This window comes from Planococcus sp. 1R117A, from assembly GCF_051417975.1.
Lineage (GTDB): Bacteria > Bacillota > Bacilli > Bacillales_A > Planococcaceae > Planococcus > Planococcus shenhongbingii.
In genome coordinates, this window is record NZ_JBPRLO010000003.1 from 172,239 (window position 1) to 228,804 (window position 56,566).

Genomic DNA, 56,566 nt, shown 5'->3' on the forward strand with positions numbered 1-56,566 from the left:
AGCCATAAGTCTTAAAAAGCAACTCCTCGAGATTCACAGCTGTTCCTCCTTTAAAGCCAATGCCAGACGAATTTGAAAATAACTGGCATCCGGCAATTCTTCTTTAATGTCCCTCAAACGTTTTGTTTTCCTGTTTTTGCTCACTGCGACTACCTTTTCATAAAGGCTTGGTGATAAAAAAGCCGTGTAATTGAAAAATGGGTCATTCATGGCAAGTTCCACAAAATGGTCTTCAATGGTGCTTGTCTTCAATTGGCGAACTGCGGCAATCTCTTCAAGCGAGAGGCCTTTTTCAAACAATTTCAAGGTTCTTTGCGTGGATTCTGTCAAGACTGACCTTTGTACAATGTTCTCAGTTAATCCGGAAAGCAAAGGGAAGTTTTCCATTTCAATCACATCGATCCAGGCATGCAGCGCTTCAACTGCCGCTAATTGGGCATCCAGAATATGCAGACCGTGTGCGGAAGCAATTTGCTCCCATGTCAGCCCACTCCATCCAAGACCGGTTAAACGCTGCATAACAATCATTTTTTGCTGGTCGCTAATACTGGCTATCTGCAAGCTATTGACAATCTCTGTTTTAAAAGCCCGGACTGTTGAAAGCTCCCGAAAATTGATTTTCTTCAAATATCTTTTGACCCACGATTGAAGGTCTTCTGCGTTATGTACAGGATCAAACCGGTTGATCTGTTGGCTTGTATACGATAAGGTTTGCACCACCAAAGACAGACGGTTTAAGAAAACCGCTTCATTGCCCCTGTATTTCCACCCATTAAGACGGGATACCGGAATATCCATAGCAAGTGCTTTTTCGGTCAAATCGATGACTTGGTCGTTCGGATTCAATAGCTGCTTACGGAAAAGGCGTTGGATCACTTCATCGTACAACTGTTTTTCCAGTTTCGGCATTACTGCAAAATACGGATAAAGGCCATAATATCCAATGTCCTGGATGGTCTGGCCGGATTTTTTCCCTTTGATCAAGTGAAACGGAGAAGAGATTGTCCGCTCCAAATTCACAGCTTTCATGATGGTAATTACAAGCTCTTCAAATAACAAGAGTGGACCCCCTAGCGTTTTTTGGTTGAAAAACAAGGCAAACACCTTTAGAATGAATACGGTAGTATAACTGAACTTGTTCGGAGATAAAGGAGAGGAAAATTATTATGGCTAAGTATACCATTGTCGATAAGGATACTTGTATCGCTTGCGGGGCTTGCGGTGCTGCAGCACCCGATGTTTATGATTATGACGACGAAGGAATTGCTTTTGTTATTTTAGATAATAACATGGGCACTGAGCAAGTTCCAGATGAACTGGAAGAAGACATGGAAGACGCTTTCGAAGGATGCCCGACTGATTCTATCAAAGTGGCAGATGCTCCTTTTGACGGAGATCCTCTTAAATATGAAGATTAAGTCTGGATATTAAAACAGGCGTTCACGAAAGCAAAGGTGCTTTCGTGAACGCCTGTTTTTTCATTTATCGGTAATAAAGCCGCTGCTTCTCGATCCACGAATGCATGCTGCTGAACATCAGCAGCACGACTGCTGTGAGAATCAGGCCTTTAATCAGGTTGAAAGGTAAAATCCCGAGAACAATTGTGCCGAAAAGAGCACTGCCGGTTTCTGCAGGCATGTTCAGGAAGTACGAGTACATTGGCAAAAACACTAAATAGTTCAGCAGACTCATGCCGATGGCCATTGACAATGTTCCTGCAGCCAAGCCGAAGATCATGCCTTTTTTTGTCGCCATTTTATGGTAGATGACGTAGACCGGCAAGATAAACAAGAGACTGGTTACAAAATTCGCCATATGGCCGACTGGAACACCAGTTGGGCTTCCAGCAAAAAGCCAATCCAAAGCGTTTTTGAAAAACGCAACTAAGATCCCTGCAACAGGACCCATTGTAATGGCGGCAATCAAAGCCGGCACATCACTAAAATCAACTTTCAAGAATGCAGGTAGTGCCGGTAATGGGAAGTTGAAAAGCATTAAAATAAATGAAATACTGCTCAACATTCCAATTACAATCATGGATTGTAACTTCTTATTCTTCATATTCCTCTCTCCTTGTAGTGATTCACCAGAAGAAAGGCTTGGACAATGCGGCCCATAATAAAACCCTTAAGCGAAATCACTTAAGGGAGAAAAGGCACACTTAAAAAGCGTTGCACCGAATAAACGGCGACACACGTCCGCACCTTCACCTTCTCCCATCCAGACTATACTGTCGGCTTTGGAATCTCACCAAATCCTGCTTTTTACAGCTCGCGGGCTTATGAATAATTACATTCACTTACCGCCGGTAGGGACTCTCACCCTGCCCCGAAGATGAATCGATATTTTGTTATAGCCTAATATTAGTATAAAAAAGACACCTTGTAAACATAATTGTTTTGTAAAGTGTCTTTTTTAGAAATTATTTTATTGTCCAAGGAGTTTTGTTAGCTGATACAGGAGTATCCAGAGGTTGGGTAAGATCAAAACCCAGCCATTCTGATTGTTTCACATTAACCAATTGCACTCTTTTTCCATATGCTTTAGCAGTTAAAGACAGACTTTCAATCATTCTTTTGGCATCCACATCTTCCATCGCTTCTAAATCAAACGGTTCCTTAAATTCAATCTGGACTACATCGTCCATTTCAGATACTGTAAAATCCAAACCTTCCGGCAAGGTGCTTTTTTGAAAATCATTCGGTGAGGCTGTCATTGACTCGAATGCTTCAGTGGCCGTTTCCAATGGCATGCCGTATCCAGGAACGAGGTACGTATTTCCTGCTGCTGTTGTATAAGCATAAAAAGCGACATTTTTCACATCAGTTATGACCGGCTCCATTGGGCCGATTTGATCGAACTCAGCCGGGCTGCCGTCTTCATTTAAAACTGCGACCTGGCCTGCATCTCTGAAAGTTTCTTGCAGAGAGGCGATATAGACCCCGATACTGGCAGAAGCGAGATCGTATTGATGATCACTCGGCAGGATATGCTGAGCTCCTTCAGCCTCCATCGTAATGGTCCCTAAATAAGGATGGTATTCATCGAAACCCAGAGCTTGTTCGTCCAGTCGGCTGGCATAGTAATTATAAATTTCAACGGTATTTGGATTTTCTATCCCCAAATCTTCAGCAATTTGTTCATTGGGTATTAAAAAAGAAAGTGGAATGACGTAAGCATTTTCAGTAAAGCCGATGGTGAATAAGGTATGGCCGGCTAAGTCTTCCTCATAAACGGAAGTGCGGGTTGCTTCAACGCCTTCTTCAACCGCAAAAGTGTTGGGATCAGTTGAATCTGCGTTTCCTGTTGCGGCTTCTTCTTGAATGTTCTTATCCTCCGCCATTTCTGCGGACGACTCGGCAGATTGTTCAGCACCGCTTTCTGTACTCATTTCATTTTGTGCAGTGTTTATGCCACTTTGGCTTAGTATGGAGGCAACGAGAATGCCTATCGTGATAAAAGCAAGGACTGCTACCAGTAAAGGCAGCCATTGCTTGTTCTTTTTGCGTGCAGGAGTTTTTTGGACCAAACGGTTATAGACTTCTTCTTTTGGCCGTTCATCCTGGATTGTGGGGAAATCCCGTAACAAACTTTCGATGTGCTCATCATCCCAGTTGTCATTCGGCATTCGCTTCTCCCCCTTCCTTAGAAGATAATTTCTCACGCAATGATTTTATTGCGCGATGCTGGGTGGTTTTCACTTTTCCTTCTGTCCACCCTAAAACTTCCGCAGTTTCAGCTATGGATAAGTCCTGGAAATAACGCATGATAATCACCATCTTCTGATCGCCTGTGCATAAATCCAGCGTTTTATAAAGCAATATTTTATCTTCATTCAGCGAAGCTACTTCTTCGGGAATACGCTCAGAAGAGATTAGCTGCTGCGTTTCCCAATCGAAATGGTCTGCTGAATGTTTTTTTCGAACCGCCGTTTTACGGAAGTGGTCAATCGCAACATTTTTGGCGATGGAAAAAAGCCAGGTTTTTTCTGAACTTTTCCCTTCAAACCGATCATAAGCTTTAAAGACACGGATATAAACTTCGTGCATTAAGTCTTCAGACAAATGCCGGTTTTTCACCAGATAAATGAGGAATTGAAACACATCTTGATGATATTCATCGTACAAGCGATGGAAAACGGAGTCGTCCATACACTCCCCCCATTCTTTGAATTAGTCGTCTCTAATCGCGAAAAGTTACATCTTCTTCAGAGGCAGCAAGAAGATGAAAGAAGTGCCTTCCCCGACCTTGCTCTCGGCATAAATTTTACCGTCGTGTGCATTGATGATATTGCTGGCTATCGCAAGCCCTAAACCGGTTCCACCTTTGCCTAATGTTCTGGCTTTATCGGCTTTATAAAAGCGTTCAAACACATATTGCAAGTCTTCTTCCGGTATTCCGACTCCTGTATCATTGACGGATATCTTGGCATATCCCTGTTCTTGTTCGACCTTGACGACCACTTGTCCTCCTGCCGGCGTATGCCGCAGTGCATTATCGATTAAATTGGTCATGACTTGCTCGATGCGGTCTTCATCAATTTCAGCAGCTGCCCAATCATCCAACTCGGTCGTAAATGAAAGCTGAATGCCTGTTTCTTTGGCTGCCTGGGAAAATTTTGTTGTCATTCTTTCAATTACTTCATTGAATTGTACCAGTTCTTTGTAGAGCCGCATATAGCCTGATTCCATACGGGCAAGATTCAGGAGATCTGTGACGAGGCGGCCCATCCGCTGGGATTCCTCGTAAATGATTTTGGTCATCTCGCGCCGTTCCTCTTCTGTCGCACCTACGTCATCGAGAAGCGCTTCACTATAGCCTTGGAGCATGGCAATCGGCGTACGCAGCTCATGGGAAACATTTGCGATAAAGTCTTCCCGCAGTTTTTCAAGGCGATGCTGCTCCGTCATATTATGAAGGACCGCTACTGCTCCGCGGATTGAATCCCCGCTGTAGAGCGGGCTGAAAGAGATGGCATAATATGCGCCTTCCATTTCCAATTCTTCTTCGATCTCTTCTTCATAATCCAGCACATGTTCGAGCATGTGGATCATTTCAGAAGGCAGTGGTTCCCCTTTTTCCACGCCTCTTTTCATCAGCCATTGCTGCAGAAGTTTTTCGGCTGGCGGATTGCTCAAGAGAATGGTGCCATCCCGGTTAAACGTGATAACTGCGTCAGCCATCGACGTCAAGATGCTCGATAGCTGCTCTTTTTCTTGGTTGATCACTTCCACATGATGTTTCAGCTGTCGGCCCATCTGATTAAAAGCTGTTGCCAGCTGGCCAATTTCATCACTGGAAGCCGCACGCACTTTCGTATCAAAATTCCCTTTTGCCAACTCAAACGCCCCTTCACGCATTTTGCGGAGCGGAGAAGTGATGCGGGTAGATAAGAAGAAGGCAAAAAATGTCGTCAATAAAAAGGCGATAAATGCCGACAAGAATACAATATTTGTGGTTCGCTCAGCTGTGCGATCCATAACTTCAAGCGATTGGTAGATAAACACAGTGCCGTGTTCCTGTTCGACTGTCTGGAGCGGGCTGGCCAGTACAATATACGATTCCATCCGTTCTTTTTGAGTCAAAGATGGAAGCAGCATTTCTTTCATGACAGTTTCGTCCGTCTCAAAAACTTTTTGGAAATCGGGTTCATTCAAAATGGCTTCCCGCACCTGCTCCCCATTAATGCCATTATGGATATAATAAGTGCTTTCATGAGGCGCTTCAGCAATGACAGCATTTGTTTCCGGCCCGAGGATGTCATCAATAACATTCAACGAAATATTAACTTCTGCATGATCATTGAAAATCCGCGCAATAGTGGCCGCTTCTTTTGTCAAAGTCTCCTCTACTGCTTCACTGTGATAGTTGCCGAGAAATTCCAGCAACAGGACCGTCACAATAAAAAGGACAAAGGAAACGAGAAGCAGTATTGTGATCCACAGCTTCCCGACTACACTATTCCATATTCTATTCATTTCCTACCTCGAATTTATAACCAACGCCCCAAACGGTGACGATCATTTTCGCAGCGGATTCCGATACACGGTTCAATTTTTCTCTTAATCGTTTTACATGGGTATCCACTGTCCGTAAATCACCAAAGAAATCGTAATGCCAAACTTCTTTCAGCAAATGCTCCCGGTCAAACACTTTATCCGGTGATTTAGCCAGGAAGTATAGCAGTTCATATTCTTTTGGAGTTAAATTCACTTCCACATTATCCGCCGTCACGCGGTGAGCATCATGATCAATCGTCAAATGCGGAAAAACAACCAAATCTTTCGATACAGATGAATTGGCGGCAGGCGAGTACGCTGAAGAACGGCGCAGAATCGCTTTTACGCGCAGCACGACTTCCCGGGGGCTGAAAGGCTTGACGATATAATCGTCCGCACCGGATTCAAATCCCTGGACCCGGTTGGCTTCTTCCCCTTTAGCAGTCAACATAATAATGGGAGTCATTTTCTTTTCACGCAGTTCCGTGCTGACTTCAATGCCGTCTTTTTCCGGCATCATTAAATCCAACAAGATGCAGTGGTAGTCTTTTTCCATTGCCATTTCCAAGGCTTGGGCACCATTTTCCGCTTCTTCTACGATATATCCTTCCCGTTCCAGATACATTTTCAATAAGCGGCGAATTCTTTCTTCATCATCAACAACCAATACGGTAATTTCTTCCGACATAGTAACCCCTCCAACTTTTGTCTCTTATCTTTCATTGTACCGCCAACATTTGTAAAAATAAATAAAAAGCCTTTTCCACTAGGGAAAAGGCTCATTTTGTTTGTCCACATTCCGAACTTATGCGTAAGAATGCAATCCAGCGATGATTAAATTGACTGCTACAAGGTTGAACATGATGATGGCGAAGCCTACGACTCCGAGCCATGCAGATTTTTCCCCGTGCCAGCCTTTACCAAGACGCAAGTGAAGGTACGCGGCATAGAACAGCCAAGTGATCAATGCCCATACTTCTTTCGGGTCCCAGCCCCAGAAACGGGACCAGGCGATTTGCGCCCAAATCATGGCAAATACCAAGGCTCCTAAAGAAAACAGCGGAAACCCGATGATGACAGCACGATAGCCGATTTCATCCATCAATTGCAAATTGACATTTTTAACAAATGGTTTGAAGATTGCCGAGATTCTTTTTCTGGCAATCAGCCGGATAACCCAGTACAGCACTGTTCCGACAATTAGGGACCAAACGACTGTAGTCAATTTGCTGGCATTCACCACTGCCGGCGTTTCGACTAATGGAGTCAGTGTGCCTTCTGTCATTTGAACATATTCATTCATACCGATGATGGCAGGCATGTTATACGTAATTTCAGACTCTACCCCTTTTTCATCAACATAAGTAAAGGCCGATTCATAACCTGTTACTGAGAAAAATGTGCTGACGACAACGAATCCTAGAACGATGACAAGTGAATACATAATCGCTTCCAGGAAAAAGCGCTGCTTGGTGTTTTTCTTCGTATCGACTACTTTTAAAAGATAAACCAATCCTGCTGCAGCGCTGATGGCCAGAACACCTTCAGCGATAACAACCGTAATTACGTGGATAGCCAACCAGTTTGTTTGAAGCGCCGGAATCAACGGGCTGACTTCACTTGGGAACATGCTGGCAAATGCAATGATCAGTAACGCAACCGGTAATACGATCATGCCGATGACCGGTGTTTTGTATATTGCATAAATAACGATAAATCCGCCGACCAGTGTCATGCCGAACGCTGTTGTAAATTCAAACATATTACTGATTGGAGGATGTCCGGTTGCACCCCATCTTGTGAAGAAATATCCTAATTGTGCAAGAAACCCGAGGATTGTAATGCCGAACGCTACTTTTCCCCAACGTTTTTCAGATGCGAACGATCCTTTTTTATTCCCTTTTACAGCTCCTCCGAATACGAATGAAGCAATCAAATAAGCGATGAATGCAACATACAATAAATTGGAGCTAATGTCGGCTAAGTTCATGACAATTCCTCACCTTCCTTTTTCTGCTGTTTCTCGATTTCCTCCTGCTGGTCACGATAAGCAGGAAGCGACGCATATTCTGTAACTTGATCAAGATCTTTCTTCAAACCAAACCAGTTTTTGTTGGTATGGCCTGCCAAAAGAATCCCACCATCTGCTTTTTGCTGAATCCAGAAACGGCGATGGTTAAAGTACATTCCTTGCGCCACACCAATCATGAAGATGAGTCCGCCTAAGCCTAAAATCGGCAATGTGCGGTCTTTGCGAATGGTTAAACCGGAAACATCACGTGTCTCTGCACTTTGGAAGGCCAGTTTGTATTGGTTTTCACCAAAAGGCTCAACGGTGTTTTGAATGGTGATAAAGCTTGTTTCCCCTTGTGGTGTTTCAGGAGTTTTCATTTCCACTAAAAATCCGGGATTGTTCGGCAGCGGCGTTGCAGTTTGAGGTTCGCCGTTTTCAAAACCGGAAAAGTCAGGATAATAGCCAAGCAGCTTCACAGTCGATCCGTTTTCAAGTTCATAAATGTCTTCCGGATTGATTAAATCAATCGTCAATTCACCAAAAGTTTCTTTGGTTTCTTTATTCGATAAAGCGAAAGTCATTGATTTCAATTCATTTAATTTAAAGTCCATTTGGTAAACCGCATAGCCATCAAATTTCAGCGGCTGATTGACCCGGATCGGGTATTCGCCGACTTCTTCCAGATCATTTACTCCCGGGAGACTGTCTTCCGGTTTCTTATACAGCACGACATCGGTCTGATAATTTTTAGCGACTGTTCCGACCCGGTCAATAGCTTCTTTAAAGACCGCATCTTCTTCAGTATTGTAGGTCTCCAGTTCAAAGTTCTTGCTTTCAAGTGTATATCCGGGAGCTTCTGGAATCGCCCGAGTTTCGCCTTCACGAATCCACAAGGTTTCGTCAACATAAAATCCAGGCATCATGCGAAGCATCACGCCAAAAAGGAATATGATTAGCCCGATATGGTTGACATAAGGGCCCCATCTTGAAAAACGGCCTTTTTCAGCCAATAATCCGTTTTTGTCGCGTCGAACATTGTATTTCAGCTGTTTCAACTTAGTTTCAGCTTTATCCAATGCATCTTCAGCGCCTTGGCCTTCACCATAAATGCGCTGCTTATCCATAAAGCTTGCATGGCGCAAGACCCGCTGGTTTTTCAATGAGCGATACAATGGAACAAAACGGTCCAGACTCGCGATAATCAGTGAAATTGCCAGCATGCCAACTAAGATGATAAACCAGAACGAGCTGTATAAGTCGTGGAATCCTAAGAAATGATAAACACGGCCGATGCTGCCATAAACATCTGAATAATAAGCTTTGATCGTTTCAGCAGTTCTGACAGGCACGGATACATATTGTTCCTGCGGCAATATTGTACCGATTGCAGCAGCGACTAATATAATGACTATGAGGCCGACACCGACTTTTACGCTGGAGAAGAAATTCCATATTTTGTCTATAATCGATTTATTATACGTTTGCGATCTTCTCGCGGTTCCTTCATAGCGCATGTCAACTAACTTGTTGTTTTTCTCTTTTTCGGTCAAGGACCGCCCGCAGGATTCACACAACATTGTTCCGGGCGGATTAATATGGCCGCATTTGCATTGCATTTTCTCCATCCGAAAAAAACTCCTTATTCAGGTTTGATTTCTTCCATAAACCCTTTAATGTCTTGCTCCGTCATTTCACCGGTAATAACCCGCTCAATTTCCCCTTCCGGGTTTACCAAAACCGTTGTCGGCAACGGAATGATATTATAAGCAGTCATGACACTTTTTGTTTTGTCGATGACAACCGGGAATGACAATTCGTATTGATCCACGAAATTTTGCACTTCGAATTCAGACTGTGCAATATTGACAGCCAAAATTTGTACGCCCTGGTCTTTATAGTCCTCGTACTGACGGTCCATGGCCGGCATTTCTTTTACGCACGGCTTGCACCAAGTTCCCCAGAAATTCAAAAATACGCCTTGCCCTTTGTAATCAGACAATTTATGGGCATTTCCTTCAAGGTCCACCAAGGAAAAATCAGGAGCTTTGTCCCCGACTTCCAGTACGGTCACATCTTCTGCAGTGGCATTGTTATAAAGTGTATAGCCAATAGCAGCAATCAACACCAGCAAAATAGCTGAACGCATAATCAGCCTGTTCTGCTTTTTTTTGTTTTTCTTATCGTTCAACTTTATTCCTCCTCCGAGGTTCGAATGCAAATCCAATTATAACAAAGTTTCTATGGCCTACAGTACGGAGTTTTGAAGGGTTTGTGAACGTTAATGGCGCTTGCCGGTTTCCGCCATGACGCGTAATAATTTCACTTCATGAGAAGTTAATTCTCTCGATTCTCCTGCATTCAATCCTTTTAACGTCAGGAAAGCGAACTGTTCACGGCTCAATTTCTGGACCGGGAAACCGATCGCGTCGAACATTCTGCGCACCTGACGATTTCGACCTTCGTGTATCGTGATCTGGACAATCGCTTTGCCGGTTTTCTTGTCTGCAGAAAGCAGCTTAACCTTTGCAGGCGCCGTCATGCCATCTTCTAATTTAATGCCGCGCTCAAGTTTTTGCAGGTCTTCTCTTGACGGAATTCCTTTTAAGCGAGCTACATAAGTTTTATCAATTTCAAATTTCGGATGAGTCAATGAATTGGCAAATTCGCCATCATTTGTCATGATCAGCAAACCTGACGTATCATAATCCAAACGGCCAACCGGATAAATGCGCTTATCTATGTCATCAAAGAAGTCCGTAACCACTTTACGGTTCTTGTCGTCACTTACTGCCGAAATCACGCCACGCGGTTTGTACAATAAATAATAGACTTTCTGTTCTTTTTCAAGTTGCACACCTTCGACTTCAATCGTATCGTTCTGTGAAACCTTCGTACCCAATTCTTTTACAACTTTTCCATTCACCCGTACTTTTCCATCCAATATTAACTGCTCCGACTTCCGTCTAGAAGCAACACCTGCATGAGCAAGCATTTTTTGTAATCTCTCCATAAGTTCACCTCATTGATTTTTTTCAGACATACAAAAGCACAAGCAGGATTACCTGTAATACATACTTTCTTCCGTTCGTCTCACTCGGAATTATGTCACATTTCGTCGAAAAGAGAAAGTACATAGCTCATTCCAAAGCCATTTAAATAGCAAAAAGAGACTGGCACGTAATCCCGGTCTCTTCAAGTTTTTGGTTATGCTTCGGTTTCCGCTTTAAAGGCTTCTTGAAAATTTGTCATAAACAAATCAGTTTCTTCTTCTTCATTCGATGCATTTTCTTCTGGCAAGGGCGGCAATTCACTCAAATCCTTCAGCCCGAAATAATTCAGGAACTCTGTTGTTGTGCCATATAAAATTGCACGGCCAGTCCCTTCCGCGCGCCCCATTTCCTGTATCAATCCTTTAGCAGCGAGGGTATGCAACGGCTTTTCGCTTTTGACGCCGCGCAAATCCTCCACTTCCAGCCGGGTCAATGGCTGTTTATAGGCAACTATAGCCAGCACTTCCAAAGATGCTTGGGACAAAGCTTGGGCAGTTGGATTCTCAACTAATTTCTGGATCGTTTCTGCAACTTCGGCTTTAGTTACCAATTGATAAACTCCCGCCAATTCCTTCAACATGATGCCACTTGACGGTTCTTTGTACCTTTGTGTCAAATCTTCGACACTTGTCCGGATATCCTGTTCTTCCGCTTCCGTCAAAAATTGCAATTGCTTCATTGTTAATCCATCATCACCGGCAACAAATAACAAAGCTTCAATTTTACTCGAAAGAGTCGTCTTCATATTCCCACGTCTCCTTTTTCAGCTCTACCATTAAATCGGTAAAATTCTTTTCTTGTTCTACTTGGACCACTTGCCGTTTCATCAACTCGAGCACAGACAGAAACGACACGACCAATACGGTCTTATCATTTGAAGGAAATAAGTCAGTGAAAGTTGTCCGGCCTTTTGCAATTTTTAAACGATTGACAATCGACGTCATTTGATCTTTAATAGATACTTCCTGGCGTGCGATTCTTGCAGATAATGGAGCCTTCAACTGTTTGCGCCGCATCATCTTTTGGAACGCTCCGAGCATATCGTATGCATTTACTTCCAAGTCGATGTTTTCAGTTGCTCCAGAATTCTGCAGCTCTGACAAATCCATCGGTGCTTTTGTATAAATCGCTGAGCGATTGGATTCAAGATCTTTTAACTTGATGGAAGCTTCTTTGTATTTCCTGTATTCAACCAAACGGGAAACAAGTTCTTCACGCGGATCCTGCTCTTCGTATTCATATTCAATATCATCGATATCGCCCTCATGCACTGGAAGCAGCATTTTGCTCTTAATGGCTAGCAGTGTCGCAGCCATGACCAAGTATTCGCTTGCTTCATTCAGCTCCAGCACTTGCAGAGCCCGGATGTGTTCCATATACTGAGTAGTGATCTGTGAAACTGGAATATCGTAAATATCAATTTCCAAACGATGTATTAAATGCAATAATAAATCAAGAGGACCTTCAAAAGCCTCTACTTTCACTTCATAAGACATGATTCTCCACCTGACTTTAAATTTTACTTATTATTTTTATTGAACAAGGAATTGGGTTTGTTTTGCCCATACTTGTCCTTGCCTTAACGTGCCCAGTACGGATGCTCCGCAGCCTCCTACTGGCCTTAAAAGTCCGATTGGTTCAACTAGCAGTCCGCGGAAAGGACGTCCGCGGAATGCAGGTTCACTTTATTATAGTAGAAAGGGGATTAAAATGCACCCACTCCATCACCCGCTTTTTATCCAATTTATTATACATTTCAATGAAGAAAAAGATTATTTCGAGTGTCATGAAGTAGGAGAAGAGTATTGGAAGTCAATTGCGCCGAAAGACAAATTGCATCCGTTGACCGGATGGATCCAGTTAGCTGTGGGAATGTACCATTGGAGAAGAAGCAATTACCCTGGTGCGCTGCGGTCATTTATCCGTTCAAAAGTTAAACTTGCAGATGGTGGTGTATGGGTCGAGGGCTTTGACCGGGAAAAACTGATTGCGCTGGTTTCCGGTGCGATTGAAGACGTGACAGACCGTAAACCATTCAGTCCCTTTCAATTGCCTGTTACTTCCGCTGACTTGATAAAAAAGCTTAAAAGTTATCAGGCAGCCAATCCCATAGCCCAGCAAGATCCTTACTATATTATGCATAAGCACCGTCTCCGGGACCGGTCTTCAATCATCAATCTGCGCGAGCAGCGAAAAAGAAGAAACCTCGAGCTTTAATTGGCATCAGTACTAAAAGAAAAGACTCAGCTTGTCCAATCGAATCAACTTTAATTTGAGCAAATGAAAAAAGGAAGTGCTAATTTAAAAGCACTTCCTTTTTTCATTCTCATTTTTATGGCTTTTAAAATCCAGCTTTTTCTTCCAGTTCCGGGCACTTCAAAAGGAATGCTTCTGTTTCTGCAGACGGATGCATTTCTTTCCCTTGCATAATCTGTCGAATCTTGTCAATCATGGCGTGTCCGATGCCTTCGCCGCGATGTGATGGGTTCACTGAAATATGATGAATAATGAAATGGTCTTCACTGACTTCTACGCCCAGTAATCCGACAAAGTCTTCTCCCTTTTTCCAAAGGTAAAGTTGCCAATCAGGATTTTCTTCATAGATGTGCATCGTTTGCTGCAATTTTTTTAACTCTCGCTCTTTTGGCATGAACGATAAGAGTCCCATAGCAATTTTCTCAAATGATTTCTTATATCTAAATAACATATCCGATCCCTCATTTTCGTCTTAAACGGCTTTATTCATCCTACTATAAACTTAAACATAACTCAAGTTCGGTCAGATTCATCCACCTATGACGTTGTCGGCCAAAAAGAACCAATATACGATTCCCCATCCAATAGACATAACCAATAGGATGATCAATAGTAAAATATTGGTCTTTCTCATTAGCTTTTCACCTGTTTTTTGTATGACATATCATTCATGATCAAATCGTCATTTGTTTCACGTTTTACAACCAGTTGATGGTCTCCGTTCTCTGCAAAAACAACAGCTGGGCGTGCAATACGGTTATAATTGCTCGCCATTGAGTAGCCATAAGCACCTGTGCAGAAAATGCTCAGGATATCGCCTGGTTCCGCGACTGGCAGTTCTGCTTGTTCAATCAGCTTGTCCCCTGACTCACAGCATTTTCCAGCAATCGTGTATTGCTCAGTAGCAGCTTCATGGGCTTTATTGGCAATCATTGAGCTGTACTTAGCCCCATAAAGCGCAGGACGAATGTTGTCCGACATCCCGCCATCTACTGCGGCATACTTACGGATTCCTGGAACTTCTTTCATCGAGCCGATGGTGTATAAAGTAGTGCCTGCATCACCGACAAGCGAGCGGCCCGGTTCAATCCAAATTTCCGGAATCGCAAAATCAGCTGCAGCAGAAGTCTGTTTGACCACTTGGATCATTTCTTTAACGTAGACTGACGGTTCAAGCGGTTCGTCTTCTGCCGTATAGCGGATGCCGAAACCTCCACCCAAATTAAGCACAGGGCATTCGTAGCCGTATTCCTTTTTCCATTCGGCCATTTTGCCCACCAATTTTTCCGCAGCCAAACGGAAAGCTGCCGTATCAAAAATTTGTGAACCGATGTGGCAATGCAGTCCCAGAACATTCAAAAATTCATGCTGGTAAGTTTCCTCGAATGCCCGATCTGTTTGCCCATTATTCAAGTCAAAACCAAATTTCGAGTCTTCTTGGCCTGTAGTAATGTAATCATGGGTATGCGCTTCGATTCCTGGAGTAACACGAAGCAAAATATTCATCGGTTTTTTCAATTGTTCCGAAAGGTCTTTTAACAATTCAATTTCATAAAAATTATCAACTACGATGCAGCCGATTTCTTCCTCGAATGCCATCCGGAGTTCTGCTTTGCTTTTGTTATTGCCATGGAAATGGATTTTTTCTTTTGGAAAACCCGATTTGATCGCCGTGTATAATTCACCGGCTGAAACGACATCGAGCGATAAGTTTTCTTCTGCCGCAACCTGATAGATGGCAATGCTTGAAAAAGCTTTGCTGGCATATGCCACCTGATAACCAATGCCTTCATCTTCAAAAGTTTTTTGGAACGCCTTTGCACGATCACGGAATAACTGAATATCGTATACGTATAGCGGAGTCCCATATTCTTTGGCAAGTTCCACCGAATCCGTTCCGCCAATTGTCAAATGTCCCTGTTCATTAATTGCTTGTGTCCCGTATAAATGCATGTTGTCCCTCCTGTATTAAGCGAATGGAAACACCGACTATATAAGTTGAATCAACATTTTCATCTCCCGATATTCCGCAAAACAGCTACGCTTACCGCAGGCTAAGTCTTTGCGACGAAGCAGCGAAGCGATGCAGGAGCAGCGCACTTTCATGTCTCGAAGCTAGCGAAGTGATGCAGAGACAGTACGGTTTTCTCCGCTGTTTTGCTTCATGTCTAAGTAAGCAATAATAAAGAGCTGTATCAATGATCATCTCTTTTATAGAAAGCTTATCCAGCGCCGGCGTCCAAAGCGACCGAAGCGGTGTTTGAAAGTTAGTTTCTTTAATTCGACTTAGATATGAAAAAACTTGCTGAGAATAAACTCAGCAAGACTTTTTAATCGGTAATCAGCGCAGAAATCAGCTGTACTTTATCAACCGGTTCGCTTGAATATTCTATACTATTATATATCATCTTCATGCATTCTGCGAGTTCTTCCGTATTGGAATAAATTGTCGCAATCGCTTCGCCTTTTTGGACGCGGTCGCCGACTTTCTTATGCAATACGATGCCGACAGCCAAATCAATTTCCGATTCTTTTGTCGCTCTGCCGGCTCCAAGCACCATTGCAGCCGTCCCAATTTCATCCGCTTCCATGAACGAAATGTAACCTTCCTGCTCAGAAGGGACTTCCGTGACAAATTTAGCCTGAGGCAATAAATTCACATCATCCACTACTGCAGGGTTGCCGCCTTGAGCAGCAATAAACTCTTTCATCACTTCAAGAGCCTTGCCGTTAGCGATCACTTCTTCAAGCATTGCACGTGCTTCTTCCAAAGTCTCTGCTTTGCCGCCGACTACAACCATCTGGCTTCCGAGAACAAGGCAAAGCTCGGTCAAGTCTTCCGGTCCTTTGCCTTGCAGCGTTTCAATGGCTTCTTTCACTTCCAGTGCGTTGCCGATCGCAAAACCGAGTGGCTGGCTCATATCTGATATGATGGCCATCGTTTTACGTCCTGTAGCGTTGCCGATCCCCACCATCGCATGGGCTAATTCCCTGGCATCTTCTTCTGTCTTCATAAATGCACCTTCGCCTATTTTCACATCTAATACGATGGCATCTGCTCCAGCAGCGATTTTTTTGCTCATAATTGAACTCGCAATCAGCGGAATGCTGTTTACTGTCGCTGTTACATCACGAAGCGCATATAATTTCTTGTCGGCAGGAGTCAAGTTGCCGCTTTGGCCAACAACGGCTAATTTAATATCATTCACTTGCTTAATAAAATCTTCCGAAGAAATTTCAACATGGAAGCCTTCGATTGCTTCCAGTTTGTCAATTGTTCCACCTGTATGGCCAAGTCCGCGTCCACTCATTTTTGCAACAGGAACGCCGCAAGCTGCCACTAATGGTCCCAGCACCAATGTAGTCGTGTCACCCACTCCGCCAGTCGAATGTTTATCAACTTTGATGCCTTCAATTGCAGACAAGTCGATTTGGTCTCCGGAATTCGCCATTGCGATCGTCAAATCAGCACGTTCTCGTTCAGTCATATTCTTAAAGTAGATTGCCATCAAAAAAGCGCTCATTTGATAATCCGCAATGTCACCTTTTGTATAACCTGTAACAATAAACTGAATTTCTTCTGTAGAAAGCTCAAAGCCATCTCTTTTCTTTTCAATCAAGTCGACCATTCTCATGAATGCTTACCGCCTTTTTCAATTAAATTTTGATCATAAAAACTTTGTTCAGTGGAATTCTTAATCCACTCAGTTTTAAGAGCTTAAACGGGATTTTAATAGAAAGCTTCTCTAGCGCCGGCGGGTCCGGGAGCCTTGCCGAAAGCGGCCGGAGCGAAATATAAAGAATGATTCTTTATTTCAACTTATATAATTGACCTCCGCTTTACTAAGCAAATACTTTACTGGCCGCTAAAGCGGGATAAGAAACTCTTTCCGTATTTCGGCAACGGGGCAGAGAAGTTATCTGCAATCGTAGCACCGATGTCTGCGAATGTTTCACCGAGTTCTAATTCCTCGCCTCCGCTGAACCGTGGAGAAAAGGCAAGAAGCGGCACAAATTCACGAGTGTGATCGGTTCCTGGGAACGTCGGATCGTTGCCATGATCGGCTGTAATAATGAGCAAATCATCTTCTGACAGTTTATTAAGAACTTCCGGCAAACGGCGGTCAAAAGCTTCCAAGGCTTCTGCATATCCTTTTGGATCTCTTCTATGGCCGTATAATGCATCAAAATCGACCAAGTTCAGGAAACTCATTCCGTTAAACTCTTCTCCTGCCACTTGAACCAATTTGTCCATGCCGTCCATATTGTCTTTTGTGCGAACTGCTTTCGTAACCCCTTCGCCGTTATAGATATCATTGATTTTGCCGATTGCAATTACATCTTTGCCGATATCTTTCAATTCGTTCATGACTGTCCGCTCGAACGGTTTCAATGCATAATCGTGGCGGTTTGAAGTGCGTTTGAAAGCACCTTTTTCGCCAAGGAAAGGACGCGCAATGATTCGGCCAACAAGAAACTCAGGCTCAAGCGTCAGTTCACGGGCGATTTCGCAGATTTGATACAGTTCTTCCAATGGAATAACTTCTTCATGAGCGGCAATTTGAAGTACAGGGTCTGCAGATGTATAGACTATAATAGCACCAGTCTCCATGTGTTCTTCGCCAAGCTCATCTAAAATTTCGGTGCCGCTTGCCGGTTTGTTGCCGATCACTTTGCGGCCTGTTTTTTCTTCAAGCTGCTGGATCAGTTTTTCCGGGAATCCTTCCGGATAAACTTTGAATGGCGTGTCGATGTTCAAGCCCATGATTTCCCAGTGCCCCGTCATGGTATCTTTTCCGACTGAAGCTTCCTGCAATTTACCGAAATATGCTGCTGGCTTGTCTGAAGGCGTAAGCCCTTTCACCGGGACGATATTGGCAAGTCCGAGTTTTGCCATATTCGGCATATGGAGTCCGCCGACTGCTTCAGCAATATGTCCGAGCGTATCGGACCCTACATCTCCAAAAGCCTGTGCATCCGGTGCTTCTCCGATGCCGACTGAATCTAATACTATTAAATGAACGCGGTTAAACGGTTTATTGGTCATTTGATTTCCTCCTTATTTACCCTCCTATATTAACATAAAATCCCTCAATGTCAGAAGTCTGACCTATTTTTTTATGCACGCGGATGGAATTGAGAATAGACGTCTTTTAAGCGGGTTTTGCTGACATGCGTATAGATTTGAGTAGTGGAAATATCTGCATGTCCAAGCATTTCCTGTACCGCACGGAGATCAGCCCCGTTTTCTATCAAATGGGTGGCAAAAGAATGGCGCAATGTATGCGGCGTCAATTCTTTTTGGATGCCTGCTTTCTGGGCATGCTGCTTCAAGAGTTTCCAAAAGCCTTGTCGGGTCAAGCGTTTCCCGCGCTGATTGATAAACAAGGAATCGGTTTTCGCTTCAGGTTTTACCAATTCGTTTCTGGCGTTTTCCAAGTAAACCTTGCAGGCGGACAATGCTGATTTCCCAAGTGGAATAATCCGTTCTTTGCCGCCTTTGCCGTAGCATCTGACAAAGCCCATTGTCAGATTGACGTCTTCGATATCCAAATTGATGCATTCACTTACTCGCATGCCGCTCGCATATAACAGCTCCAGCATGGCACGGTCGCGCAGCCCGTTTGCTTTGTTCGCCGCTGGGGCTTGCATTAAGGCATCCACTTCCTCGATCGAAAGGACATTCGGCAGCTTTTTCTCCATTTGCGGCATCTCCAAGTGGACTGTCGGATCATTGTCTACTACCCGTTCCCGAATTAGGAATTGATGAAACGACCGGATTGAAGAGATATGACGTGCTACAGTCCGCGAAGTCTTTGTTGTTTCTTTTAAATGCCGCAAATGATTTAAAATATGTACCCGTTCCACTTTTCTCAAAGAATCCAATTGCTCAACTTCTTTTAAATATTGCAAATAGCTTTTTAAATCGCGTTCGTATGATACCAATGTATTGGAAGCTAGCTGCCGCTCTACCCGCAGAAAATGTAAATAGTCGTCTAAAGCATCTTTTGCATATTTCATTGTTTGACCTCCAATTTTTGAGAATTAGAAAAGGAAGGGCGACCTCAAGTTGGCCATCCTTCCTTTTCTCACCAATCATTCCGTTGGATCTTGTGAGTTGCGGTCCTGGCAACGCCAGCAAATGCCATGAAAAGTAAGACGATGGTCTTTTATTTGGAAATTCCATCGTTTTTCAACGACCGATTCCACATCTTCAAGCAAATCTTCCTGTATTTCGTCTACTGCTCCGCACTCTATGCATACTAAGTGATGATGGAAATGAGCCGCACCTTCCTGGCGCAAATCATAGCGTGATACTCCATCACCAAAATTAATTTTATCGACAATTTTCAATTCAGTTAATAGCTCTAATGTCCGATACACTGTGGCCAGTCCGATTTCCGGTGCAATGTCTTTCACCAACAGGTAAACATCTTCAGCACTTAAATGGTCTTCTTCGTGGTCTAACAAGATTCGGACAGTCGCTTCACGCTGTGGCGTCAATTTATAACTGGCAGCATGCAATTGCTTTTTTATACGGTCAATCCTGGTTTCCATGCGACGCCCTCCCCCAAACTGCCTTTATTATAGCAAAAGACTGTTCTCATTTACAAGGAATATAACTAGTCTTTATTTAGAATAATTATAAACTAGGTGGCGTTCAATTCTCAATTGATAAACGCTGCTTTGCCCATAATACGGCAAAAGCAGTTTTTGCATCATAAATACGGTTCTCTTTCATCAATTGTTCCGCTTCTTCTACAGTCACTTCCATCAGCTCTACAAATTCATCTTCATCCAGAACCGCTCCGGATGTAGATTTCTTCAATCCTTCTGCTGCATATAAATGGATCACTTCATCCGCAAATCCAGGCGAAGTGGAAAACGACTGGATCAATACCAATTTATCAGCCGTATAGCCGGTTTCTTCTTCCAGCTCCCGCATAGCGGTATATTCAGGTGCTTCACCTTTTTCAATTTTGCCTGCTGGTATTTCAATAATGGTGCGTTCCAGTGCTTTTCTGTATTGTTCCACCATAATGATTTTATTGTCTTCTGTAATTGCCACTAAAGCGACAGCTCCAGGATGTTCCACAAGTTCGCGTTTTGACGTATGACCATTTGGAAGGCTGACTTCGTCAACTTTCAAATTAATGATTTTGCCTTCGTAAATTCGGTTGGAACTGATTGTCTTTTCTTCAAATTTTTTCATTAGAATCCTCTTTTCGTTTGTGATTTCTCTACCGCAAAGTATACCATAAGAGAAACGACATTCTAAAATGAGGTGGAAAGATGAAGAAAAACACTCTGGGGCAAAGCGAACTCCAAGTAAGCGAAATCGGTTTCGGCTGTATGTCCTTGCCGCTGGAAACACAGCAAGCAGCCGCAATCATAGATGAAGCAGTGGCGAACGGCATCAATTATTTTGACACTGCGGATTTCTATAATAAGGGCAAAAACGAAGAGCTGGTCGGTGTGCTTCTCAAGAAACATCGCCAAGACGTCATCATCGCCACTAAAGTCGGCAATCAGTGGAGCGCAGATTCCGATGAAGTAAAGTGGAATGCGACAAAATCGTATATCACTGAACAAGTCCACAATAGCTTAAAGCGCCTTCAGACGGATTACATCGATTTGTATCAATTGCACGGAGGCATGGTTACCGACAATACGGAAGAAACCATCGAGGCCTTCGAATTGCTGAAAAAAGAAGGGCTTATACGGGCTTACGGCATTTCATCGATCCGGCCGAACGTCATTCGCCGTTTCTTGAAAAACAGCGACATTGCATCCATCATGATGCAATACAGCTTGCTTGACCGACGGCCAGAAGAGTATTTGGATGAAATCGGTGCTGCCGGCCGTTCTGTCGTGACACGCGGCAGCCTGGCAAAAGGACTGCTGACAAACGAAGGCTTAAAGCGTGCCTACAATTCAGGAGGCTATTTAACCTACAAGGAAGAAGAACTGACAACTACTTTGCAGCAATTACAGGAAGTCCATCACAACCTCCATGCCTTGTCTTTGCATAGTGTGCTGCAAAATCCGGCAGTTGCTTCCGTGGTCGCCGGAGCGAGTTCTGCTTCTCAAATCAAAGACACCCTGACAGCGTATGAAACGGCTGTTTCGCCTGAACAAATCAACCAGGCCAGACAGCTGGCAAAATTGGACCAGTACAAAGAGCATCGGGAATAATAAAAACAGGCCGGCAATTTAAAAATTTGCCGGCCTGTTTTCGTATGATCGATTCACTTATTTGTCATTTACGCATTCAATGGACAGCAAAAACCCCTTATAATAAGAATCCACTTTAGTGATCGACAAGGGAGATTGACTGATTAAACCGAGCGTATCGCGGTTTAAATGACAGCCATCAAATGTCTTTCGCCACAGCGGCGTTATGATGTCCTGTGCTTTCCCTAAAGCTGATTGAGGCATTCTGACATGTTCCAGAAAAAGGACAACTGCACCTGGTTTACTGACTCTTCGGATTTCCTGAAGCGCTTTTTCCGGATCCGGAATGGTGCAAAACACGAGCGTGGCCACTACAGAATCAAAAAGATTGTCTTCAAACGGTAAGTCCTCAGCTTTTGCTGTGTGAATTTCAATCGGAACATGTGATTTTACAATTTGCGGAGTTGACTGCCTGCTCATCTGCGGATTCGGTTCAATGGCATCCACCTGCATCACATTCCTGTAAAAAGGAAAGTTGGCTCCAGTACCTGAACCAATTTCCAGCACACGGCCGTGTGCCTTTCCAATAATTGCTTCCCTTAACTGGCTGATACGGATTTTTTCCAGCGGTTTCATTGCACTATCGTAAACTTTCGGGAACCAGTTTGCCACTTTATTGCCTCCTTTTTTCAAATTCCACCTGCTTCACTTTCTCTTTTTATACCCGTTGTTTCTGTCTTTTAATAGCTTCTCGATTAATATGGAAGTGCCAGATTTCTGTTTAAGTTGAAAAAGCCTGCTGATAAATCAGTAGGCTTCATAATGTAGACAAAGTGTGCTTGAAATGAATAAGACGGTATAAACCCCAACCGGTCCGGCCACTTCGCTTTCCGTGGGCACGGCCTCAGCCGCTTCCTTCGCTTCGCTCAGTCCAGGGTCTTCGGCTCGTGCTGGTCCCACAGGAGTCTCGTGGCCGGATCGGTTGGGGGTGTCGCGTTACTTCAAGGACTCCCTTCCATCCAGGATGCCGGTTTTCACTTCACGCCAGGTTCCGCAGCGAAAACCGGCGTCTCCTGCGGAATAGCGAAGTGCCGAAATCCACTCGGGCGCCAGTCCCGAGTTAGTTCGGCGCGAGCCCGCGGAAAGCGTCCGGTTGAAGCGCAGGAACCGAGGAGAGAACCTTGTTTTTGATAGTTATTCTCACATATTCTTTTGTCTACAAGCTCAAGCCTGCTGATAAATCAGTAGGCTTTTCTTCTGTTATGGCGGATTGTATTTTATAATTGATTGTACAGGTTATTTCTGTTTCCGCAAAAAGCCGTCAAGCACATGCATCGCCGTGATGATTTCATTAATTTAACTTATAAAGTTAAAGGCATTTTCCGATTGCCTTAGCTGCCATACTGGGAGGAATAAAGTTATGGACATGCTGTCCAGTGTTTTGGAAGTTTTGGCATTGCTTGCTTTAAATTTGGCAATTGGCGTTATCGGCTTTATTCCGAGTTTTTTAGTAACCGGATTAAACATCAATCTGCTTGGATTAACTGGCGGCATAGCCATCTCACTCTTTGGCGAAATATTCGGAGCGATTCTCGGTTTTTATTTATACCGCTATGGATTTTCAAAAGTTCAGCCATCTTGGAAAAAATCCCGTTTTTGGCACTTCATGCACAGCCGGTCTGTGGGAACCGTTTTCTTTGGGATATTGCTGTTTCGCCTGATACCATTTATCCCTTCTGGACTGGTAACCGCCGGCGCATCTCTAACCCCAATCAGGGGCTCCATGTTTTTTATCGCGAGCAGCCTCGGGAAAATTCCCGCTGTTCTAGTTGAAGTGGCGGCAGTTTATGGCTTCACACAACTAGTTCCTATTGGCTATCAATACGCTGCTGCGTTATTTGTCTTAGCCGCAGCAGGCCTCATGTGGATGAGAAAACGGAAAAAAGATGCAGCTGATTCAAGGCAATGACTGGCTCCAATCGACAATTTCCTGCCCTTCAAGAAAACGCTCAACATCCAGTGCGGCCATGCAGCCGGTTCCGGCAGCGGTTACCGCTTGCCGGTATTTGCTGTCCTGGACATCCCCGCACGCCATCACTCCTGCAATACTGGTTTCCGTCGTTCCTGGACTAACTTGAATATAGCCGAGCGGATCCGTTTCAATCTGGCCTTTTAAGAACGCGGAATTCGGCAAATGGCCGATCGCCACAAATATTCCATCCGCCTCAATAAACTCTTCATTGCCGGTTTCGTTATTCCTTACCTTTAAGCCCCCGACTTTATCGCCTTGAGTTACAATCCGGAGTGGAACACGATCCAGAGCCCAGGAAACTTTCGGGTTTTGCCGCGCCCGGTCCTGCATAATTTTAGAAGCCCTCAATTCGTTCCGCCGATGGACAATCACTACTTCTGAAGCAAATCTGGTAAGAAAGCTGGCTTCTTCCATTGCCGAATCACCTCCGCCAACGACAATGATTTTCTTGTCGCGGAAGAAAAAGCCGTCGCATGTGGCACAAGTACTGACACCTTTTCCAAGGTTTTCAGTTTCTCCAGGAATATCCAGCATTTTTGCAGCTGCCCCTGTAGAAATGATGAGTGATTCTGCCGTAATTTCCTCTCCTTTTTGCAAAGTTATTTTGAATGGCTTCTTCTTTAAGTTAACCTCTGTGACCCAGCCCCTTTTGAAACGTGCTCCAAATCGTTCCGCCTGTTTTCGCATATTATCCATCAGTTCCGGCCCTAAAATCCCATCAGAATATCCTGGATAATTTTCCACTTCTGTTGTCAGAATCAATTGCCCGCCCGGTTCGGCTCCTTCGATTACCAGTGGCTTCATACTAGCTCTTGCCAAATAAATCGCTGCTGTCAAACCTGCTGGCCCCGTACCTAGAATGACGACTCTTTCCATTCCCTGCACCTCCAATTTTCGAAATCCTGTTTTGAATACATCTTCTGCTGCGACGCTTTTAGCTTATTGCTTTCTAAATTCCCGTTCCTTTACCTGATAAACAGGACAGGCTTAGTTCGAGTCCAAGAGGGTAAAATAGATTATATTACGTTTACGGAGGTGCAGAAGTTGGAAGAACTGGCTTCTTTACAAGAAACTGAAAAATTTATCACACGGTCCGGCTTGAATTTCCTCTACATCTTAACGCCTTCATGAAGTGTCTGCCACGCATTGCTTCCTCAGGTTGAGGAAGTTTTAGAAGATTTTCCGCTGATTCAGGCGAAAGAGGCGGATGCAGCACAGATACCGGAACTGGCCGGCTTTTTATCTATTTTCACTGCGCCGGTTTTAATCCTTTTTGCAGACGGAAAGGAAATGCAAAGGGATGCCCGATTTGTGCACATCGAAGAGTTCAGGGAGAAAACCAGAAAGCTGTATGAGGGTTATTACTCACAATATGAACAATAAATTTGAAGGAAAGCGATAAGTTTATTCAAAATTGATGGAAAAGGATACACCCAATTGCACAAGGACTCAGTTTCGCTTTTCCAGGAGCGAAAGGACTCGAATCAGAGTTTCCGGATCTCGTTCCCCGTGTGAAGGGCGTATGGATCAATGAAATGTTTGCATCTGCAGGCATATTGGCTATAACTGGTACGGGCTATGCACTCGAACGCAGCAGGCTTTCTAAAACACATTAAAAAAAACAGGAAAAAGCAGCAACTTGCGCCTTTTCCTGTTTTTTTGTTGTATTTAAAAAGAAACATTTATTATAATCAATAAACTTTGTCGCCATTGAAAATCGAGTTTTTCACGATCACATAATCCACATTGCGGATTGCTGATAGTTTGTCTCCTCCGGCATATGAAATCGAAGATTGAAGATCTTGTTCCATTTCAATTAATGTGTCTTTCAACGAACCTCTGTATTCAACGTACATTTTCTTGCCTTCAACGTTTTTCTTTTCACCTTTTTGGAACTCGGATGCAGAACCAAAATATTCTTTAAAAAGCTTGCCGTCTTGTTCCACTGTTTGTCCCGGTGATTCCTCATGTCCGGCGAAAAGAGAACCGATCATGACCATAGAAGCGCCAAAACGCACAGATTTCGCGATATCTCCGTGAGTGCGGATTCCACCGTCTGCAATAATCGGCTTGCTTGCCGCTTTTGCGCACCAGCGAAGTGCCGCTAATTGCCAGCCGCCTGTTCCAAATCCGGTTTTGATTTTCGTGATGCAGACTTTCCCAGGTCCGATGCCTACTTTTGTCGCATCCGCACCAGCATGCTCCAATTCTCTGACCGCTTCCGGCGTGCCTACGTTGCCCGCAATGACAAAGCTTTCCGGCAAATGTTTTTTGATAAACTGAATCATATTGATAACGCCATTTGAATGGCCATGTGCAACATCGATTGTGATGTATTCCGGCGTAACTCCTTCGTCCACCAATTGCTGGACAAAAGTATACTCTTCTTCTTTAACTCCCACGCTGATCGAAGCATACAGTCCACGGCTCTGCATATCTTTTGCAAAAGCCAAGCGTTTTTCCGGTTCGAACCGGTGCATAATATAGAAGTAATTATTTTCTGCTAGGAATAGCGCAATTTTTTCATCGACAATTGTCTGCATATTAGCAGGCACTACCGGCAATTTAAATGTTCGCCCGCCAAACTGCACAGATGTATCACATTCTGAACGGCTGTTAACCACTGCTTTTGCAGGAACTAATTGAATATCTTCGTAATCAAACACATTATCCATTTAAAACACCCCTAAATACGAATATTTTACATTGTTTCTTCTTACATTGTTCGCCCATATGATAATGTACTTTATTTTAAACTGGATGTCAAAGGCTCATTTCTCTTCAATCGTTAAATGGACAATACTGACCCAATTGTGCCATTTATGAAACCAAAATCACTATCGAAACGTATCCGGAATAGAAGATTCTTGGACATTTACTTAGGAGGATGAATCATAAATGGCAGGCGCTTTCATAAATTTAATTTTTTTGATCCCTTTCTTGATTTTTGCAATTGCATTATCGAAAGGCAAAGGGGCATTTCTCATTGCTGGCTATAATACACTGCCTGATAGCGAAAAAGCCCAATACGATGAAACGGCCGTATGTAAATTCATGGGAAAAATTATGTATGGAATTTGTTTCAGCATATTCCTGTGGTTTCTAAGCGATTTGCTGGAAATTCCGCAGTTGTTTGTGATGGGTATGCTGTTATTTATATCATTGATTATTTTCTCATTAGTTTATGTGAACACAGGCAATAGATTTAGAAAAGAATAAGAGAACCTTCATAAACAGAAATAAACTTCACTCCAACCATATAATAAGCCTGAAAATAACAAAAAGCTATCGAGCAGGATTATTCATCATCTGCTTGGATAGCTTTTATCAAACTCAATCGATTACGTAATCAAATCAGCAGTCACATCGTCAATCACCAAAACATCAAAGTAACCGCCTCTTAATGCGGCTTTGATGCTTTCGACTTTGTGAGTGCCTTCCACGATGCCGATCACTTCCGGAATCTGTTTATACTCGTTGATATCGAGCCCGATGACCAGATCATTCAACGGATGCTTAATCTCGTTGCCGGCTTGGTCGTAAAAGCGTGAACCGATATCCCCAACAGCCCCTGCTTGTTTTAAGGAAATCAGATCATCTTCTTTCAAATATTCCATGGTGGTCATCGTGGATCCTTTGAAAGGGTTGCCGATTCCGACGACTGCCATATCAACATTACGCCCTTCTTCAAGCACCATCGCAATATCTTCAGACTGGACGAGACGCTTTTTCAATTCAGCAGACTCGACCATCGCAGGAGCATATAAATAGGAACAATTCGAGTTCATCTTCTGTGCCAGCTGATAAGCGAGTAAATTAGAATGGATTTCCACCAGCTTTCTGCCCATTCCACCGACCAACGGAATAACTTTCAGATTTTGATGCTGTTCATAAGGATATTCCTGAACGAATTTCGCCAGTGTGCTGCCCCAGGATATCCCCAATGACTTTTTCCCGTTGATGTTTTTGGATATGTAGAAAGAGGCCGCTTTCCCCAAGGAGTGCTTGACCATTTCTGAATCTCTGCCCATCGCTGGTACGACAATTGCTTCTTTCAGCTGATACTTTTTTTCAAGCCGATGTTCCAATTCGACTGTATGCGCATTTTCATCTTTAATGTAGATCTCAACTATGCCATTTTCCCGGGCTTTGTTTAATAGTTTGGAAATCACAGGCCGGGATACGCCAATTTTCTTCGCGATTTCCGCCTGTGTCTGCCCTTCAAAATAATACAGCCTCGATACTTTTACGATTTGCCTGCGCTCTTCCCAATTCATCATCACTGCACCTTCTCATTTTCATCAAAATTGAAAAGCGAATGGATTTCCCCAGTGAACCGCTTTCATTTGTCAGCAGATTCAATTTGGGGCGACCGCCAATTGAGGCCTTTATCGCCTATCGCATATTTCTATTATAGGACGCAAAGGCCACTTCTGGCAATTAATGGTGAACACCTTGGCCAAGCCAGGAAGCCGCCGCTTCGTATAAACTTTCGGATACGGTCGGGTGGGCATGAATCATGGAAGCCAGTTCATCCACGGTTCCTTCCAAGTGAATAAAAGCGGATGGCTCTGCAATCATTTCCGTCACATGCGGACCGACCATCAAAACCCCGAGAATTTCTCCATATTTGGTGCCGGCAATCAATTTAGTAAACCCTTCTTTTTCGTCCTGCGCCAATGCTTTGCCGTTGCCTGCATGGTCCACCCTCACCACTTTATAATCAATGCCTTGCTGCTTCGCTTCTTCTTCGGTCATGCCGACACTGGCAATCTCCGGGCTGGTGTAGACACAGCGAGGAACGACCGCATAATTGATTGTTTGCTTATCGCCTGCAGCGTTTGAAGCGGCAATCAACCCTTCCGCGCTCGCCGCATGGGCAAGCTGCCAGCCGCCGATTACATCCCCGATTGCGTAAATTGCCGGATTGCTTGTCGCCATCCGGTCATCCACTTTGACAAAACGGCCGTTCATTTCCAGGTTCAAATCAACAAACGCAGAAGTATTCGGCGCTCTGCCGACTGCCATTAAGATAGCTTCTGTCTCCAGCACTTCTTTTTTGCCGTTTTCAGTTTCCACATGCACGAGCTGCTGATTTCCCTGCTGCTCAATGCTCGCCACTTTTGTGCTGGTCAGAACGGAAATCCCTTTCTTTTTTAAAGATTTCGCGAGGGCTTTGGAGGCTTCCGGCTCTTCACTCGGAACGATTCTGCCGCTCATTTCCACAATGCTGACAGGCACATTCAAACTGGCGAAAATGCAGGCGAGTTCTACACCAATGATGCCGCCACCCACGATGACCATAGAATCCGGTATCTTCTCGATATCAAAAATCGTATCACTTGTGAAATAAGTTGCGTCTTCAATGCCGGCAACCGGCGGAACAATTGGCCGTGAACCTGTTGCCAAAATAATGTTTTTTCCCTGGATGATTTCTTCTTTATCAGCAAGCTGAATGGAAATTGACTGGTCTGCTCTCACTTCACCTAATCCATTGAAAACCTCAATCTTCCCTTGTTTTAGCAAATACGAAATGCCGTTTCTGAGTTGCTGGATCACGGCGTCTTTCCGGGCGAGCATTTTAGAAAGGGAAAAAGTTACCGGACCTGTTTCAATCCCCCAGCTTTTGGCTTTTTCAATGTTTTCAATCACTTCGGCATGACGGAGCAAAGTCTTTGATGGGATGCATCCGCGGTTCAAACAGGTGCCTCCCAGTTCACGAGCCTCGATCAGCGCTACCTTTTTTCCGAGCTTGGCTGCCCGAATGGCTGCTACATAGCCACCCGGACCGCCTCCAAGTACCACAACTTCATAATTTTCCAATGAAATCTACTCCTTAAACCAGTAATTTATAAGGATGTTCAAGCACTTCTTTTAATTCGGTCAAAAAGGCCGCTGCAGGAGCGCCGTCAATAACCCGGTGATCAAATGACAAGCTGAGGACCATCATTGGCCGAAGCTCAATGGCGCCGTTTACACCGACCGGCTTTTCGTTGATCCGCCCTACTCCCAGAATCGCTGATTCCGGCTGATTGATGACTGGTGTAAAAGCATCAATGGCATACATGCCCAGATTGCTGATGGTGAACGTGCCACCCGACATTTCGTCCGGCTTCAGTTTGCTGTCGCGCGCCGCTTTACCAAGGCGTTTGCATTCTGCAGTCAATTCGGAAAGGCCTCTTTGATCCACATTTTTAACCACTGGCACCATTAATCCATTGTCGACGGCTACAGCTAAGCCAAGGTTAATTTCTTCCTGGTAGACGATTTCATTGCCTTCTAAGGAAACATTTATATTGGGGTGCAGCTTCAGCGCTGAAGCTGCAGCTTTCAAAATGATTTCGGTATAAGACAGCCGGAATCCGGTCTGCTGTTCAATCGATCCCAGCAATTGCTTGCGCATGCCGATTGCTTCTGTCATATCGACTTCCGTAGTCAACGTGACATGAGGGGCCGTTGTTTTGCTTTGATGCATGCGCTGGGCGACAACTTTTCGGATGCCTTCCATCTTCACGCGTTTGCCGCCGGCTGCGGCTGAAACAGGTGCCGGCTGTTTCGCCCCTTCGACGTCTGTGCGGTATATTTTCCCTTGGGAACCGGTGCCTTTTATCCCCTGCAACTCTACGCTTTCCGCTTCTGCCACTTTTTTAGCGAGCGGCGTCGCTTTTGGTGCCGTATGGGATGAAGCAAAAGCCATCACATCTCCTTGCTGGATCCGCCCGTTTGGCCCGGACCCCGGAACTTCTGCAAGCGCAATGTTTTCTTCTCTTGCCACTCGTCGTGCAGCAGGCGTGGCTCGCGGCTTTTCTGCAAGCGGAGCTTCTCCCTCTGCCCCGCTTGTTTCATTAGGGACACTGGTTTCACTGATGCCTTGTTCTTTTAAATCGCTGACTTCCGGCTGGCGGGAATCGCTTAAGTCTTCTTCCTCTGCCGCAGCACCGGATTCACCCGGAGGATCGTCTGGAACTCTTTCCCCCGCTTCCCCGATATAGCCGACTACGTGGTTGATCGGGACTTCATCGTCTTCTTCGAAATACTTTTTTAACAGAATGCCTTCTTCGTAGGATTCTACTTCAATGTTGATCTTGTCTGTCATGATTTCAAAAAGCGGTTCTCCCACTTCAACGGAATCGCCTTCGTTCTTAAACCATTGAATCATGGTCCCGACTTCCATCGTGCTGCTCAATTTCGGCATGAATATTTCTTTAGCCATCGGTCTATTCCTCCTCCCTACTGGCGGTTTAAGATTTCTTTTGCTGCTGAGACAATATCACCGACTTGCGGAACTGCCGCTTTTTCAAGCTCTGGGTTATAAGGAATCGGAACAGCTTTGCCTCCCAGCCGTTTTATCGGCGCATCCAAATAGTCAAATGCTTCACTTTCTGCAATTGTGCTGGCAATTTCTCCGCCAAAACCTCCACGCTTAACCGCTTCATGGACCACAATCAGGCGGCTTGTTTTCTTAACCGACTGGATAATCGTTTCAGTGTCCAGTGGAACGAGAGTCCGAGGATCGATTATTTCCACGCTGATGCCTTCTTTTTCAAGCTCCGCAGCCGCTTCCAGCGCTTTATGCACCATGATGGCAGTGGCGACAATCGTCACGTCCGTCCCTTCACGTTTAATGTCCGCTTTGCCTAATGGAATGGTATATTGTTCTTCAGGAACTTCCGATTTCGTTTTATAACACAATTTGTGTTCGTAAAAAATGACGGGATTGTCATCATCGATTGCCGCTTTTAACAGCCCTTTTGCATCATACGCTGTCGAAGGCTGCACCACTTTCAAACCCGGAACATGTGCCATCCAGGCTTCCAGACTTTGGGAATGCTGTGCCGCCGCTCCTGTTCCAGAACCGGCCGGAGTGCGCAGCACCATTGGCACTTTCCCTTTTCCTCCGTACATATAACGGATTTTCGCTGCCTGGTTGACCATATTGTCCATCGCAATGGTGATGAAATCCGAAAATTGCAGCTCCAGTATCGGCCGCATGCCAGTTAAAGCTGCACCGACTGCTGTGCCGGAAATGGCCGCTTCTGAAATGGGCGTGTTGCGAATCCGTTCCGGACCGAATTCTTCGATCATGCCGCGCGTCACACCAAAAGCTCCTCCATAAACTCCGATATCTTCTCCCAAAATGAAAACATCGTCGTTTTGGCGCATTTCCTGGCTCAATGCTTCTCTGACCGCTTCTAGATAAGTTAGCTCTCTCATTGCTTTACTCCCCTTTGCTTCGTCTTAAGCGTAAATGTCTTCCATTAAATCATCGAGTGTTGGCATTGGACTATCTTTTGCAAATTCAACAGACTCTTCAATTTCCTTTTTCGCATCGGCTTTGATCTGGTCCGCTTCCTCTTCTGTCAGCAATCCTTCTTGGATCAGCACATCGCGCAAGCGTGCAATCGGATCTTTCGCGCGCCATTCCTGTTCTTCTTCCCGTGTCCGGTATTTTTTCGCATCACTCTTAGAATGGCCTTTCCAGCGATATGTTTTCGCTTCCACAATCGAAGGGCCTTCTCCATTTCGTGCGCGCTCAACCGCTTGCCCTACTCCGTTCATCACATCAAAAACATCATTGCCATCCACTACTTTCCCTGGGATGCCGTAGGCTTCAGCCCGCTGCGCCACGTCTTCAACATTCATCATTTCTTTAGCAGGACCAGACATGCCGTACTGATTGTTTTCACAAATAAAGACAACAGGCAATTTCCAAATAGACGCTAAGTTGACTGCTTCATGGAAACTGCCTTCATTTGAAGCACCATCTCCGAAAAAGCATAGTACGACATATCCTTCTTTTTTCATCTGGGAAGTTAAAGCTGCACCCGCAGCAATCGAAAAGCCGCCTCCAACAATTCCGTTTGCCCCAAGGTTTCCTTGTTCGACATCGGCAATATGCATCGAACCGCCTTTGCCTTTACAATAGCCGGTTGTGCGGCCGAACAATTCCGCCATCATCCGGTTCACTTCTGCTCCTTTAGCGATACAGTGTCCATGGCCCCGGTGAGTGCTTGTGATTTTGTCCCGGTCTTCCAATACTGCAATCGATCCTACCGCTGAGGCTTCCTGGCCAACCGCCAAGTGAGTGGTTCCATGAATCATCCCTTTAGCAAAAAACTCATCAACTTTCTCTTCAAAATACCGGATTTGCCACATTTGTTTCAACAAGCCTGCCAAATCTGTTTCTTGGACATGCGGCGGTAAATTAAGTGTTTGAGTCATTGAAAATCCTCCTCTGTATTTTACATTTGTTCACATACGTAACATATGTAAATATCATAAGACTTTTCTGTCAATTCGTCAAGAAATTAAAAGGGACAGGCTCCTCTACTAAGTGGAGAAGACTGGCCCTTGTACAGGAAAATATTATTTTATACTTTTTTTAGTTTTATAGGTTTTAATCACTTTTCTGGATGTATTCACATCTTTTAAAATCCGGTATGGCTTTTTCATGGCACGTACAGGAAGAGAAAATAACAAATGGCTCAAATCATTGCGGTATTCTTTAGTCATCCGGGTAGGCTTAGTTGCAATGCGTTCATAGATTTCTTTGTAAAACTCTTTTTTGAGATCCACTTTCAATTCCTTCGTCCGGTTGCATTGCAGGCACCGGATGCTTTTGATGTCGCTGTTGATATATGTTATTTCATGATTTACTTCTTCTTTGCAGTGAACACAGTACAATCCTGCTTCCATTTTCTTTACTTTCATCATAGAACACCTTCTCGTTTAGTTAATTTACGTTCTAACCGATATTAAAATGTTCCTTCAATCACCGAAGTAATTGGTGAAAGTCATGCTTTTACCGGTTCTACTTTTTCTGTTTTCGCTGCAAATGTATCATCTTGCATGCGGCGCAATCGCCAAATTGTGGATTCTTTCGTTTGGACGACATCGTCATATGTGATAATTTCGCCTTTTTTAATGGAGCGTTTCAATTGGACATTCCGGTCAACCAAGCCCATTGGCAAGGCGCTCTTTTCTTTCGCTTCAGCCGCAGACAGGATACTGCCGTAAACTGTAAAACCGCCGATGCTGTCAAGGAACTGCCCTTCTTCAAGATCGGTTTTAGCTACAGTCACTGTTTCTGCCTGGAGGCCCTTCCAAGGGGCGATCGTGGCTTCATTGTAAAAATAGGCTCTGGCAATTGAAATCGGCGTTTCCAGACTTGTTAGATGATATGGACGGTAAAGCACGTAGTTAGGCCCTTCCCCCATGCTCAAATACTGCATTTCATGATTGACTTCATCTTTTTCTGAAGCCACTATTACAAAAACACCTGGTGCAATGCCGTTGATATATTCAACAATCTTTTTATTATTAACCTGCCCACCGTCTTCCTTCAATTTAAAAATTTCCGGAAGCCCTTTCACATCGCTGACAAATCCATTCATGCCCGGTTTGTCCGGCAGGAATCCTGTGGCATTGGCTACGGCAGTCATTTCTACCATTGTCTTTGTTCCGTCCTGAAACGAAGCAAGCATTTTCGGGCTGGCGCCTTTCCTTGCTGCTTCTTCTGCTGCAGTGTCCGGATTCGCCGCTAAATTCAGCGGATTGTTTTTCCCTTTGCCAACAGCTACCACTTCGAATCCAAGGGCATCTGCAAAATCATATAATTCCATGATTGCACCCGGCTCGTCTCCAGCTGTCCCGGTATATACGACACCGCTGGCATCCGCCATTTTCTTCAGCAGCGGCCCGATCGTTACGTCCGCTTCAACATTGAGCATGACTATGTGTTTCTTATTTAAAATGGCATCCCAAGCGATTTTCGCTCCGATGTCCGGTACGCCAGTCGCATCTACCACTACATCCACTTCTGACAGCGAAGTGACCAGCTGAGCGTCTGTAGTCGCTACAACTTTCCCTGCCTTCACAGCCTCTGCTGCCTCTTCTTCATTATTCGTCTCAACAATATCCGAACTTGCCACCCCGGATTTTGAATAGGCATTTTTTACATTATCAATTTGTATATCAGCCGTTACGACAACCCGCATACCAGCCATATTTTCAATCTGGGAAACCATGCCTCTTCCCATTTGTCCTGCACCGACCAGTCCAACCTTGATAATTGTTCCGCTTTTCTCAAGTTCTTCTAGTTTTCTATTTATACCAAGCATTATCCAGTCTCCTCTTTGTCAGACTTTAAAAATACGGATGTCAGCACCCAATGCCAATTCAGGCAAAGGCTTACTTTCTACGCACATAGTTCCCGGAAGATCAGCCGAAATATCACCTGTAAACGAGATGGTGCAGTGGCCGAGGTCCTGTAAAGTGTCATTCACTTTATTGCCGACGAATAAAATTCTGTAACGCTCGCCGTTGATTTCCAGGATGTCTCCAGTTTCAACTTTGCCAAGAAGATCCGCTTTTTCATGGATTACTGCGAAGGAACGGAGTTCTTCAGGTACGGTATTATTGAATATGACCATCATCTTCTCTTCTGCAAAGATTTCAACTTCTTCACCGATTTCTGTTATTTTAGCTTCATATTTTTTTATCATAACGTCTTCCACCTAACTGCCCCCTTTGATTAACTGTATAAGCCAAAGCTGAATAAGTATGCGATTACAACTGCCAACGGACCTGTAATCATCCGGGAAATCAAGACAGCCGGGACTCCGACTTCAATCGTTTCCGGATCCGCTTCCCCGAGCGTCAAACCGACTGGCACAAAATCAGCCCCTACTTGAGGATTGATGGCAAACAATGCTGGTAATGCCAGTGCCGGCGGAATATTGCCGCGCCCGATTTCCACACCGACCAGCACTCCGACTACCTGAGCAATAACTGCACCCGGCCCAAGCAGCGGCGATAGAATCGGCAAAGCACAGATAACCGAAAGAATCAGCAATCCGAAAATATTGCCGGCAAGCGGTGTCACGAAATTCGCAATGAGATCACCAATCCCTGTATAAGTGATAATCCCGATCAGCATACTGACAAACGCCATGAACGGCAGGATGTTTTTTAGGACTTGATCGATTGTTTCACGTCCTGCCTGGTAGAGGACACCCACTACTTTACCGGCACCGCGGCCCACCCGTTCAATAAGATTCATTTTCTTCGGCTGCTGGTAATTTTTAGCCGCTTTCCGCTTTGCTTCTTCCTTTATTTCCTGCGGCGTCTTTCGGACCGCTGGAGCTTCCACTTCATCGACTGCATTTTTCACTTCGTCCTGATCCTCATAAGGAGCAGCTACTGCACGAATGTCCGAAAGGGTCACACCTGAAACGAAATTTTCTTCGTTGATAAATTTCATTAACGGACCGGATGGTGATGTCGCATTGACGTTGATCGTCAAAATATTCATTTTTGGATAAACACCGCACCGCGCTGTGCCACCGCAGTCGATAATGACACAGGCCATCGTTTCTTTTGCATAAGACCCTTTAAATCCATCAACAGCTTCGGCGCCTGTCAGACGTGCAATTTCTTCTGCTATCGGATGAATTCCTCCGCCTGTAACTGATACGATATATCGCTGTTCTTCGTTTGGCCGAATCGTCAGCGGGCCACCCCAGCCTCCGCGGCCTTTTGTGACGGAAACTGCCTTAAAATTCAATGGTGTTTGAGTACCTGTCATTTTGCTTGCCTCCTTTTCAACTGAGCGCAACTCTAAAATTTAAACTTCCATTCCTTTTGCCTTCATCATGCGGACTGTAATGAGTTCCGTTACAATACCGCGGATCAAAATGACAATCACACCTACCAAAAAGTAACGGATCGCCAATGGCCCGAGCGACAGCCCTAATGTTGTAATCCCTGCGGAAATCCCGAGATATACGAATAATTCAGCAGGATTCGCATGCGGGAACAATCCCGTAATCGGATGAACGAAAGAAACCGCCGAATCGTAAAAAGCCGGTTTTTGTTTTTCCGGAAGAAACTTTCCGAAAGTATAGGCCATCGGATTGGTTAAAAAGAAAACGGCCAGTACTGGAAACAGCGTATAGCGCAAGATCATATTTTTGGTACTTTTCCGTGCCAGCCGATTTATGCGTTCTTCACCAATCAACCGGATCAGTGCATTGATGGCGGTGATTAACACAACCAGCAACGGAATTATTCCTGTCACCAATCCGGTAAACGTATCGGCGCCTGCCTGGAACATTCCAATAAAGCCTTCAGCGAGTCTAACTAAAAAATTCATGATTGCATCTAAAAAATTCATCTTCCATCCTCCTTATACTGCTGGATTTATCTTCTTTTCCATTTGCATTTCGATTTTTTCGATTGCCATTTTAAAAGCTAAGTCGATAGGTTCGTAATCCAGGCTGTTTTTCAGCTCCTCCATTGTCAGGCCATTGTATTTACTGAAATCCTCAAACCGGCTGAATACTGTCACTCCTTTCATCAATTGACTTTCTACTACTGTGCCTGCATCATCCGTAACCAAAATAGCAATGACGCCAATCCCCATTTTTTGCTTTTGGACCCCGACCCCCAAATATCCAGAAGGCCTGTTGCTCATTTTCTTAATAGTCATTTGATAATTTTTCAACTGGATTTTCGTCAGCATTATTTGAAGCAGCCAAACTCCAGCAAACACGACTATAAACCACCCCCACAAATGAACCCCTCCGTTCCTTTTACATATGTTCCATGCTGTAACACATGTTATTAGCTACATTATAAAAGCGCTTTCACCATAAATCAATAGTTATTAAGAGAATATTGAAATTATTTAAAATATAATGATTTCTTAGTATAGAGATAAGTTTTGTAACTTTTATTGCGAAGTCCGCTTCTGGCCTTGTATTAGGAATTTCTGGAAATAACCATAAAAAAGGAGTTGTCCCAAGTTACTTTTGGGACAACTCCTTTGCGACGAAGCTAGCGCAGCGGCGGTTTTTTCTGCACCGAAGCTAGCGCAGCGATGCAGGTGCAATGCAGGAGCAATAGTATTAGCCTCCGCTTTATTAAAAGCAAGGGGCTGTCCAATAAGTCTATTATTAGACTTATTGGACAGCCCCTTTCAAAGAATTTAGGAATTTAGATTTGCGAATTCTTTCCCTTGAGGAAATATGCCGTATAGGCCTCCCGTATGGATAAAGAGAATATTATTCAAATGTTCCAGACGGCCTTTCTTTATTTCTTCAATAAGTCCATAAAATCCTTTGCCGGTATAAACAGGATCCAAGACAATGCCTTCCAGCATCGCAAGTTCTTTTATGAATTCTCTTTCCTCCGGCCGTCCGATGGCGTATCCCAGCCCTACGTAACCATCGATAATGCGAATATCCTTAGAGCAGATTTCAACAGAACTTTCCAGGTGTTTTTCTGCGTCTTCTACTACCTTCATTATTGCTCGGTGAAAATATTCGGCATCGTCGCTGATATTAAAACCGATAATCTCATGCGAAGTCTTAAAATTTTTTTTGGCGAGAAGCAAACCGGCGTATGTCCCCCCGGAACCGACTGCCATAACCACTGCATCAAACTGGATGCCCATTTCTTTTTCCTGCTGGATGATTTCTTCCATTGCAGAATAATATCCGAACGCTCCGATCCCATTAGAGGCACCTTCCGGAATAATGTAAGCAAGCCTCCCTTGCTGAGCCAATTCTTCTTTCAATCCCGTCATAATATCATTCCGGCGATTTCTATATTCCTCCGGCGTAACCCAGTGGATATCCGCTCCGAAAAGCACATCGAGCAGTAAATTGCCATCCGGGGCAGCAGGCTGTTGTCCTCTGAGCACCAGCTTTGTTTTCAATCCCAGTTTAGCTGCTGCCGCGGCCGTCGTCCGGCAATGGTTCGATTGGATGCCTCCGCAAGTGATCAGTGTATCCGCTCCTTGGCTAATTGCTTCATGCAGGCTGTATTCCAGTTTCCTGATTTTATTGCCAGCCACTTCAGTACCGGTTTGGTCATCGCGTTTCACATATATATTTGGTCCTCCCAACTTTTCAGACAGCTGATGAAGTTTTTCAATTTTAGTAGGAAGATTTGCCAAATTCAAGCGTTTTGGTATGTTATGCAACGAATGTCACCTCTTCTTGTAGTATTAACCAAATTATGCAGATTGGAAAGTCCAGTTAATCGAGCATGTTCTTCAATATTTCTTCGATTTCTTTTTCCAAATCATTTTTAGCCGCATCAAATAAAGTCCCAAACTTTTGAAAGAAAGCTTCGTGATAATGCCAAATTGTAATGGCCGCTGCGTAAGCATCGTTATCATAGCCCGGGTCATTATAGTCTATCGCAATCCGAGAACGATATTCTTTGTTCAGGCAGCAGTCTGCAGACAGGCTCTCTAATACGTCTCCATTAAGATCCCTTGAAAGCCAGACGGAAAAGTTGCGCTTTTTCTGCTCCTCAAATTGAGCCGCATATTGAATTTGCATCTTCTTCGCCAGATTTTCTGCCAAGCTTTCCATCTCGACAATTTTGTTTTTTAAATCTTCGTCTATCCCCTCAGCATCAATGGAGATGTACTTCTGTAGATCAATGAATTTGTCGATGTCATAAAGCCATCTTCTAATTTTTTCACGCACATCCCCATCTTCCTCTCTTTATAAATAATTTGGAAGTTTAATAATGTGTTTTCGGATCAAATATAAATAGAAATGGTTCGTTTTACTCTTTATATTCTATGCGGGTTCCAGTTGGTTTCACAGCGAGTTCCAGCAATTGATTGATCACTTTTTTCCGTGTTTCAAAATCAAACGGTTCCCCGCACGGCCGGCCCAATTTAAACGGCACATGCAATGTACGCGGGACTCCAACTTTTTCAGTGACATCCGGCAATAACGTAATCATTGCAGTTGCCACTCCTGATTCTTCTAAAGCCCGGGCATACAGCCCGAGTACATTATGGCAAGTGCCTCAGCCAGGCACCATCAAAGCCACATCAATGTTTTTGTTTTTGAACAGCTCTACTACCTTGGGAATCGATTCCGTTTCGACCAGCTCAGTCTCCATGACGCCGCCATACAATCCGATATGGATGTCTGATACAGAACCGATAACTCCGGACTGTTCCAGCTCTTTCAGCTGCTGGATTGGAAAAACGATCGTCGTATCTTTTTTAGCGAATTTCGTATCGTAATACATATGGGTTACCGTCAACTCTTCTTCATGAGCCTTTCCCGGGACGATCCGAATGGTGTGATCTTGAATATCAAGATCAAATGGAATGTCTGTTTTCAAATGGACACCGGCAGTCGATAACAAAGCAACTTTGCATTCAGCCAGCGGTTTAGTCAAGTTCGCTTCTGGAACACCTGGCTGTTTACTGACATGCTTTAACGTGTAATTGTTATAAGCTTTCGGGAAGTTTTCCAAAAATGCCACGGCCACTTTAGATTTGATTTTTGTCCGGCTTTTCATTTTACATAGTCCCTCCTCATTAATTTCTTTGGCATTGCCTACATCACTTTGATTAATCTCCAAGCTTTGTGTGACTGATTCTTTTAGTTGTTTAGTGTATTCGACTGTTTAGTAAATAACCCTTTTATTTACCGGGCAGGTTGCAGTTTGTTAACGAAAATTTCAGATTTTAATTTTAAAGAAAGGATTTGATTTTTGTTTTGAAATTAATGTTATTCAACTATTTTTAGGTCTTGCCCAGCCGGCCTTTACCATAGAACCGGACATATCAAAATTTGGATAAAAGGTTTGTGCCAACTGAAAAACTTCTAATACCAGCCGCTCCAACTCTTTGATGCTTTCCTTCGGTTCTCCAAGCAAGACTGAAGCAAAGCGTTCCGAACTGTTTTCCGGCTTAATCTCCATGTTGTCCAGCGAAGCTTTCTGCCATTTAAATGCCGGGTGATGAACATATCGCTGATTAAGCGCAAATAGAATTCCCATCAGTTTAACTTCAACGGCCACGATAACTTGGTAGAGCATCAGCCAGTCTTCCCGGGCAAGGAGCGCTTCACGGTTCTGCCAGCGCGTCCCGAGCTCTCTATTTTCTTTGACCATCGCCTCGCCAAGCTTTACAGGATACAACTTTATTTTTCCCTTCAGCTCGAATAGCGCCTTTTCGCCTCCAAGCGGAATGCCATCAGCGATGGATGCCAATAAGACTTGTTTCTCGAGATCTGTATCATATTTTAAAGTAACGTCTTCACTATACTGAAAGGCAGTATTTAATAGGAAACTGCTGATTTCCAATTTGATGTTCTGGACCGTATAGGTTTCTGACCATTCTTCGTCTTCAAAAGGATGAAAATCAAGTATGCTGCCGCCTAGCTTTTCAATCGGCTCTTTTCTGTCTTCATCAGTCGGGCTTTCCCTCCAAAATATAAACAATTCAATATCCGAAAATTCATCGGATAAATTTCGCGCGACAGATCCCCCCAGCATGACGGACTCGATTTTAGGATTGTGCATGTATACGTCTGCTATTTCTTTTGCCAGTTCTTTCAATTCCATTTGATTTTCTCCTTTGAGTGGATGGCCATTTAATAAGCCTTTGCCCAAATGACCAGCTGTTCTGCTTTTTCGCCGCAGCAAACACAGGTATCTGTTATGAGTTCCCGGTCGAATGGAATGCAGCGTGATGTCGCTTGAGTTTCTTCTTTTATTTGGTCTTCGCAGGACTCTTTTCCGCACCACATCGCTTTGATAAAGCCACCTTCTGCCGACAGCGTATCTTTAAACTCTTCCATAGTTGCAGCTCTATTGGTTTTGGTTAAACGGTGCTGCAGCGCTTTATCATATAAATTCTTTTGTATATCCTGAAGCAGCTGCTTGATTTCTGCTTCTAAGTTCTGCTGTTCTACTGCTAATTTCTCGCCCGTGTCTCTTCTGACTAACACGACTTTGTTTTCTTCGATATCTTTGGGTCCGATCTCTAGGCGGATCGGAATGCCTTTCATTTCAGATTCGTTGAACTTCCAGCCCGGCTTTTTATCACTGGCGTCGATTCCAACCCGCATTTTGGATTTCAAGGCATGCTGCAGTGCATACGCCGCATCGAGCACGCCTTCTTTATGCTGGGCGATTGGCACAATCAAGACTTGTGTCGGTGCAACTTCAGGCGGGAGGACCAGCCCTTTGTCATCGCCATGCACCATGATCATCGCGCCAATGATGCGCGTAGTGAAACCCCAGGACGTCTGGTGGACTGTCTGAAGTTTGCCTTCCCGGTCCAAAAATTCAATGCCGAATGCTTTCGCGAAGCCCGTGCCCAAATTATGTGAAGTCCCGGACTGCAGCGCTTTGCCGTCATGCATTAAACTTTCAATCGTATAGGTATATTCTGCACCGGCGAATTTTTCTTTTTCTGTTTTCTGGCCTTTTATCACCGGAATTGCTAGCACCCGCTCGCAAATATCTGCATAGACATCCAGCATTTTCACGGTTTCTTCATGGGCATCCTGTTCCGTTTCATGGCATGTGTGGCCTTCCTGCCATAAAAACTCAAGAGTCCGCAAAAACGGCCGGGTGGTTTTTTCCCAGCGCACGACATTTGCCCACTGGTTGTAAAGCTTTGGCAAGTCCCGGTAGGAATGGATGATGTTCTTATAATGCTCAGCAAACAGCACTTCAGAAGTTGGCCGGATACATAATCGTTCCGCCAGTTCTTCATCGCCGCCGTGTGTCACCCAGGCCACTTCCGGGGCAAAACCTTCGATATGATCTTTTTCTTTTTGCAGCAAGCTTTCCGGAATCAATAACGGCATATAGACATTATCGTGCCCGGTCTCTTTAATCTCCGCATCCAATGCGTTTTTGATGTTCTCCCAAATTGCGTAGCCATATGGACGGATAATCATCGATCCCCGCACACTCGAATAATCAACCAGTTCCGCCTTCAATACCACATCCGTATACCATTGCGCAAAATCCACATCCATATTCGTAATCTGCTCTACCCTGTTTTTTGCCATAGCCATTCCCCTTTTCAAATGATTTATTGAAAATAAAACAAAAAAGCCCCGCTAAAAATAAGGGACCCAGAAGGCGGTACCACCCTAATTTAAAGCAAAGCTTTACTCTCGAACATGATAACGGTATGGACCGCTGCATTTTTCAATACAGATATGAAAGGCAGGTTCGATAGTATTTCTTTGGGTCCCTCTCAGCCAACGGCACCTTCTCTGAAAAAGAAACCTCTATCTACTGGTCCTTAAAATTTCTGATTCTGCTATTTTATATTTTAATCAGATTAATTGAAATAGAATATTTAGTCAATAAGAATTAGTATAGTATTAAGTAACGGGGTGAACCGAGAAATGAGAGGTGAAAATGATGAAAGCGATACTTTTTGATTTTGATGGCACATTAGCCAATACACTGCCGGTTTGCGATATGGCTTTTCAGCACGTTTTCCGGAAGTATGATCAGCGGGAACTTTCTTCGGCTGAAGTCCGGGCGATGTTCGGTCCTTCAGAAACCGGGATCATCTACCAAAACCTGAAACACCGCAACAAAGAAGAAGCGATTGAACAATATTATGACCAATACTTGAGACATCATGCTGACATGATTGAACAGAATAGGGATATTCATAGTTTGTTGATTCATTTAAAAGAAAAAGGGCTGAAATTAGGGATTGTCACCGGAAAAGCAAAAAGAAGTCTCGATATTTCGTTGAAAACCCTTGGATTGGAACATCTTTTTGATGCCATGATTACCGGAGATGACGTAGTGAACCCTAAGCCGGATCCGGAAGGTGTGAGAAAAATCTTATCTCTCTTGAGTGTCAAAGCTGAGGAAGCCATCTTTATCGGGGACAGTAATGCGGATATATTAGCCGGAACTGCAGCAAATGTCGTAACGATAGGCGTACAGTGGCTCCCAGACTATCAAACTTTGGAATTCGCTGCGGCTCCTTCGTTTCTTTTTAAGACAGTCCATGATTTTAGAGAAGCGATGGAAGGGGGATTTAAATGAGTACGAAATGGCTCCAATGGGCACAAAGAATCCAATCACTGTCCCAAGCAGGATTGGCATTTTCAAAAAACTTCTATGATTTGGAGCGTTTTGAAGAACTTCGGGAAATCAGTGTGGAAATTATCAACGAGCACACCAACTTGGAAATGCAGAAAATCAAGGACTTGTTTGCAAATGATTCGGGCTACCAAACCCCTAAACTGGATATTCGCGGAGCCGTATTCAAAGACGGAAAAATTCTGATGGTACATGAAAACATCGATGACCACTGGTCTTTGCCTGGCGGATTTTGTGATATCGGCCTTTCCCCTGCTGAAAACATCGTCAAAGAAATTAAAGAGGAATCCGGATTTGATGCGGTTCCAGTAAAATTATTAGCAGTGCTTGACATGAATAAGCATCCGCACCCGCCTCAACCTTATCATTATTATAAGATTTTTATACAATGTGACATTATCGGCGGAAATGCTGAGAATGGGTTGGAAACGAAAGGCGTGGATTTTTATAGAGAAACTAATCTGCCCAAGCTTTCAGAAAGCAGAAATACCAAGTCCCAAATCGAAATGCTGTTTGAGTTCCTTAACGATCCAAATGAAGAGACTGTCTTTGATTAGAAATAAATTCTTGATAAGCTACAAATAACCCTCTTCATCTTTCCTTTTCAGGTTTGATGAAGAGGGTTATTGAAACTCATAGAATCATTTTGTAACCTTGCTTCTTTTTAAAACTTATTCCCTTTATCGCCATGCCGCTCAAGCAGTTCCGCAAACGACAAGTTCTTTTCCTTCTGTTGTCGTTCAAACACTTTTTGTGCTTCTTTTTCTTCTTCGCGCTGCTGTTCTTCTTTCAGCAGCTCTTTTTTCGTGGCCTGCAGTTTTGCCAGAATATCTTCAGGCAATATGCTGGCTGCTTCTTCTTTTTTCTTTGGTGAGTTTTTCTTGGAAGTATTTTTCTTAGCCATACCGTGTCTCTCCTTATGGGCGTTTTACAATTGTCGCTACACCTTGGCCACCGCCGATGCACAATGTGGCAAGCCCTGTCTTCGCGTCACGTTTCTGCATTTCATGAAGAAGGGAAACGAATACGCGGGCACCGCTGGCACCAATTGGATGGCCGAGGGCGATTGCTCCGCCGTTAACATTCAAAATATCATGGTTGAAATGGAGTTCCTTGTCGACTGCAATGGATTGGGCAGCAAATGCTTCGTTTGCTTCAATCAATTCAATATCTTCAAGAGATAAATCTGCCTTTTTCAAAGCATTTTTGACCGCTTGGACAGGACCGATTCCCATCACTGCCGGATCAACTGCAGCACTGCCGTTCGCCGCGATTGTCGCAAGCGGAGTTAGCCCCAGTTCATCCGCTTTCGCTTTTGACATGACCACGACTGCTGCTGCTCCGTCATTGATGCCCGATGCATTGCCAGCTGTTACGCTGCCGTCTTTTTTGAATGCTGGGCGCAATTTGCTTAACTTTTCAGCAGTGGAATCGCGTTTTACGTATTCATCTGTCTTGAAAATAACCGGCTCGCCTTTGCGCTGTGGAATTTCCACTGGCACGATTTCATCATCGAATTTCCCAGCATCGATTGCCGCTGCTGCACGTGCTTGTGAACGGGCTGAAAACTCATCTTGTTCTTCCCGTGTAATTTCGTAGCGGTCACATAGATTTTCAGCAGTAATACCCATATGATAATCATTGAATGCACACATTAACCCGTCAACCAGCATGCTGTCAACCACTTTTTGGTCGCCCATGCGGAATCCGCTGCGTGCATTTTGCATCAAATATGGGGCCTGGCTCATGTTTTCCATGCCGCCGGCAACCACGATTTCTGCATCTCCGGCATAAATCGCCTGATACGCCAAATGCACGGCTTTTAACCCTGAACCGCAGACTTTATTGATCGACATCGCCGGAACGGTTTCCGGAAGCCCAGCCTGCATTGACGCTTGGCGTGCCGGGTTTTGGCCGAGCCCCGCCTGCAGCACATTGCCCATGATCACTTCTGATACTTGGTCGGGTGCGATTCCGGCTTTTTCAACCGCTTCTTTGATAACGATCGCCCCTAATTTGGTAGCCGGCACATCTTTTAACGCACCTTGAAACGAACCGATTGCTGTACGAACTGCACTGACAATAACGACTTCTTGTGACAAAATGATTTCCCCCTTGTTTGGTTGTTTACCGTTTGCTCTTTTCTCCCTGCACTGGCTAAAATGGAGTCAGGAGGGATACTATGTTCATTTTACCAAATAATGCAACGATTATCGAGGTAGGGCCACGGGACGGACTTCAAAATGAAGGAAATGTCGTTTCAACTGAGCATAAGCTGCAATTTATCGAGAGATTGCAAAAAGCAGGCATTCAAGAAATGGAACTGACATCATTCGTATCACCGAAATGGGTTCCCCAAATGGCCGATGCCAAAGACATTATGGCCAATGTAGAAAAAATCGGACGGCAGTTCGTCTTGACGCCGAATGAAAAAGGCATCAATGCGGCACTGGAATCAGGAGCTCAAGCTGTCGCGGTATTCGTCGGGGTGTCGAATACGTTCAACAAGAAAAATATTAATAAAACAACGGATGAAAGCATGGAAGCATTAAAACCGCTTATTTTAAAATTAAAGCAGGATGGCATTTTTGTCCGTGCCTGCATTTCAACAGCCTTCTATTGCCCTTTTGAAGGTGCCATTAAACCGGAAGATACATTGGCATTATGTCGCCAATTTGTTGACTGGGGCGTGGATGAATTAAGTGTTGCCGATACCATAGGCATGGCAACGCCAGCTGAAAGCTACGAATTGTTCCGGCAATTAAAAGAAGCGTTTCCAGATGTGCTGATGACTGCCCATTTCCACGATACACGAAAAATGGCGCTGGCGAATATTTTCGCTGCCTTGCAGGCCGGTGTTGACCGCTTTGATTCATCTGCGGGCGGACTTGGTGGATGCCCGTTTGCTCCCGGTGCTACAGGAAACGTGGCAACAGAAGACGTGGTCAATATGCTGCACCGCATGGGCATTGAGACAGGCATTAATCTGGATTTATTATGCGAGGCTGTCCAGACAATTGAACCACATGTGACAAATCCGGTTCAAACTGGGATGTACCGGCTTTATCAAAACCAGGCATAAGAAAGGTAGTTTGCCATGAAGAAACGACTGCTGCAGGTTTCGGCCATTGTTTCAACTGGTTTAACATTAACTGCTGCTGTTATCGGGTTTATTGTCAGCAACCGTTTGATGTATATGAAGAAAAAAGACGAAAATCTCATATTAGAGCGAGAAATTTCTGCCAAGCGCTATGATGAAGTGTGGTACGCCCAAGTGAAAAAAAGCGAAAGATGGATCCAGTCTGAAAATGGCTATCCCATCAAAGCCATTTTCCTGGAACCTCATGACACGAAACGATACGTTGTCATTTGCCATGGCGTCACAGAAACCAAAGTAAACTCATTTAAATACGCCCGCATGTTTGAACGGCTTGGATTTAATTCGGTCGTCTACGATCATCGCAGGCATGGCGAGAGCGGCGGTAAAACCACCAGTTTCGGCCATTATGAAAAACTCGATTTAAAAGCTGTAGTAGAAGCATTAAGACTGCACGTTGGACCTGATTTATTTTTCGGCATCCACGGCGAGTCGATGGGCGGGGCTACTACACTTTTATACGCAGGCATGGAAGACACGGCAGCATTTTACGTCATTGACTGTGCCTATTCCGATATCTCAAAACAAATCCTGCATGTCATGAAGACCACTAAGCCAATACATCCATCATTGGCGTTAAAGCTCGCAGCTGTCTTTATGAAATTGCGCGATGGCTACTCCATTTCAACCGTTTCGCCGATAGAAGCGGCGGCGCACATCAAAAGCCCAGTCCTTTTCATCCACAGTTTGGAGGATGAATTTGTACTGCCGGAAATGTCGCAGGAAATGTTTGATGTAAAGCCAGGCCCAAAAGCGATCAATTTTTTTGCTGAAGGAACGCATGCCCAGTCTTATAATAAATACCCGGAAGAATACGAAAAAACCGTTGCTGAATTTCTAGAGGCAATCGGCTTGATGACTTCAGATATGTAAAAAGCACTCCATGAGAGTGCTTTTTTGCTTCGACTTATTTCTTTTTTTTCAAAACCAGCTTTAGCCCTGCTTCTCCTTCTGCTCCGATGAAAAATTCAACCATTGGACCTGTTCTCGCTACTCCCCTAACATGCAGCTCTATTGTATCCAAAGTATAGTCCGACAACCCTTTCACCATTTCATTGATCTGCTCCATCGACACAGGCAAAACTTTGCCGACGCCTTCCATTTGCGTAGTGAACCCCTCTTTTTCCTTCGTTTCTTCTTTTTCAATCACCGGCATGTAGAAAACGAACTCTTCTTGTTCAGGCATACTATTCCCCTCCCGTTTTTGAAGTTCTTTCTACTCTTATCCCTGTTTTGTTGTCATTTGAAACGCAGGGAGAAAAAGCATTTTATAATGGAGTTGGCATAAGTTGTTAGAGAATATTATAGTGAAAGAACCAGCTCAGCAGTTTCAAGGCACAAAAAAAGCACTCCAAAAGAGTGCTTTTTATTTTTTAGCCGGTTTATTAGAAGCTTTATTCATTTGAGCCATCATTTGGTTGATTTTTTTCTGAGACGGTTTTTGTAAAAAATCAAACAAAAGTTGATATGACAAGGTTTCTAGCCGTTTTCAAACCACTTTTTCTGTTACAGAAAATATACCATTGTCTATTCTTTTTGTCTACTTGCTTTGTATTTAATAAGATTATAGCTTTATCCTTCGAATTTCAAGAATTGAGCTCAATAAAGGTTCGAACCACCAACCTACGTAATTATTAGCATAGTTAAAGCATTCTATGAAAGGAAAGTGCTTCGGTCAATTTCCGTTCTTAGACCGAATAAGTAAATAGTAATCATAACCTTAATTTTTCGCAATACACATTTGTATTTCTACTATATCTTTCAGAGTTGCTTCTTATCGCTGTAATTTATTGTATAATCATTTCAATAAGTAAATTATATTGAAAGGCAGGTATAAAATGAGTTTTAAAGCAGAAGTATTAAATGTATTTATAGCCTCTCCTTTTGATGTTCATTCTCGCCGTGATGAAATAGAATTAGCAATATTACAATGGAACAAAGAGCATGCGAAAGACTTACAAACAATTCTATTGCCGCGGAGATGGGAAAGCGACGTAGCACCCGGATATAACTCAAAAGACGCACAACAAGTAATTAATCAAAACTTGCTTAACAATTGCGATTTACTTATCGGTGTTTTTTGGACTAAATTAGGAACACCAACTACTAATTTTCCATCTGGCACACTTGAAGAAATAGAAACCTTTCATGCACAGGGCAAAGATGTAATGGTTTATTTCGTTGACGATGATTTACCTACCACAACTAATTTAATTGAATTTCAAAAAGTTAAGGATTTTAAAGAAGTATTTAGAGTAAAAAACCTAGCCTTTAATTATGATAGAAATAGAATTGCTTCTGACTTATTATTAAAAATAAGAGAGTATGCACATGTAAGAGGCGCAATTGAATTAGAAAGTAATGTGCAAGATAAAATAGAAGCACAAGAGAATACTCCTAACTTAGCAGAAATAATAGATTCTGATGATTTAATTGTGGGTGAATATGTTTTGCTATCATTTATACTTCAAACAGCAAATCGTTTTTTAGGGGCTCGATGGAAGTCTGATGAAACATTAGACCAAATTAAAGTTTGGGAAAAGAAACAATTTATGGAACCAGTTCTTTCATCAAATTACGACTTGGTTATAGCTAATATGGCTGAACGAGAACTCATAAGAGAAACCGAGCACACTTCTTATGGTAATCCTCGTTTATATGCTATGCCTATGGATATATTCAGAGACTTACGAAATTTAAGAAATGATTTTAAGTCAAAAATACAAGAAGTAACAGAAAGCTTGATTGACCCTTATCCATTTTAATAAACAAATAAAAAATGCCTGCCAATTAAGGCAAGCATTTTTTGTTTCTACCTGTATATTAGCTCTTTTAATTCTTCATATTTGATTCTTGATTTAGATTTAGATTATTTTAACCAAAGCTGAAAACGGTATTTATGAACCTGACTTGATGGAAGCAGATTTTACAGATGAATTTAGGAATAAGCCCTTATTCTATATGCACGAAATAAGTGATTTCGGGAATGAATTTCTAAATATTTATTCATTTGCTGAAAGTTAAATGAAACAATAACTCTTTTACTGGCAAAAACACCTCCTAATTATAACTATTTGGAGGTGTTTTTTATTTGCGTTTGAATATAGCTTTACTAGTTTCCTAGCAATAACTCGAAAGCTTTGTTTTTAATGTCCTTATAGCCCTTATCAAAAGGCAGTGATTTAGCTCCTAAATCCTTTGGAACGTATACCCTATCCTTTAATTCCTTCTCCCAACACCTTGTGGGGATATTAAATCCAATACTTCTTCGCATGTCTCTTCTTTCATTTAAAGCATCACAAGCAAGGTCTACTATTTCTCCATATTCTGTAACAACCCACGCATGAAATTCAACAGGAGGTTTCCAGTCATAATATACCGATACATGGTTCCATCTAGAAGAGCCAGCAACTACATAGCTTTTTATTCTATGTTCATTCAGTAAATCTTTCACCAAAGTAGAAACATATAAACACGTCTCTCCACGATTCTCTCCTATTGAATCGAATGTTGAAATTACTATTTTAGTTACTCTTTTTTTCACATCATCTGGAGTGCTGTTAGATTTTGGTATTTTACAACATTGAGAGAATAGTATCTTACTACCACAAGGACATAATCTTTCCTTTTTTTTAGCCATTTGAATACCTACTTTGCTACATAATTTCGAATTATTTAACACTGCATTTTGATTATCTCATACTTGTTTTTAGTTATGTACGCTCTCCACCCGTATACCATTTATCATCGTCTTCGCTTTGAAGTTCAAGCGGCGATTCTTTTTTTTCAATATATATATCAGTTTTGTCCCCATTAGTTTCTGTTTTTATAATCACATTATCGTACTGATTGTGGATATGAATCTCCGTATTATTTCCCTGTATGGAGCCAACAATCGTTATTATTGCACTTATAAAACCAATCAAAGCAATCATATGCCCAATTGCCTTTTTAGTATCAATTGCATTGCTTATATTTCTTAAAGAATTAATTATGCTAAATGCAATTTCAATTTGTTCATATAACCAAGTTATTAACTCCTGCTCAACTTGACTCAGATTAGACTTCTCTTTAGTTTCTATATCAAAACGTGTATCTTGGATTACATCATTCATTACTAACAAACTTCCACTAAAATCAAATGATTGCACTTTAAATGTATTCTCTAAAGAGGACATTATCTTCTGAATCGCGACTTGCTGTCGGTTGAAATCTTCAAATGGAGTTTTCCACCCTTTTGCTATTGCATCTAACGCACCTTGCTGTCGGTTGAAATCCTCAAATGGGGTTTTCCACCCTTTTGCTATTGCATCTAACGCGACTTGCTGTCGGTTGAAATCCTCAAATGGAGTTTTCCACCCTTTTGCTATTGCATCTAACGCGACTTGCTGTCGGTTGAAATCTTCAAATGGGGTTTTCCACCCTTTTGCTATTGCATCTAACGCGACTTGCTGTCGGTTGAAATCTTCAAATGGAGTTTTCCACCCTTTTGCTATTGCATCTAACGCGACTTGCTGTCGGTTGAAATCTTCAAATGGAGTTTTCCACCCTTTTGCTATTGCATCTAACGCACCTTGCTGTCGGTTGAACCCTTTAAAATAACCTTCCATTATCTCCCACTCCTAATTTCTATATATATGTATATTACAAATTAAATCCTAAAAACCACAATGTACCAATTTTGAGCATTCAAAATTTTCAAAAAAGAAGAAGACGAGGCTCAGCATATACTTTGTATGATATACCATCCTATTCCAGGAGTGTAACAGCATATGTATTAAGGGTTAGTACGCGGCAATGTTTTGGTCAAAAGTACCCCCCTCTATATTTTTTAAATTGGATAAAACTCTTTTAACTTCTTTACACCCCCTAATTAAAATCTATAAATAATAGAATCTTCATTCTTACCTTTGCATCTGCTCTTCAAGTGATGTTTTCTGCCTGCCTGCAAATCCAATAGATATATTTGTAACCTCAGAAGTTACAAGAGCTGCTGCTTTTCTTTTCTTTCTCCAACTGCTCTATAAATAGTAGCTTTACTTATATTGGTTATCTCAGCAATCTCCTTCACAGTCTTCTTATTGGTCTTTCTATGTTCATAAAGTTCAAGGGCATGCTGTAAACCGCTATGCTTCTCTGTATAAGTATGCGGTCTACCTTTATAGACACCTCTAGCCTTAGCTTCTGCTATTCCTTCTATCTGCCGCTCCCGTATCATGTCTGCTTCAAACTCTGCAATCCCCGATAAGACGGTTATCATCAGCTTCCCAATAGCTGTGCTTGTATCCACTTTGTCCCCGCCCATGTTCAAGACAATGAGAGAGACACCCTTGTTGTCTAGCATTTCAATGATATGCAATGCATCCTTAGTGCTTCTAGCAAACCTATCAAGCTTTGTTACAACAATAGTGTCTCCATCAAGAACAACTTCAAGCAGCTTATTAAACTGTTCTCTGTTGGCTGTCTTTCTGCCAGATACTTTCTCTTGATAAATTGTAGTACATCCCACTTCTTTCAATTGATTAATCTGTGCAGACAAGTTTTGTCCTGTTGATGATACCCTTGCATATCCAAGCTTTTTCATGTGTTCTTCACCTCTCATTGTGAGTCATGTATATGAGACTCTATGAAGTGAATCATATCAATGAATGAGTAGTGTTTCAAGTGGGTGTAGTCATGTGCGACATAATTAATATATACAGAATTATCCCACGCTCTTTCATCACAAACAAAAAGGCTTCCTTTGAAAGAAAGCCTTTTCTTAAAGCCATATACTAATGCTCTACCTCTATAATTTCTTTAAGTAACCCCGTTCTTTCAATAAACGTAAACTTTGAGCATTCATTCAAGACAGCTTTATTACCCAGCAAATATAAGTCCTTTTCTATGGGATGAAACAAATACCATTTCTCTCCACCAACATTCACAATCAAAGTAAATTTGTTGTTACCTTTTAGTTCCAAGAACCTTAGGTACGTATCTACTACTGTAAAATGCATGATAGTCGCAATAAACATATATATTATTGCTACACCTGCGATGATAATATACTTTTCACCATCGGAGAATGGACCTGCTAATGATTCCGAATATAATTGGGTACCAATATAATATGCCGTCAGTATAAATATGCTTATGAAATGAAAAAAGAGCAGTATAAAAAGCAACCACTTCCAATGCAGTTTCCAACCACTCACTGTATCTGTAAATGTCTTATCCCTTGCATCCAACATTATAATCCAAAAAAATATTACTCCTGATATGACAAAACCTGTTACAAAAATTTCTCGAGAATATGAATCCTTGTCTGCAAAAAATGCAGCTGTAATAGCCATAAAAAAGATGGTGTACATAACTATCACTGCGATATGTATCATCATTCGAACATAGAACCTTTTTTCTTTTGTAGCCAACTTCATCTCAATCGCACTTGATGATATGGAGGTGATAGGATTGTTTTTAATGCAGTAAAATACCAGAGTGATTACTATTCCTAATATGCCAAATTTTGAAAACATCTCGCTTATAATTTCAATCATATTGTGTACCCCTTCATCAAACAGTTAATCTAGAGATTCTTCGAATGAGTAGTAACGTTGAAATTACACCATTATCTCTTTCCTTTACTAATCATATTCTTCAGTGACTCCAAGCTCAAAATATCATCTTTTCTTCTGTGTATAATCCGATGGCAATTAGCGCATAGGGGAACTAAATCTGTTTCTGGATTAACCTCAATTGCTTCCCCTAATGTGCTTAGCGGATTGATGTGGTGCACTTCTATAAAGTCTTTCCCTCGTTCTCCATATATTTCTTCAAAATTGAAACCACAAACAAAACAATCTAAACCATGCTTTTGGATTGCCAATTTTCTATTCTTAGGATTCCGTTCAAAGCGTTTGCCGTAATAATATTTAACGCTTCCTTCCAAGCCATGACCTTCCTCTGCTTGTTCAGCTTCAAGGTCTAAATTAATATTCTCTTCTAGCTCTGTATCGTCTAATAGCTTTAATAATCGGATAGCTTCTGTAAAATCCTTTCCACTTTCTTTTAGCATCTGGATAACTGTATGTAATTCTTCCCCTTGAAAAAATCCTCTGTAATCTGCTCTCATACCTAAGTAATATAGAATATTAGCAGAATTGCGTCCATTAGATTTTCCATCTTTAATACCCAATACGTTAATATCCAGCCATCTATGCATTTCGCCATGAATCAGATGCTCAAATAATATTTGTGCTTTCAATTCATCCGAATATAACTTATATTCTCGAACTCTTTTACTATGCCGGAGTTTTGGTAGACTTTGCCTCTCATTCGATTTATTTTTAATAAGTGGAAATAATTCTTCGATTAAATTCTTTTCACTTTTAAGTATATTGACAGTGAAACTTTTGCGAGTTCTGCCGTTTAATTTCGAGATGACTTTGTCTTTTAAGTATAGGCTTTCCCATTTAATAAACCACTTATCCAGTATCCCTACAGTTGCTCTTCCATCCGTCCAAGCAATGGCGTCTTTATCAACATAGAGATGACCTTTCATCTTTTTGTAACCGATGAATTTACTAGGAGCTAATAAGTTCAGTTCGTGTATGTAATACCATTGCTGGAACGTGGGTAATTGTTTTTCCAGCTTTTCCACTTCCACTCGGTCTGCTTCGAATCGCTCCATGTTCTCTATTACGTCTTCTATTGTGTCAACGAAAGGAAACCGTGTGTAAATTTCCGAGGGATTGACAGGGATACGACTGTACCACATTTGCCTCAAATAATCGCTATGGTGCTCAGACAACAGATAATTTGTATTCTGCTTCAGTCGAAGTATCATCATATCGGACAAATGCTCATGCTCCATTAATTCTGTACGATTGATACCATCAGCTACAGCTTCTTCCAAGACTTTCAATTCAACTGCAAGATACGTATCTCCGCTCACATCTTCATACCAGTATTCTAAGGAATCGTCATCATTTGTATATTCCTGGGGAAGGGAGATAATCTGTGCTCTTGCAACTACTCCTCCACTTCCTCGTATAGCACCATCTGAACGCCATATGAAAACTTCATCGTTCAACTGGATATGTTTAGCAAGATGCTGCTGTCTAATGGACCACCAGATTCGCTCATTCTCTAACAGATAATCATCGACATTGAAGCTTTTGGGATTTCCTTGAAATATCCACGTATTCATTTATCTCACCTCTGTAGTGTAGTGAAAATCGCCTTCACATAAAAACCTCTCGAGTGAGAGGTTGCACTCTAACACTTATATGTCTTTCTTATAGTCATGCTGAATCTCTTCATGCTCAACGAGTTTCTATATTATTCAAAACCTTTTCTTCTTCTTTATTTTGGGTAACTTCTTTGCAAGTAATCTTTCTACAAATATGTTTCTTGATGAAATTTTAAACGGCACACAAAGTTTCAAGGTGTTTTGGGACTCTGACACATATAGATTAAATCTAGTTTCTTCATCTATTGTTTGCTGTATTTCATCTAAGACTACTGATAATTGAACCAAACTCTTGTCTTTTAGTGTACAGTCGTTCATTCCATGCTTTATTTCTGCATTGATAGATATGAAAGAGTTATCTATCTCATCATCAATCAAACTTGTCAGTTTAAACGGTACTTTCTTAAAAACAAAGCTATCGTAATAATCTTTTTCAAAATACGTCAACCCTGTTTGACAGTTTCTCGTGGTCTCGTTATCAATGTAATAGGACTTGTCTGTTCTATTCCCTATGGTGTCGATGTAACAATAATCAATTCTAATAATATGCGGTTCTTTTCTGATTTCACTCCTACTAATCCCATCATTAGATATGTAAATATTGATATGGCAAGTATTCAATAACTCGTATTCATCATTTATTTTAAAGGTGAGGTTTTTAGACATATCACCCAAAGAAAAAGCTCCAAAGGAACATTGAGGGTAGATTAGTTGATATCTTTTATGAACATTTTTCTTTGCTTTTTGTCTCCGCAACTCACAACTCTCATTGTGAAGGCCCTTAGTTTCATTGAGAGCTACTACCACTTTTTTAATGTAATTGATTTCATCTTCATAGAGTTCATAGAAATCCAAGTCACAATCATAGCTAGTCAAGAACTTTAAAAACCGGGTTCTGTATTTTTGAGGCTCATCAGATAAAATGCTATCAACGAAATTGTTGATAGGGATTTTATTCTTATACATGTCCAGTTCCTTAAATTTCTCGGTTATTTGATTTCTTAACGTGATTATTGCTTCTTTGCCGTCTTCAAAAGTACTTATCTTTAATTCCTCTAATTTTTTTATCTCATCATCCATCACTTCAAGTTCTTTTTTCAATTCATTTCTTTCAAGGTCAATGTTATATAGCCGTTCCAATTTCTCTAACTCAAAATCAACTTCTTCATAGTCAGAAAGTGTTTCAACGGTAATCAAGTTTCGCTCTTTCAACGATAAAAAAAGTCCTTTAGGTAAAGCATGCTCAAAATTAAATCGAGTATAGCCATATTCATAATAAGCAGAAATGGACTTCACATCATCAAGTAGTATCCGTAGAAAATCTTTTATTTCAAGGTTATTTATTTCTGACTTCGAAAATCTCAATTCTTCTTGCTTGAGAAAGGAATCAAATTGGTTAAATCCAAAGAATGAAGGCAAAAACCTTTGAAAGTATTCTTGCTCTTTTTCTACTAAAAATTCGTATGCTACTTCTTCCAGGACCACCATACGAAAATCTCTCAAAGTACACTTATGTTCAATCATATATTTGAAAATTTTAGTGGATTTAAATTTCCGCTCATAAAGAGAGCGAGATTTCGAAAAGAAGTATTTATGGTACTCTTCCGAAGAGAGCCTATTTAAGGCAAGAACCTCTACCAAATGTTCTTTATATCGCTTTTGTATATCCACGGACCTCCCAATGTATATTGGAACAACGGTTTCAGAAGAAAAGTTGTTGATATAAATCATGTATATACCTG

60 protein-coding genes, 1 riboswitch and 1 other annotated feature (2 of these 62 only partly in view) are annotated in these 56,566 nt (G+C 42.8%); of the genes, 11 read left to right on the forward strand and 49 right to left on the reverse strand.

Annotation, left to right across the window (positions count from 1 at the left end):
* Positions 1–37 carry the 5' end (the start) of a RecQ family ATP-dependent DNA helicase gene (locus tag ACSFXN_RS10635; protein ID WP_437150091.1) on the reverse strand. It extends 1,391 nt beyond the left edge of the window, so the window shows 37 of its 1,428 coding nt (coding positions 1–37); the start codon lies at positions 35–37; its stop codon lies off the left edge, out of view.
* Positions 34–1,059, reverse strand: coding sequence for a helix-turn-helix domain-containing protein (locus tag ACSFXN_RS10640; protein ID WP_437150093.1), 1,026 nt, complete (start codon positions 1,057–1,059; stop codon positions 34–36). Before ACSFXN_RS10640 ends, ACSFXN_RS10635 begins: the two co-directional genes overlap by 4 nt.
* Before the next feature lie 107 nt (positions 1,060–1,166).
* Here ACSFXN_RS10640 and ACSFXN_RS10645 point away from each other — a divergent pair, with 107 nt between their 5' ends.
* Entirely contained in the window at positions 1,167–1,418 is a 252-nt protein-coding gene (locus tag ACSFXN_RS10645; RefSeq protein ID WP_036801855.1) for a ferredoxin, read from the forward strand.
* Positions 1,419–1,482: 64 nt separating this feature from the next.
* Here the strand turns inward: ACSFXN_RS10645 and ACSFXN_RS10650 are convergent, their stop codons facing one another.
* The 11 genes from ACSFXN_RS10650 to ACSFXN_RS10700 all read right to left on the reverse strand — a co-directional run bounded on the left by ACSFXN_RS10650 (position 1,483) and on the right by ACSFXN_RS10700 (position 12,559).
* Positions 1,483–2,061, reverse strand: a complete 579-nt coding sequence (locus tag ACSFXN_RS10650; RefSeq protein ID WP_437150094.1) for an ECF transporter S component — start codon at positions 2,059–2,061, stop codon at positions 1,483–1,485.
* A 143-nt stretch (positions 2,062–2,204) separates the two neighbouring features.
* A riboswitch (FMN riboswitch) is annotated at positions 2,205–2,340 on the reverse strand.
* A gap of 82 nt (positions 2,341–2,422) precedes the next feature.
* Positions 2,423–3,628, reverse strand: coding sequence for a hypothetical protein (locus ACSFXN_RS10655; protein WP_437150096.1), 1,206 nt, complete (start codon positions 3,626–3,628; stop codon positions 2,423–2,425).
* Positions 3,618–4,151: an RNA polymerase sigma factor SigX gene (gene sigX, locus ACSFXN_RS10660; RefSeq protein WP_300989491.1), complete on the reverse strand. Its 534-nt coding sequence runs from the start codon at positions 4,149–4,151 to the stop codon at positions 3,618–3,620. The genes ACSFXN_RS10655 and sigX overlap by 11 nt, the downstream gene beginning before the upstream one ends.
* Before the next feature lie 45 nt (positions 4,152–4,196).
* On the reverse strand, positions 4,197–5,978 hold the full coding sequence (locus ACSFXN_RS10665) for an ATP-binding protein (RefSeq protein ID WP_437150097.1): 1,782 nt from the start codon (positions 5,976–5,978) through the stop codon (positions 4,197–4,199).
* The gene (locus tag ACSFXN_RS10670) at positions 5,971–6,687 is read right to left on the reverse strand and encodes a response regulator transcription factor (protein WP_300989493.1); all 717 of its coding nucleotides are present in this window, start codon (positions 6,685–6,687) and stop codon (positions 5,971–5,973) included. Before ACSFXN_RS10670 ends, ACSFXN_RS10665 begins: the two co-directional genes overlap by 8 nt.
* 117 nt (positions 6,688–6,804) lie before the next feature.
* Complete coding sequence (gene ccsB / locus ACSFXN_RS10675; RefSeq protein ID WP_437150098.1) at positions 6,805–7,989, reverse strand: c-type cytochrome biogenesis protein CcsB; 1,185 nt, start codon at positions 7,987–7,989, stop codon at positions 6,805–6,807.
* Positions 7,986–9,638, reverse strand: a complete 1,653-nt coding sequence (resB, locus tag ACSFXN_RS10680; protein WP_437150100.1) for a cytochrome c biogenesis protein ResB — start codon at positions 9,636–9,638, stop codon at positions 7,986–7,988. Before resB ends, ccsB begins: the two co-directional genes overlap by 4 nt.
* A gap of 14 nt (positions 9,639–9,652) precedes the next feature.
* The gene (gene resA / locus ACSFXN_RS10685; protein WP_437150467.1) at positions 9,653–10,207 is read right to left on the reverse strand and encodes a thiol-disulfide oxidoreductase ResA; all 555 of its coding nucleotides are present in this window, start codon (positions 10,205–10,207) and stop codon (positions 9,653–9,655) included.
* Positions 10,208–10,291: 84 nt separating this feature from the next.
* Positions 10,292–11,023 (reverse strand): pseudouridine synthase, encoded by a 732-nt coding sequence (locus tag ACSFXN_RS10690; RefSeq protein ID WP_300989497.1) that lies wholly within the window; start codon positions 11,021–11,023, stop codon positions 10,292–10,294.
* Positions 11,024–11,217: 194 nt separating this feature from the next.
* Positions 11,218–11,808, reverse strand: coding sequence for an SMC-Scp complex subunit ScpB (gene scpB, locus ACSFXN_RS10695; RefSeq protein WP_437150101.1), 591 nt, complete (start codon positions 11,806–11,808; stop codon positions 11,218–11,220).
* A complete protein-coding gene (locus ACSFXN_RS10700) occupies positions 11,786–12,559 on the reverse strand; it encodes a segregation/condensation protein A (protein ID WP_437150102.1) in 774 nt (257 codons plus the stop codon). Before ACSFXN_RS10700 ends, scpB begins: the two co-directional genes overlap by 23 nt.
* Positions 12,560–12,773: 214 nt before the next feature.
* Here ACSFXN_RS10700 and ACSFXN_RS10705 point away from each other — a divergent pair, with 214 nt between their 5' ends.
* Positions 12,774–13,280, forward strand: a complete 507-nt coding sequence (locus ACSFXN_RS10705; protein WP_437150103.1) for a DUF309 domain-containing protein — start codon at positions 12,774–12,776, stop codon at positions 13,278–13,280.
* Between the two features lie 124 nt (positions 13,281–13,404).
* Here ACSFXN_RS10705 and ACSFXN_RS10710 read toward each other — a convergent pair whose 3' ends face one another.
* The 7 genes from ACSFXN_RS10710 to ACSFXN_RS10740 form a co-directional block, all read right to left on the reverse strand.
* Positions 13,405–13,770, reverse strand: coding sequence for a GNAT family N-acetyltransferase (locus ACSFXN_RS10710; RefSeq protein ID WP_437150105.1), 366 nt, complete (start codon positions 13,768–13,770; stop codon positions 13,405–13,407).
* Between the two features lie 182 nt (positions 13,771–13,952).
* Positions 13,953–15,272: a diaminopimelate decarboxylase gene (gene lysA, locus ACSFXN_RS10715; RefSeq protein WP_437150106.1), complete on the reverse strand. Its 1,320-nt coding sequence runs from the start codon at positions 15,270–15,272 to the stop codon at positions 13,953–13,955.
* A 377-nt stretch (positions 15,273–15,649) separates the two neighbouring features.
* A complete protein-coding gene (locus tag ACSFXN_RS10720) occupies positions 15,650–16,954 on the reverse strand; it encodes a pyrimidine-nucleoside phosphorylase (protein WP_300989503.1) in 1,305 nt (434 codons plus the stop codon).
* A gap of 221 nt (positions 16,955–17,175) precedes the next feature.
* A complete protein-coding gene (deoB, locus tag ACSFXN_RS10725) occupies positions 17,176–18,366 on the reverse strand; it encodes a phosphopentomutase (protein WP_437150107.1) in 1,191 nt (396 codons plus the stop codon).
* A 71-nt stretch (positions 18,367–18,437) separates the two neighbouring features.
* Entirely contained in the window at positions 18,438–19,340 is a 903-nt protein-coding gene (gene xerD, locus ACSFXN_RS10730) for a site-specific tyrosine recombinase XerD (protein WP_437150108.1), read from the reverse strand.
* A gap of 75 nt (positions 19,341–19,415) precedes the next feature.
* Positions 19,416–19,877: a ferric iron uptake transcriptional regulator gene (gene fur / locus ACSFXN_RS10735; protein ID WP_300989506.1), complete on the reverse strand. Its 462-nt coding sequence runs from the start codon at positions 19,875–19,877 to the stop codon at positions 19,416–19,418.
* 103 nt (positions 19,878–19,980) lie between these two features.
* Complete coding sequence (locus tag ACSFXN_RS10740; protein ID WP_300989507.1) at positions 19,981–20,532, reverse strand: NUDIX hydrolase; 552 nt, start codon at positions 20,530–20,532, stop codon at positions 19,981–19,983.
* An 80-nt stretch (positions 20,533–20,612) separates the two neighbouring features.
* Between ACSFXN_RS10740 and ACSFXN_RS10745 the strand changes: the two genes are divergently transcribed.
* Positions 20,613–21,515, forward strand: coding sequence for an aldo/keto reductase (locus ACSFXN_RS10745; RefSeq protein ID WP_437150109.1), 903 nt, complete (start codon positions 20,613–20,615; stop codon positions 21,513–21,515).
* Between the two features lie 57 nt (positions 21,516–21,572).
* Here the strand turns inward: ACSFXN_RS10745 and ACSFXN_RS10750 are convergent, their stop codons facing one another.
* Complete coding sequence (locus tag ACSFXN_RS10750) at positions 21,573–22,166, reverse strand: class I SAM-dependent methyltransferase (RefSeq protein ID WP_437150110.1); 594 nt, start codon at positions 22,164–22,166, stop codon at positions 21,573–21,575.
* Between the two features lie 748 nt (positions 22,167–22,914).
* Between ACSFXN_RS10750 and ACSFXN_RS10755 the strand changes: the two genes are divergently transcribed.
* Positions 22,915–23,463: a TVP38/TMEM64 family protein gene (locus tag ACSFXN_RS10755; protein ID WP_437150111.1), complete on the forward strand. Its 549-nt coding sequence runs from the start codon at positions 22,915–22,917 to the stop codon at positions 23,461–23,463.
* On the opposite strand, the gene trxB is transcribed toward ACSFXN_RS10755, so the two are convergent.
* The gene (trxB, locus tag ACSFXN_RS10760) at positions 23,452–24,402 is read right to left on the reverse strand and encodes a thioredoxin-disulfide reductase (protein ID WP_437150112.1); all 951 of its coding nucleotides are present in this window, start codon (positions 24,400–24,402) and stop codon (positions 23,452–23,454) included. The two genes, ACSFXN_RS10755 and trxB, sit on opposite strands and share 12 nt — an antisense overlap.
* Before the next feature lie 270 nt (positions 24,403–24,672).
* On the opposite strand from trxB, the gene ACSFXN_RS10765 reads away from it, so the two are divergent.
* A complete protein-coding gene (locus ACSFXN_RS10765) occupies positions 24,673–24,909 on the forward strand; it encodes a thioredoxin family protein (RefSeq protein WP_437150114.1) in 237 nt (78 codons plus the stop codon).
* Positions 24,910–25,217: 308 nt separating this feature from the next.
* Here the strand turns inward: ACSFXN_RS10765 and guaC are convergent, their stop codons facing one another.
* Positions 25,218–26,201: a GMP reductase gene (gene guaC / locus ACSFXN_RS10770; protein WP_300989513.1), complete on the reverse strand. Its 984-nt coding sequence runs from the start codon at positions 26,199–26,201 to the stop codon at positions 25,218–25,220.
* 223 nt (positions 26,202–26,424) lie between these two features.
* Here guaC and ACSFXN_RS10775 point away from each other — a divergent pair, with 223 nt between their 5' ends.
* Positions 26,425–26,745: a DUF3784 domain-containing protein gene (locus ACSFXN_RS10775; RefSeq protein ID WP_437150115.1), complete on the forward strand. Its 321-nt coding sequence runs from the start codon at positions 26,425–26,427 to the stop codon at positions 26,743–26,745.
* Positions 26,746–26,867: 122 nt separating this feature from the next.
* Here the strand turns inward: ACSFXN_RS10775 and ACSFXN_RS10780 are convergent, their stop codons facing one another.
* From ACSFXN_RS10780 to proS, 17 genes are all read right to left on the reverse strand, one after another.
* Positions 26,868–27,806, reverse strand: a complete 939-nt coding sequence (locus ACSFXN_RS10780; RefSeq protein WP_301854642.1) for a sugar-binding transcriptional regulator — start codon at positions 27,804–27,806, stop codon at positions 26,868–26,870.
* Between the two features lie 160 nt (positions 27,807–27,966).
* Positions 27,967–29,349: a dihydrolipoyl dehydrogenase gene (gene lpdA / locus ACSFXN_RS10785; protein WP_437150116.1), complete on the reverse strand. Its 1,383-nt coding sequence runs from the start codon at positions 29,347–29,349 to the stop codon at positions 27,967–27,969.
* Between the two features lie 13 nt (positions 29,350–29,362).
* A complete protein-coding gene (locus ACSFXN_RS10790) occupies positions 29,363–30,739 on the reverse strand; it encodes a dihydrolipoamide acetyltransferase family protein (RefSeq protein ID WP_437150117.1) in 1,377 nt (458 codons plus the stop codon).
* 17 nt (positions 30,740–30,756) lie between these two features.
* Positions 30,757–31,740: an alpha-ketoacid dehydrogenase subunit beta gene (locus ACSFXN_RS10795; RefSeq protein WP_437150118.1), complete on the reverse strand. Its 984-nt coding sequence runs from the start codon at positions 31,738–31,740 to the stop codon at positions 30,757–30,759.
* Between the two features lie 24 nt (positions 31,741–31,764).
* Positions 31,765–32,748 carry a thiamine pyrophosphate-dependent dehydrogenase E1 component subunit alpha gene (locus ACSFXN_RS10800; RefSeq protein ID WP_437150119.1) on the reverse strand — a complete coding sequence of 328 codons (984 nt, stop codon included), beginning with the start codon at positions 32,746–32,748 and terminating at the stop codon, positions 31,765–31,767.
* A gap of 144 nt (positions 32,749–32,892) precedes the next feature.
* A complete protein-coding gene (locus tag ACSFXN_RS10805) occupies positions 32,893–33,240 on the reverse strand; it encodes a bh protein (protein ID WP_437150120.1) in 348 nt (115 codons plus the stop codon).
* A gap of 80 nt (positions 33,241–33,320) precedes the next feature.
* The gene (locus ACSFXN_RS10810; RefSeq protein WP_437150121.1) at positions 33,321–34,646 is read right to left on the reverse strand and encodes an NAD(P)H-dependent oxidoreductase; all 1,326 of its coding nucleotides are present in this window, start codon (positions 34,644–34,646) and stop codon (positions 33,321–33,323) included.
* Positions 34,647–34,664: 18 nt separating this feature from the next.
* Positions 34,665–35,030, reverse strand: coding sequence for a PTS glucitol/sorbitol transporter subunit IIA (locus ACSFXN_RS10815; protein ID WP_437150122.1), 366 nt, complete (start codon positions 35,028–35,030; stop codon positions 34,665–34,667).
* A gap of 29 nt (positions 35,031–35,059) precedes the next feature.
* Entirely contained in the window at positions 35,060–36,112 is a 1,053-nt protein-coding gene (gene srlE / locus ACSFXN_RS10820; protein ID WP_437150123.1) for a PTS glucitol/sorbitol transporter subunit IIB, read from the reverse strand.
* A 39-nt stretch (positions 36,113–36,151) separates the two neighbouring features.
* Positions 36,152–36,679, reverse strand: coding sequence for a PTS glucitol/sorbitol transporter subunit IIC (gene srlA, locus ACSFXN_RS10825; RefSeq protein ID WP_300993428.1), 528 nt, complete (start codon positions 36,677–36,679; stop codon positions 36,152–36,154).
* A gap of 33 nt (positions 36,680–36,712) precedes the next feature.
* Positions 36,713–37,078 (reverse strand): transcriptional regulator GutM, encoded by a 366-nt coding sequence (locus ACSFXN_RS10830; protein WP_437150124.1) that lies wholly within the window; start codon positions 37,076–37,078, stop codon positions 36,713–36,715.
* 435 nt (positions 37,079–37,513) lie between these two features.
* The gene (locus tag ACSFXN_RS10835; protein ID WP_437150126.1) at positions 37,514–38,512 is read right to left on the reverse strand and encodes a D-cysteine desulfhydrase family protein; all 999 of its coding nucleotides are present in this window, start codon (positions 38,510–38,512) and stop codon (positions 37,514–37,516) included.
* 55 nt (positions 38,513–38,567) lie between these two features.
* Positions 38,568–39,026 carry a hypothetical protein gene (locus ACSFXN_RS10840; RefSeq protein ID WP_437150127.1) on the reverse strand — a complete coding sequence of 153 codons (459 nt, stop codon included), beginning with the start codon at positions 39,024–39,026 and terminating at the stop codon, positions 38,568–38,570.
* An 82-nt stretch (positions 39,027–39,108) separates the two neighbouring features.
* The gene (locus ACSFXN_RS10845) at positions 39,109–39,291 is read right to left on the reverse strand and encodes a hypothetical protein (protein ID WP_437150128.1); all 183 of its coding nucleotides are present in this window, start codon (positions 39,289–39,291) and stop codon (positions 39,109–39,111) included.
* Between the two features lie 66 nt (positions 39,292–39,357).
* Positions 39,358–39,924, reverse strand: coding sequence for a glycine/sarcosine/betaine reductase selenoprotein B family protein (locus ACSFXN_RS10850; RefSeq protein ID WP_437150130.1), 567 nt, complete (start codon positions 39,922–39,924; stop codon positions 39,358–39,360).
* Between the two features lie 153 nt (positions 39,925–40,077).
* Complete coding sequence (locus tag ACSFXN_RS10855; protein WP_437150132.1) at positions 40,078–40,911, reverse strand: DUF4037 domain-containing protein; 834 nt, start codon at positions 40,909–40,911, stop codon at positions 40,078–40,080.
* A gap of 29 nt (positions 40,912–40,940) precedes the next feature.
* Positions 40,941–42,371, reverse strand: a complete 1,431-nt coding sequence (proS, locus tag ACSFXN_RS10860; RefSeq protein WP_437150133.1) for a proline--tRNA ligase — start codon at positions 42,369–42,371, stop codon at positions 40,941–40,943.
* Between the two features lie 57 nt (positions 42,372–42,428).
* Positions 42,429–42,620, reverse strand: a binding site (T-box leader).
* A 109-nt stretch (positions 42,621–42,729) separates the two neighbouring features.
* Between proS and ACSFXN_RS10865 the strand changes: the two genes are divergently transcribed.
* Together ACSFXN_RS10865 and ACSFXN_RS10870 are read left to right on the forward strand one after the other, a co-directional pair.
* A complete protein-coding gene (locus ACSFXN_RS10865) occupies positions 42,730–43,377 on the forward strand; it encodes an HAD family hydrolase (protein WP_437150135.1) in 648 nt (215 codons plus the stop codon).
* Complete coding sequence (locus tag ACSFXN_RS10870; RefSeq protein WP_437150136.1) at positions 43,374–43,991, forward strand: NUDIX hydrolase; 618 nt, start codon at positions 43,374–43,376, stop codon at positions 43,989–43,991. Before ACSFXN_RS10865 ends, ACSFXN_RS10870 begins: the two co-directional genes overlap by 4 nt.
* 107 nt (positions 43,992–44,098) lie before the next feature.
* Here the strand turns inward: ACSFXN_RS10870 and ACSFXN_RS10875 are convergent, their stop codons facing one another.
* Together ACSFXN_RS10875 and ACSFXN_RS10880 are read right to left on the reverse strand one after the other, a co-directional pair.
* Positions 44,099–44,338, reverse strand: coding sequence for a DUF3886 domain-containing protein (locus ACSFXN_RS10875; protein WP_437150137.1), 240 nt, complete (start codon positions 44,336–44,338; stop codon positions 44,099–44,101).
* A 13-nt stretch (positions 44,339–44,351) separates the two neighbouring features.
* Positions 44,352–45,536, reverse strand: coding sequence for an acetyl-CoA C-acetyltransferase (locus ACSFXN_RS10880; RefSeq protein WP_437150138.1), 1,185 nt, complete (start codon positions 45,534–45,536; stop codon positions 44,352–44,354).
* An 80-nt stretch (positions 45,537–45,616) separates the two neighbouring features.
* Here ACSFXN_RS10880 and ACSFXN_RS10885 point away from each other — a divergent pair, with 80 nt between their 5' ends.
* Entirely contained in the window at positions 45,617–46,516 is a 900-nt protein-coding gene (locus tag ACSFXN_RS10885) for a hydroxymethylglutaryl-CoA lyase (protein ID WP_437150139.1), read from the forward strand.
* Between the two features lie 15 nt (positions 46,517–46,531).
* Entirely contained in the window at positions 46,532–47,464 is a 933-nt protein-coding gene (locus ACSFXN_RS10890) for an alpha/beta hydrolase (RefSeq protein WP_437150140.1), read from the forward strand.
* A 34-nt stretch (positions 47,465–47,498) separates the two neighbouring features.
* Here the strand turns inward: ACSFXN_RS10890 and ACSFXN_RS10895 are convergent, their stop codons facing one another.
* A complete protein-coding gene (locus ACSFXN_RS10895) occupies positions 47,499–47,777 on the reverse strand; it encodes a hypothetical protein (RefSeq protein ID WP_301854656.1) in 279 nt (92 codons plus the stop codon).
* Positions 47,778–48,429: 652 nt separating this feature from the next.
* On the opposite strand from ACSFXN_RS10895, the gene ACSFXN_RS10900 reads away from it, so the two are divergent.
* Positions 48,430–49,356: a hypothetical protein gene (locus ACSFXN_RS10900; protein WP_437150141.1), complete on the forward strand. Its 927-nt coding sequence runs from the start codon at positions 48,430–48,432 to the stop codon at positions 49,354–49,356.
* Positions 49,357–49,703: 347 nt separating this feature from the next.
* Here ACSFXN_RS10900 and ACSFXN_RS10905 read toward each other — a convergent pair whose 3' ends face one another.
* The 6 genes from ACSFXN_RS10905 to ACSFXN_RS10930 all read right to left on the reverse strand — a co-directional run.
* The gene (locus ACSFXN_RS10905; protein WP_437150142.1) at positions 49,704–50,231 is read right to left on the reverse strand and encodes a hypothetical protein; all 528 of its coding nucleotides are present in this window, start codon (positions 50,229–50,231) and stop codon (positions 49,704–49,706) included.
* A gap of 73 nt (positions 50,232–50,304) precedes the next feature.
* Positions 50,305–51,201 carry a hypothetical protein gene (locus ACSFXN_RS10910; RefSeq protein ID WP_437150143.1) on the reverse strand — a complete coding sequence of 299 codons (897 nt, stop codon included), beginning with the start codon at positions 51,199–51,201 and terminating at the stop codon, positions 50,305–50,307.
* 371 nt (positions 51,202–51,572) lie between these two features.
* Positions 51,573–52,175, reverse strand: coding sequence for a recombinase family protein (locus tag ACSFXN_RS10915; protein WP_437150144.1), 603 nt, complete (start codon positions 52,173–52,175; stop codon positions 51,573–51,575).
* Between the two features lie 190 nt (positions 52,176–52,365).
* Positions 52,366–53,130 carry a hypothetical protein gene (locus ACSFXN_RS10920; protein ID WP_437150145.1) on the reverse strand — a complete coding sequence of 255 codons (765 nt, stop codon included), beginning with the start codon at positions 53,128–53,130 and terminating at the stop codon, positions 52,366–52,368.
* A 71-nt stretch (positions 53,131–53,201) separates the two neighbouring features.
* Positions 53,202–54,782 (reverse strand): EVE domain-containing protein, encoded by a 1,581-nt coding sequence (locus ACSFXN_RS10925; protein ID WP_437150146.1) that lies wholly within the window; start codon positions 54,780–54,782, stop codon positions 53,202–53,204.
* 135 nt (positions 54,783–54,917) lie between these two features.
* A protein-coding gene (locus ACSFXN_RS10930; protein WP_437150147.1) for an excinuclease ABC subunit C crosses the window boundary here: on the reverse strand, positions 54,918–56,566 show its 3' portion. The gene runs 151 nt beyond the window's last position; only the last 1,649 of its 1,800 coding nucleotides appear in the window; its start codon lies off the right edge, out of view; the stop codon is at positions 54,918–54,920.

What these genes read in the sequence shown, in the direction of transcription:
- ACSFXN_RS10925 (WP_437150146.1), bottom strand. Translation starts at nt 54,782, where the DNA reads ATGAATACGTGGATATTTCAAGGAAATCCCAAAAGCTTCAATGTCGAT.
- ACSFXN_RS10650 (WP_437150094.1), bottom strand. Translation starts at nt 2,061, where the DNA reads ATGAAGAATAAGAAGTTACAATCCATGATTGTAATTGGAATGTTGAGC.
- guaC (WP_300989513.1), bottom strand. Translation starts at nt 26,201, where the DNA reads ATGGATAATGTGTTTGATTACGAAGATATTCAATTAGTTCCTGCAAAA.
- srlA (WP_300993428.1), bottom strand. Translation starts at nt 36,679, where the DNA reads ATGAATTTTTTAGTTAGACTCGCTGAAGGCTTTATTGGAATGTTCCAG.
- ACSFXN_RS10690 (WP_300989497.1), bottom strand. Translation starts at nt 11,023, where the DNA reads ATGGAGAGATTACAAAAAATGCTTGCTCATGCAGGTGTTGCTTCTAGA.
- srlE (WP_437150123.1), bottom strand. Translation starts at nt 36,112, where the DNA reads ATGACAGGTACTCAAACACCATTGAATTTTAAGGCAGTTTCCGTCACA.
- fur (WP_300989506.1), bottom strand. Translation starts at nt 19,877, where the DNA reads ATGGAAACCAGGATTGACCGTATAAAAAAGCAATTGCATGCTGCCAGT.
- ACSFXN_RS10795 (WP_437150118.1), bottom strand. Translation starts at nt 31,740, where the DNA reads ATGAGAGAGCTAACTTATCTAGAAGCGGTCAGAGAAGCATTGAGCCAG.
- ACSFXN_RS10870 (WP_437150136.1), top strand. Translation starts at nt 43,374, where the DNA reads ATGAGTACGAAATGGCTCCAATGGGCACAAAGAATCCAATCACTGTCC.
- ACSFXN_RS10915 (WP_437150144.1), bottom strand. Translation starts at nt 52,175, where the DNA reads ATGAAAAAGCTTGGATATGCAAGGGTATCATCAACAGGACAAAACTTG.
- ACSFXN_RS10800 (WP_437150119.1), bottom strand. Translation starts at nt 32,748, where the DNA reads ATGACTCAAACACTTAATTTACCGCCGCATGTCCAAGAAACAGATTTG.
- ACSFXN_RS10745 (WP_437150109.1), top strand. Translation starts at nt 20,613, where the DNA reads ATGAAGAAAAACACTCTGGGGCAAAGCGAACTCCAAGTAAGCGAAATC.
- ACSFXN_RS10720 (WP_300989503.1), bottom strand. Translation starts at nt 16,954, where the DNA reads ATGAGAATGGTCGACTTGATTGAAAAGAAAAGAGATGGCTTTGAGCTT.
- ACSFXN_RS10645 (WP_036801855.1), top strand. Translation starts at nt 1,167, where the DNA reads ATGGCTAAGTATACCATTGTCGATAAGGATACTTGTATCGCTTGCGGG.
- ACSFXN_RS10810 (WP_437150121.1), bottom strand. Translation starts at nt 34,646, where the DNA reads ATGCTTGGTATAAATAGAAAACTAGAAGAACTTGAGAAAAGCGGAACA.
- ACSFXN_RS10665 (WP_437150097.1), bottom strand. Translation starts at nt 5,978, where the DNA reads ATGAATAGAATATGGAATAGTGTAGTCGGGAAGCTGTGGATCACAATA.
- ACSFXN_RS10855 (WP_437150132.1), bottom strand. Translation starts at nt 40,911, where the DNA reads ATGGAATTGAAAGAACTGGCAAAAGAAATAGCAGACGTATACATGCAC.
- xerD (WP_437150108.1), bottom strand. Translation starts at nt 19,340, where the DNA reads ATGAAATATGCAAAAGATGCTTTAGACGACTATTTACATTTTCTGCGG.
- ACSFXN_RS10910 (WP_437150143.1), bottom strand. Translation starts at nt 51,201, where the DNA reads ATGGAAGGTTATTTTAAAGGGTTCAACCGACAGCAAGGTGCGTTAGAT.
- ACSFXN_RS10805 (WP_437150120.1), bottom strand. Translation starts at nt 33,240, where the DNA reads ATGATGAAAGTAAAGAAAATGGAAGCAGGATTGTACTGTGTTCACTGC.
- deoB (WP_437150107.1), bottom strand. Translation starts at nt 18,366, where the DNA reads ATGACCAATAAACCGTTTAACCGCGTTCATTTAATAGTATTAGATTCA.
- ACSFXN_RS10775 (WP_437150115.1), top strand. Translation starts at nt 26,425, where the DNA reads ATGGCAGGCGCTTTCATAAATTTAATTTTTTTGATCCCTTTCTTGATT.
- ACSFXN_RS10865 (WP_437150135.1), top strand. Translation starts at nt 42,730, where the DNA reads ATGATGAAAGCGATACTTTTTGATTTTGATGGCACATTAGCCAATACA.
- trxB (WP_437150112.1), bottom strand. Translation starts at nt 24,402, where the DNA reads ATGGAAAGAGTCGTCATTCTAGGTACGGGGCCAGCAGGTTTGACAGCA.
- ACSFXN_RS10740 (WP_300989507.1), bottom strand. Translation starts at nt 20,532, where the DNA reads ATGAAAAAATTTGAAGAAAAGACAATCAGTTCCAACCGAATTTACGAA.
- ACSFXN_RS10710 (WP_437150105.1), bottom strand. Translation starts at nt 13,770, where the DNA reads ATGTTATTTAGATATAAGAAATCATTTGAGAAAATTGCTATGGGACTC.
- ACSFXN_RS10700 (WP_437150102.1), bottom strand. Translation starts at nt 12,559, where the DNA reads ATGTCTTATGAAGTGAAAGTAGAGGCTTTTGAAGGTCCTCTTGATTTA.
- ACSFXN_RS10895 (WP_301854656.1), bottom strand. Translation starts at nt 47,777, where the DNA reads ATGCCTGAACAAGAAGAGTTCGTTTTCTACATGCCGGTGATTGAAAAA.
- ACSFXN_RS10920 (WP_437150145.1), bottom strand. Translation starts at nt 53,130, where the DNA reads ATGATTGAAATTATAAGCGAGATGTTTTCAAAATTTGGCATATTAGGA.
- ACSFXN_RS10815 (WP_437150122.1), bottom strand. Translation starts at nt 35,030, where the DNA reads ATGATAAAAAAATATGAAGCTAAAATAACAGAAATCGGTGAAGAAGTT.
- ACSFXN_RS10655 (WP_437150096.1), bottom strand. Translation starts at nt 3,628, where the DNA reads ATGCCGAATGACAACTGGGATGATGAGCACATCGAAAGTTTGTTACGG.
- ACSFXN_RS10875 (WP_437150137.1), bottom strand. Translation starts at nt 44,338, where the DNA reads ATGGCTAAGAAAAATACTTCCAAGAAAAACTCACCAAAGAAAAAAGAA.
- ACSFXN_RS10670 (WP_300989493.1), bottom strand. Translation starts at nt 6,687, where the DNA reads ATGTCGGAAGAAATTACCGTATTGGTTGTTGATGATGAAGAAAGAATT.
- ACSFXN_RS10780 (WP_301854642.1), bottom strand. Translation starts at nt 27,806, where the DNA reads ATGATGAATTGGGAAGAGCGCAGGCAAATCGTAAAAGTATCGAGGCTG.
- ACSFXN_RS10890 (WP_437150140.1), top strand. Translation starts at nt 46,532, where the DNA reads ATGAAGAAACGACTGCTGCAGGTTTCGGCCATTGTTTCAACTGGTTTA.
- proS (WP_437150133.1), bottom strand. Translation starts at nt 42,371, where the DNA reads ATGGCAAAAAACAGGGTAGAGCAGATTACGAATATGGATGTGGATTTT.
- ACSFXN_RS10885 (WP_437150139.1), top strand. Translation starts at nt 45,617, where the DNA reads ATGTTCATTTTACCAAATAATGCAACGATTATCGAGGTAGGGCCACGG.
- scpB (WP_437150101.1), bottom strand. Translation starts at nt 11,808, where the DNA reads ATGAAGACGACTCTTTCGAGTAAAATTGAAGCTTTGTTATTTGTTGCC.
- resB (WP_437150100.1), bottom strand. Translation starts at nt 9,638, where the DNA reads ATGGAGAAAATGCAATGCAAATGCGGCCATATTAATCCGCCCGGAACA.
- ACSFXN_RS10905 (WP_437150142.1), bottom strand. Translation starts at nt 50,231, where the DNA reads ATGGCTAAAAAAAAGGAAAGATTATGTCCTTGTGGTAGTAAGATACTA.
- ACSFXN_RS10755 (WP_437150111.1), top strand. Translation starts at nt 22,915, where the DNA reads ATGGACATGCTGTCCAGTGTTTTGGAAGTTTTGGCATTGCTTGCTTTA.
- ccsB (WP_437150098.1), bottom strand. Translation starts at nt 7,989, where the DNA reads ATGAACTTAGCCGACATTAGCTCCAATTTATTGTATGTTGCATTCATC.
- ACSFXN_RS10705 (WP_437150103.1), top strand. Translation starts at nt 12,774, where the DNA reads ATGCACCCACTCCATCACCCGCTTTTTATCCAATTTATTATACATTTC.
- ACSFXN_RS10845 (WP_437150128.1), bottom strand. Translation starts at nt 39,291, where the DNA reads ATGATTACGTTATTGCCGGATGTCACTGAAAAAGTTGGAGTCCCGCGT.
- ACSFXN_RS10790 (WP_437150117.1), bottom strand. Translation starts at nt 30,739, where the DNA reads ATGGCTAAAGAAATATTCATGCCGAAATTGAGCAGCACGATGGAAGTC.
- ACSFXN_RS10900 (WP_437150141.1), top strand. Translation starts at nt 48,430, where the DNA reads ATGAGTTTTAAAGCAGAAGTATTAAATGTATTTATAGCCTCTCCTTTT.
- sigX (WP_300989491.1), bottom strand. Translation starts at nt 4,151, where the DNA reads ATGGACGACTCCGTTTTCCATCGCTTGTACGATGAATATCATCAAGAT.
- lysA (WP_437150106.1), bottom strand. Translation starts at nt 15,272, where the DNA reads ATGCATTTATACGGGACACAAGCAATTAATGAACAGGGACATTTGACA.